The following is a 46,437-nucleotide window of genomic DNA, read 5'->3' as shown; positions in this document are numbered from 1 at the left end:
GCTACTGGATCAACTGGCGCTACCGGACCGACTGGCGCTACTGGATCAACTGGCGCTACCGGACCGACTGGCGCTACTGGATCAACTGGCGCTACTGGACCGACCTTCCAAGGACTAATTCCTGCCACAAATCTAATGTATTTTGCTGTTTCAGATGGCACGAGTCTTGTATACACAAATGCCGACGGTTTGCCTCAATTCGGAATGACGCAGATTTTAGCACCAAGTCAAGTATCCTATATGAATTTATTTATTAATGGCGTTATTCAGTCGCAAAATTCTTATGTCGTACAGACGGGGATGCTTACACTATTGGCTGATGAGGCACCACCAGCTGGTGTTATAATCACACTTCAGTTTATTTTAATCAATCAATAAAAAGCGGATTCCTTTAAAGGAATCCGCTTTTTATTGACTAGTTCACGACAAATTCAACACTAACAACAACTCCAGGGTCTAAAGTATTTCCATCTGGAATTGTAATTGCTGCTGTGGTAACACTTGAGTTAACCACAGGTTGCAACTGTCCACTCACATATAAATTGTAATAAGCAAATGACGCAGGAAATGCTGTTGCAGCAGCTCCCGTGTCATCAGTACAAGCAGTTGCTAAAATATTAAACGTTGCTCCAGTTCCCGTTCCAGCACCGATTGTTGCATTATATCTTCTAGCAGCTAAAAAAGGTTTAATAATAGGCATTCCACCTCACCCCTTTCATTTTTAAATCTAGTAGGACTTGTCCTACTCTATACATAGTATGTAAATATTTATTGATAGGAACGGCAAGTTACTTATTTTTCCTAGCTACTTACTATTAAAAATCTATTTCTTTACCAAGGATAAAAAAACCCGCGCATTATTGCGCAGGTTCTGTACGATATTTTGCTTCAACGCGGTAAATACGATTTCCCTTGCTTGAGAACTTTTCTTCGTATTCCGTCATAATGTTGCCTTCAAAATCACTGTTGTGAAGATCTAAACTAATAAAAGGCAGTAGCATGCCGTATTCCGCCATACTTGTAAGAGAGTATTCGAACAAGGCTTGGTTGTCTGTTTTGAAGTGAATTTCTCCGCCCTTTACAAGTACTGTTTCATAGTTGCGTAAAAATGTTTTATACGTTAAACGGCGCTTTGCATGGCGATTTTTTGGCCATGGATCAGAGAAGTTTAAATATACGCGATCAATTTCATTCTCCGCAAAGAATACAGTTAAATCTTCGGCATCTTTATTAATTAGTTTTAAGTTCGGCAGTGGTTCTTCAATTAATTTATCGAGTGCATCTACAACTACGCTTGTAAATTTTTCAATTCCAATATAGTTTACGTTTGGGTTTGCTTTTGCCATTTCATAAACGAAGCGGCCGCGGCCTGTCCCAACTTCAATATGAATCGGGTTATCATTTCCAAATAACTCTTTCCATTTTCCGTTATGCTCTTCTGGATTTCCAATTACAAAATGTGAAAATTCTTTCGTTCGGTCCATTGCATATGGTTTATGTCTTAAACGCATAATTCTCTTCCTCTCTGCACTCCAAGATGTGTGTATCACATAAAAAACCAAGTACGTACGAGCACTCGGTCCGTTTCTTTCAAGTATAAAATTTACTATTTTGACGGAAACTACAAAGTGTATGAAATACAATTTCCATCAGCGGTTCGTTACGCTCGTTTCATTGTTACGATAACAACTGAAAAGGATGTGTCAAAATGCCACTTAATCATGAACATCAAATGGCAATCTTAAAAGACATCTTAGTCAATCATCAAAGTGATTGCTGTGGAACGGTTTCTGAATGTGAACAATTAGAACGTCTCATTCAATCATTACTCGTAAATGACAATGTAAGTAATGATGTTAAATCGATGTTAAACGATGTATATTACTATAGTCAATCGGGTAAACATTCTCCTGATTTAGATAACCATATTTCTGGTCATCAAGAACAACTGTCACAATGGATTACAGGAATGGATAGTTTTTCTTAACTTATTCTGAAGCGAGTAGTTGCATTAAATATTGGAGCCAATATTCTGCTTCTACTTGCTTATTTTTCGTTCTATACAATTGTACAAAAATCATACATTGCAGTGTAACATACCATTTCATACGGCTTAGCAAAGAATCAGTAAGTTCTAATCCGTAATGCTCAAGCCATTCGTGCCATTCATCTCTTGGAACATACCAATGAAGCAGCATCCCAATATCAAGAGCTGGATCTGCAATAATTGCTCCATCCCAATCAATTAAAAACAATTCGTTATCATCTGTTACTAACCAATTGTTATGATTCACATCACAATGACAAACAGCAAGATGTTCAAATTCTACATTCTGAAGGGACTTTTGTAAATACTGAAGTCCTTTTTGAATGATTTCATTTTTCTTTACATCCTCTTGCAAAGTGATGAGCACTTCTTCTAGAATATCTTGCGCATGCAAAGGCTGTTTCCCAAGCTTTTGAATCATGTGCACTAACGCTTCAGAAGAATGAATTTTTTTCAGCAATGCTGCCACTCGCTCATCGTTCATATCTTCTGGTTCTAATTTTTGTCCTGGGAGCCACTTTTGTGCCGAAATCACATCACCGTTTGTTAATCGCCTTGTCCAAAGTAACTTCGGAACAATTCCTTCTGCTGACAATACCGCAAGAAAGGGCGATGAATTGCGCTTTAAAAAGAGTTTATGATGTTCATTATGCGCAATGTAGGCATCTCCTGTCGCCCCTCCAGCCGGTATTATTTTCCATTCTTTTCCTAACAATTGTTCCAACCATTCCATGTTCATTACCCGTTAACAATTCCTTATCTTTTATAGTTATGAACAGAAAAACCACAACATATTTAAATATATACCCATGGCTTCCATCCATTCTGCTTCAAGTAGTAAATAAAAGTGAAAAAGAAACAGACAAGCTGCTCTCTCTTACTTTATTTTACAAAAATAATAATAGACTGGCAACTTAACTAAATAGCCACCTTGTTCAATTCTACATTTATTATATTCGCATCGTCAAGGGTCGATTTGTCACAATTTCGTCAATATATACGTACTAATTGGAGCAATGACAATTGTATCTCCCTCAAATGAAGAAATTGGATTTTCATGTGCCGTTCCCTCATTTGCAAGAATATGCCATGTACCACCTTTAGGCAAGGAAACTGTTTGCTCCTCTGTTCCGTTATGAAATAACACAACAATTTCTTTCCACATCCCAAACTGCTGCACATCTTGTAAATAATAGGCAATGACAGAAGAAGCTGTATCAAAAAAAGACACATGTCTCTTCATGCATTCAGAAGACGGAAAGCGGAAGGCCCCGTGTGATTTGCGAATCCGAATGATTCCCTTTATATAAGAAATAGTTTCTTCTTCTCGCTCTTTTTGATCCCAGTCTATTTGATTGATACAGTCCGGGGCGTTATAGCTATTTTCATTTCCTTGCTTTGTGCGATAAAATTCTTGACCAGCATGTAAAAACGGAATACCTTGCGATAATAATGTCATCGTTGTCGCAAGGCGATGACGACGTTTTTGCATAGGCTCCTCTTCTTTATTGCTGCCGATAATCTTATCCCACATCGTCATATTATCGTGACATTCTACATAATTAATGCTTTGCATAGGTTCTATAAATAAACTTTTCTGTTTTACATAAGGGATACTTCCCGTAACTAAGTATTGGATATGCTCTTTATTTGTTGTCTCTCCAAGCGCATATCCGCGTTTTTGCACGTCAAATGTACTTCCCTTAATCCCATCGCGAAATTGATCATTAAACTGAGCGATACATGGTAGTTTCGCTGCATTTTGTAACGTTGCCTTTTGGTCCGAGGCAAGCGGTGTTTGTAAATCCCATCCTTCACCTAATAATATGACATGCTCTTTTACTTCATTTACTTTCTGCCGAATTTCGTTCATTGTCGCAACATCTAAAATTCCCATTAAATCAAACCGGAAACCATCCACTTTGTATTCTGTTAACCAATATAAAACGGAATCGACAATAAACTTACGCACCATATTACGCTCTGAGGCAATATCGTTCCCAACCCCCGTCCCATTTGACGGCATTCCATTTTCGTCGTGCCGAAAATAGTAGCCAGGAACAAGCTTTTCAAAAGAAGATGTTTCTCTTTCATACACATGGTTATAAACCACATCGATAATGACGCGCAAACCATTTCGATGAAGTGCTTGAATCATTTGTTTACATTCAACAATTCGATTGTACGGATCGAGAGGATTTGTTGCATAACTACCATTTGGAACATTGTAAAATAACGGATTATACCCCCAATTATATGCTGCAAATGGTTGCTCCTCATCGACTCCGGCGTACTGATGAATCGGTAATAGTTCAAGATGGGTAACGCCTAATTCCTTTATATAAGACAGACCTGTTAACGTCCCTCGTTCTCCTGTCGTTCCTTCTTCTGCTAAACCGAGATATTTCCCTTTATACATTGCTCCGCTATGAGGATGAACTGTCATATCACGAATATGCGCCTCATAAATAACAGCATCCGTCATAGAAGCCATGAGAGGTAATGATTCCTCATCTTGCACATATGTTTTCGCAAGGTTAACGACAATTCCGTACGTACCGTTTACAGACACTGATTTTGCATATGGATCAACCACTTCTCGCCAAATTAAATTAATGCACACAAGAAAGGTATACTTTGCACCGTCCCAGTCGCCCATTAACTCGTAACTCCAAACCCCTTTTTCCTGTGCTTCCATTTCATAATCTTTATACACTGCCCCGGTTTCATAAATGCGAACTTTTGCTTTTGTAGCTGTTGGCGCCCACACTTTAAATCCAGTTTGATCACTGGAATAAGAAGCACCTAAATCGCGTCCTTCATACATATATAACTCATCAAATTTCTCTGTCCGAATAACAGCACCCATCTGTAAGTCGGTTTCTACCTTACGTTCATCTCGTATGATATAACAATTACTCAATATAATGGGTTCACTCACTTTACATTCATATTTCATTGCATCTGGAAGAGAGGTGATACTATGAATGGAAAGCTCCCATTCATTCGCACCTTGTTTTAAATGGAATACGCTACTCGTCCCGTACGCATGCGGAAGTAAAACTGTAATTTTATCCATTTCATCTAAATATGCTTCAAATGTACGCTGTACGCTTAACATATGTATCCACGCCCTCCCAAGAGACATTCCATTTTCTATAGTATATTCAAAAAATCAGAAAACGTTTTCAAGCTTGTGCATTCTGTAAAGATATTTCATAAATTGCCTCATACTTCGGCATCCGTTCTACATGTGTTTCGTATAACGCTACTGTTTCCACTTCAAATATACGCGGCGGCACAGCAGGAAGTGCATTTTTATCAAATGCTTCTTCTCCCTTCCATTTACGAGCCACAGTAATATGAGGATGATACGGACGCGTTTCTAATTGAAAACCATTTTGCTCACATATCGTATGCACTTGTTTTTGTAAATCAAACAAGGCCTGTTCTTCTTCTAATCCTGCCCAAAACACACGTGGCTGGTCTTTTACCCCAAATGTATGACATCCTTGCAATGTAAGTGAAAAACGAGACACTTTAGCCAGTTGCTCCAAGTCTTGTTTCAATTTTTTAAGCTGTTCTTCCTCAGCACTTCCTAAAAACGAAAGTGTAATATGATAATCTTCTTTATGGACCCAAGAACGAAACAGCGTCGTTTCTTCTATCATTTCCTTCCACTCTGCTAATATGTTCTTTATCTCATTTGGTAACTTCACTGCAAGAAAATAATGTCTCGCCATCTTTCCTCTCTCCTTTTCCCAGGATACACCTATTATTCGTGTGTAGCTGATTCTCCATACATATGAAAGAAGCCGCTTCTATTTTTTCTGCATCATATAATAAATCTTCACTCGCAACATAGATTGGACCGCTCCTACACATAACTAGTCCCTCCCAGGCCAATTAAAAAAATGCTTTTCTGCCTTTTTTTCATAGAGTGACTGAGTAGTTACAATATAGGATAAAAAAGTCCCTGTATAAATTATATATTACAGGGACTTTCAACATATCTACTTACTCTTCCAATATAGAGAATCTAACATATATCCCGCATAGCCAAATGGATTCTCTGCGGCGATTCCTTTTGCGTCACTCTTTAAAACATTATCCTATGTATCGTCTTCATAGTTCGCTACGACTTGTCCGTTTTCATCTGTCATCGCGATGACGTCACCGCGTGGATTGTAGTGGTAATATAGATTTAATCTTCTACTTTCGTCACAAAACAAATGTTATTTTGTAGTGTACTCTATTATCGAAAAATTTTCCTCCTTACCATCGGGGTTCGTATAATAAATTAATGCCATTCAAAATAAAAAACAATCAGGATATTTAAATCTCCCTAATTGTTTTTTATTTCATTCTTCAGATTCAACAATTCATCATTTACTACAATATTTTTTAATAACAGACTTATCAACATTTTATTTCCGAAATATTGATTCAACTCCTGTTACACAAAAGCACCTTTCATCATAAATCCTATCTTCCTTTATTTAATCAAGAGACGACTCATAGTCATATACAATACAAAATAATATTGTATAGATTAATACAACAACATATTGCAACATAATCGGAATGTCTTCTAAAAAATGTCAACAAGTTAGTGGACGTTCCAATAACGAGAAATACAAGTAATATTGAAATTAAACTAGCAGATATTAAAAACCTTTATTTTACACAAGAAAAAACAACTCCTAGAGCTACACATAATAAAATTACTCTTATTGGGTATCTTAAACTCATAGAAATCATTCCCTCAAAAAAATTAACATTTATCTCTGATACATATTTTAACATTATATTCACCGATTTCGTTTTCTCGATTTTTTAGTACTTTTACCGTAGTTTTTATACCCTTTATATCCAGCTACTAGTTCACAATTTCACTATAATAAAACTTTTATTTTTACATTTAAACCTTCTTAGAACTTCAGAACATACAATCACTTTGTTCACCAATCAAAAAATCATTACTTACAATAGTTAACAATGCTCCATCATACCTAATAAAGGCACATGCTGATAATGGTGCTAAAGTACATTTTGGAATCCAACATTCACCAAATAAATATTCTGTAATCTTATTCCCTTTTATCTTTTCAAACTCAAACGTAATTTCTTCCCCTAAACATATAATAGCCACTGTATTCTCTATACTTATATTATAGAAAAGATTAATTATATAAGGTACTTTTTCTATAGATATTGAATCAATGACTATAAATATATTTTTTCTGCCAAAATTAAATACTTTATAACCGATACTTTCTGTTTGCATCTCTTTTTGAAAATTTTCTCGTTCAGATTCATCTAAATGAAAAATAAATTTCTTTAGAGTGTTTTTAAATACATCATTTAAACTTTCAATATTTAGAGAATCGTCCTCAAATAAATCTGCTTCATATATACAATTAAAATTACTTACACGATAAATTTCTTCATTACCAATCTCTTTACGTTGATCAAATATAAGCCTCAATATTTATCTTCTCCTTTTTTAAACTATTTGACCCATTTAACTTTTTTCCTTGTCGGATAGATAAAATAATGCTTATTTTTTTTGTATCGCCAGTGAATATGGAGAACCTTTGTCGTAGTCCTTTTCTTATTTTCTCTAATTTCATGATAATCTAGTGCAAACCACCTAGAATCAGTAGATTTAGTCTGCTTTTTCTGTCGATTTACGATTGCAAATATTCGTCCATTTCTTTTACTTGGTCCTTGAATAGTATATTTTCTATTTTTCCAAGCAGATTTCGCTTTACTTGCTACCCATTTAGCTCCTTTTTTAGCATATTTCGCTCCATAGCGAACTGCTACTTTACCAGCTACTCTAGCACCTACTATTGCTACCGGAATAAACCAAGCCCAATGTCCATCCGGATCCACCATCATCACCGGATTATTATTTCCATACGTATACCCATTCTGCGTAATCGGATCATCCTCATCACCCGGATCCGGATCCACTGACAAGAACACGCCATGAGTTGGATTGTAATATCGTGCTATCAGATAATACATCCCTATCTCTTTATCATACATATATCCCGCATAGCCAAATGGATTTTCTGCCGCAATCCCTTTTGCGTCACTCTTTAAAACATTGCCCCATGCATCGTATTCATAGTTCGCTACCACTTGTCCATCTTCGTCTGTCATCGCGATGACGTCACCGCGTGGGTTGTAGTGGTAGTATGCTGTTTGGCCTTGGGATTTCATCGCAAGGCGGATGCCATCTACTGAGTAGACATATTGACGAAGGACGTTTCCGTCTCCATCTGTTTCATATAATGGATTGATGCTGTCGCCGTCGTAGTGATAACGTGTTGTTTTTCCACTCACTGTTTTTTCAATGCGGCGTCCGTCGTCATCGTATTTATATGTCGCCAATGGTGTGCTTTCACCTTGTTTCGTAATGGCTACAAGTTGGTCTGCTTCGTTCCATGTATATTTGTATTTTCCATCGGATGTACGGTTTCCGTTGGCGTCATACGTTAATGATTCATTGCCGAATTTCGTTAGCTGATTACCGTCGTTAAATACGGCGGCTGTCGATACAGCTGCTTTTCCTGCTTCGGTTACTTTTACGTTCGTGCGGTTGCCAAAGCCGTCATAGCTGTATTCTTTACTTGTACCATTTGGTAATGTTTCTTTTATTAGTTGATTGATAGAATCATATGCGTACGTTGTTTTTTCAGTTTTGTCACCGTTTTTTCGTTCGATTGCGGTGCGGTTGCTTGTTGCGTCATACGTATAGGATTCTTCTAAAATACGCTGTGAATCTTTTGTACCAATTTGTAAGTTTGTAAGTTTCTTTGTATGGTCATACGTAAATTGGGCCGCTGTGTCATTGCCGGCTTGATAACGAACGACGTTTCCAAATTCGTCGTAATCAAAATAGAATGTTTTTCCGTTATCGGTTACTTTCGTATTTTGATTTAAGGCGTTATATTCATAGTTTGTTGTGTTGTTGTAGGAACCATGATTGATCGTTGTATCTTTTAGTTTATGAGATTTTGGTTGATACGACCATTTTACGCTGCCGCCGCGGTCTGTCATGCTGATGATGCGATTGCCTTCGTCATATGCTTTTTCACGTGTGATTCCGTTTATATGATCGGTTACTTTTGTTTCGTTTCCGTTCTCATCATATGCATAGGAGAATGCGTCTTTTCCGTTTCGTTTTGCTTTAATTGCTCGGTTTGCCGCGTCGTACTCCCATTCTAATACAGCGTTTGTTGGCATCATTGTCTTCGTTCGGTTCGCATTTGCATCATACTCGTGTGAAATTTTTCGCGATAATGCATCTTGGAAGACAGTTAGTTTGTTATCGACATCATACTCGAAGATATTCTTTTGCGTTTTTCCGCCAGCTGTTACAAATTTCTCTGTTGTGTTTCCATTGTCATCATAACTATAAGAAACAGAAGTACCATTTGCCATTGTTGTTTTCGTTAATTGATTGTCTTCGTTATAGGCAAAGGCCTTTTTATTTTCTTTTTCATCTGTTTCACTTGTTTTATTTCCATACGCATCATACGTAAATGTATTTTTACGGTTTTCTTCATCATAAGTTGCGGTAATAAAGTTTCCATCTGCATCATACTCTGTCTTTGTTAAGTGATTGCCTTCCATGATTCGAATATCATCGAACCATACTTTTCCTGTTAGTTCTTTATCAAGCATCGTATGAAGCTGAATGCGTTTAATCGCCCCTGCTGAAGCTGGGATAACAACTGCTCCGCGGTTCCAATCTTTCGTACCAAGTGGGAACGTAATGTAATAGCTTTTCCATGTTCCGCCTTCATGTTCTGCATAGACCCAAACAGAATATCCTTTGTTTGGCTGCGACGTATCACTATGTTTAACATTTTCTGCTTTTGACATTGCCGTAATTGTAATGTCTTTTGCCTGACTTTGATTTAGCGCAAGTTCTTGACGATAATGTAAGTCTGGACTTGGATCAGCCTGACTCTTCCGTTCCATCGCAAGTGCTGAGTGTCCGCCAAATCCGTCTCCAATATTATCTTTCGGTACGTTTTGCCATGTATGCCAACCTTCTAATTTGTCACCATAATACTCAAAACTTGGATTTGGTACTGGGTTAAAAGAAGATGAAATTGGCCCTTCTTCTAATTGGAAATTATCAAACCAAGCTGTTCCTTTTCCTTCCGCGCTTTCATGGGCTGTAAAGACCTCAATGATTAATTGACGCGTTTTATCAGAAGTAACAATTGGGACTTGTCGTTTTGTCCAGTCGGTTGTACCGCTAACTTTACTATAGTTATTCGAAATGGTTCCTACATGATTTCCATGCTCATCTAGCTGAATGACATAGAAATAAGCACTTGCTTTTTCTAAACCACTTGTTTTGATCCATCCGCTTAAAATATATGGTTTATTTGGCTCAACATCTACTTTTTGGCTGGCAATCGTCGCCCCCCAGCTGTCATTGATGCCTTTTGTATCCATGTGTAAGGAAGACGTTTGTCCTAACTGTGGTGCACGAACGTTACGATCAATTTCATTTTTCCCGCCATCATTCCATCCGCGCAATTCCCAACGGTCACCACCCACTTCAAAGCCAGGGTTGCGCATTAAGTTGCCACCTGGTGCTAGTTCTAAACTGCCGCGAATCGGATTTCCATAAGAATCATACTGCGTCACAGATGAAGTTTTCGCTTGATAGTCTGTTTCCGAAACGGCATTGGCACCGTTATATGTCACAGATGCTGCTTTATTCTCTGTATCGGTTACTTTCGTTACATCATTATTTTGATTATATTCATACTTCTCTGTTCCAATTGCGTCCGTCGCAGATGTTACGTTTCCTTTGCCATCATACGTATAACTTTCAGAAACGCGTTTCCCTTGATCTTTTGGATCTGTCTTTTTCGTTAAGTTATTCGTTTCATATTCATACGTTGTTGTTAGTTTTAATCCGTCTGCATCTACAATTGTTTTTGCTGGATTCCCCGCAAGATTGTATTGATGGATATCTTTCACTTGCTTTGGATCTGTAACAGTCACTTCGCGTAATTCTTGATTATACGAAAGCTTTGTTTCCTTTCCAAGTGCATCTGTCACGCCAACTAGACGATTATTTTCATACGTGTACGTAGTTTTATACGGCTTTTGTTCCGTATGTTTTGGATCATATGTGTAACGTAGTGTCCCATTTTCATAGCCGTATCGATATTGTTTTCCTCTCGGTGTTGTTACACCTACGAGTTGGCCATCTTTATACGTATACGTAACTGTACGATTTTCAGGACCAACAAGCTTTGTTAATAATCCGTCTGTATACTGTAAAGATACTTTACGATTCGAAGCGTTTGTAATTTCGACAACCCGGCCATTTTCATAGCGATACGTCAACGTATTGCCATGTTCGTCTTTTACCTTTGTTAAACGTCCTTGTTTGTCATATTCGGATACCGTTTAATCTTTATCCGTAACCGTATAGCCGCTGTCTGTTTTCTTGATTTCTAAAAATACACCAGACGGCGCTTTGTAGGAATTGTCTCCCGTTTTTTCAAAACGGTCTACTGCACGATCTTCATGAATAAAGTGTAAATCACCATTTGGCTGCTCCTGTACTTTTTCGTCAAAAGAACTCGTCCAGCCTTTTCCTAATACACCTTGTTCTGTACTGTTACTGTTGTATACACGGTCGATGCGCAAGTCAGGACCGCGGCCTGACAACGTAAAGTCTGACTCATCCATAACAAAATTTCCGTTTGTCGCGTTTACTTTACCGCCAATCACATCAACAGAGGCAATATAATCTTTCAAGCCGAAAATGTCTGTTGGTTCTGTTATTTTAATGCCGTAATCCGGAGAATACGTACTTTCCGCATGTCCAATATTACTATAGGCTTGAATATGAACCCAGTATTTATCGCTTCTAAAATCACCTGCATTCTCATACAGCCTTAAAGGATTTAACGCAAGTTCTTCTCCCTTTCCATCTGTATGGAACTGGTAACGACCATTTTTTAATTCATCTGCCGTCGGATAGATTTTCTTTCCTTGCGTAGTCCACTTCGTTACATTTCCAACGTCAAATACATCGTGATTCTTTCCATTATAAAAAATAACCCGATAACCGGTAGCACCAGGGATTTGATCCCAGTTCAATTCAACGTATCCCGATTGAGAACCAGTCAAATTCGTAAAGGCATGCGATTTCGGCTGTTTCGGTGCTTCTAGTGGCACAAATACCTTTTCTTCATCTGATTCCGGACTCAATTCATCATGCGGATACTCCGCTACAACTTTTATTTTATAAGCATGTTTATCATTGCCTGGTTCTTTTGAACTATTATTTTGATAAAACTGAGAAGGACTCGTTGAAAATTCTCCTCCTAATTCATCAAAATGAAGTTCATTCCGGCCACGATTCACATCATCTTTACTTGGCCATATTTTTCTATCCTTTGTTGACCAAGATGTCGTATTCCCAACGTGATAATAATTGTAATCTGTTCCGTCAAAAATCCCTACTCGGTACCCAGTTGCACCCGGCATTGCATCCCAGTTCACATTGATATGTCCTGTTCCGCTTCCAATGCCATTTGAATAAGCTGATAATCGCGGTTTATTCGGCTTTGGATAGGAATACGTAATTTCTAAATGCGGTGCTGTATCTCCCCCGTTATAAGCCGCAATAAATTTCTTCCAATGCGTTTGTCCTCGCCCATTCGGATGCAGCTTAAATCCATAGTTCGGTCTCTCACCGCTCAGCCAAGCTTTCACTGTATCTGTAACATTAAACTCTGCCCATTGATTTCGGCTAACATTCGCAACTGCGATTTCTTGGGACCACGGTTTTGTTTCCCAGTTCATCGTAATATAATCCCAGTCACCCTTTACTTCATCTAACCAAACTTCATTTGGGTTATTTCCGTAATAATGCCAAGCTGCGTAAGCATAAAACTTTGCCTCATGTACAATTGCGCCGTTCAAACTAGAAAGTTCCGGTTTCGTATAGGCAAAATTATAACCAGTGCGGTTATCGAAATATCCCACTTTCAATGTATGTGCTTGCAAATTTTCATCCCAAAGTACCCATCTTGAATAATTGCTCTTTGGATACGCACTCGATACATATGCTTCTTGGAAACTCCCCATCGTAATGGAAGGATCAATATAAACGGGATATTTTCGTTCAGGAGCTTGTAGCCATTTCGGGTCAGCTGTAACGGTTACATTGTAGGTATTATTTTTTTGTTTCTCTAACGTATACTTTACCTCTTCTGAAATTGGTGCTTCATTTGATTCAGGATGTACATTGGAATCTGTCATAAACGGTTTTGGCAATGTAAACACTGTCTTTTGCTTATCATCTACCATCAAAATAGAACCGTCTTCTTGTAGTTTCGGAGTCAATGTGGTTTCTAATTGAAAGGTAAAGATATGATGCCCTGTATACTGATTCAGAACAATATCTTCTTTTATTTTGTCATTAAATGTAATGGTGCGTAAATCGATGTTTGGAAAAATGTTTTTATACCAAATTTTATTTTTTTCATAAGTAGCTGCGACTTGGGAGGGCCCTATTTGTTCTTTTTCACCTTTAGCCCCTATTAATTTGTACGTAACTTTGTGACCGTCTACTTCAAAGGCCGCATATTCTTTCTGTTCTAACTTTTTTTGAAATGTTGGTTTTAACTTTGTAGTTTTTGTCGCGATTGTTTGTGAGGATTTTTCAACAAGCTCTGGCTGAATTTCTTCTAGCTTCCCATCTTTTTTTGTGTGTATGGGCTCTGTGTAAACTTTCTTTGTATACGTTCCATTCTTGTTATCAAATACTTTTTCGTGTTCAGTTCGTTCTTCTACTACTTCAGTCGGTTTTCCGTCTGATGTTTGCTTCTTCTCATTCTTTTTCTTTGTTTGTTTAGTGGAAGGAACCTTGTTTTCCTGCACTGTTTTTCCATTGTTCATCGTTTCTGCGATTGCCTCCATCGGAATAGAGGACACAATTAATGCCATCACGATGAGTTGGATTACATACCGAAACCATCGCCTTTTTCGTTTTTCCCTTTTCATACATTCACCCCGCCGGAATTTTCTATATATTACAAATAAAATATATGAAAGTCCTATATGTAAAGTAAATGTTTTTTTGCAAAATATAAAAAATTTGATAGTATTTTCGAATATTCCCTAACACTTGTTATAGGTATATTCTCAACAGATCCATCTTTTGGTAAAATGAATATATATTTTTAAATTATTACACATTGTGTATTACTCACCTAGTAAAATAAAACCCTTTATACATGACAAGTTGTCAATTTAAGTGCGACAATTCCCCATGAAATGCTTCGTGAATAGCTTTCCACCCTAAACATTTTCTTGGTCTTTGATTAATCAGAAGCAGTGCGCAGTTTAACTGTTCTTGTGAAACAAGGCTTAAATCTTTTTTTCAACACATCTTTCACTGGTACGGAATACAAAAAATAACTTGCACTCGTTTCCTCTCTATGGTTTCACACAGTACGTGGCAAAAATAGGCACTGACCGCTCCTACGCACGGCCAGTACCTCTCGCCCACCTAAAAAAAGAAAGGTTTTATGTTTTTTCATTCCCATACTTCTATTTCGCTAATTCATAAATCGCATGTGCATAAATCGCTGTTGCCTTAAGCAAATCCTCAATCTCAACATACTCATCTTTCTGATGCGCTAATTCTTCTTTTCCTGGGAATAGCGGACCGAACGCAACGCCAGCTTTCAATGAACGTGCATATGTACCGCCGCCAATTGCTAGTAACTCGGCTTTTTCTCCTGTTTGTTCTTCATATACACGCTGAAGTGTACGAATTAATACGTGATCTTTATCAACGTGATGCGGACGAGAATCTGATACATTTGTAATAGCAAAGTCTTTTGCATTCACATAATTTGTTAATGTTTGCAGCGTTCCTTCTAAGTTTGTTGTAACTGGGTAACGAATGTTTAATCCTAGTTTACCGCCTTCTTCTTTTGTATAAGAAAGAAGACCAACGTTTACTGTTAATGGACCTGTAATTTCATCTGCATACGCAATGCCAGCTTTTTCTCCAAGTGTATCATTTGTAAATGTTTCCGCCGCTAAACTAGCAAATGCGCCGCCTTGTTCATCTAAAGAGATTGTCGTTAAGAAGTTCACAAGTGTTAAGCCAGCATTTTCTCCTTGTTCCGGTGTAGAACCGTGTGCCGAAATACCTTCTACTTGCAGTGTAACTGTATTTCCTTCGACAATTGCTTTCCCGTTTTTCTTTCCTTCTTGTATATATTGTTCGTACTGCTTTGCAAGTTCTGCTGCTTTTTCGCTCGTTAGGGTAGCCTCTGCAAAATCAGGAACCATATTTAATCGGCGTCCGGATGAGAAGGATACTAATATATGTTCTCCTGCTACGTGTTCTTTTTTATTTTGAACAACATATAAATCGCAAATTCCTTTTTCCGCATTAATAATTGGAAAATCTGCATCTGGAGCAAAGCCCATCGTCGGCATTTCTTCGTGTTTAAAGTAATGGTCTACGCACTTCCAGTTACTTTCTTCATCCGTTCCTAAAATCATGCGAACGCGTTTAGAAAGCGGCAATTCTAGTTCTTTTACAATTTTCATTGCGTAGTAAGCTGCCATTGTTGGACCTTTATCATCGATCGCTCCGCGTGCAAAGATTTTACCATCACGAATATCAGCGCTATATGCCGGCGTTGTCCAGCCGTCTCCTTCTGGTACGACATCAACGTGACATAGAATACCAACGATTTCTTCTCCTTGTCCCATTTCTAAATGCCCTGCATATCCCTCTAAATTTTTCGAAAGAAATCGGTCAGACTCTCCCTTATCTAGCATGAAAGATAATGCATTTGCTACACCTTCTCCAAACGGTGCACCTTCTTTTGCCGTTTCTTCTTCCCATACACTTTTAATTTGTAAAAATTGCTGTACATCATGGATTAGAGCATCTTTTCGTTTCTCTACTTCTTGCATCCAATTTATATTTGTCATACTTTCACCCTCTTCTATATTCTCTTTTTCATCATAGCAAACGATCTCTTTTTATGCTAGCAAGCTCAAGTTCAATAACGAACAATTATAATATTTCAGATTATTAAAATTAGTTTTTTCTTATTTTTATTAAATTATTTGCAGGAATTTGACGTTTTACGTAGAAATTTATAAGATAGTTGGTAAAGAGAAACAGAATGTCAACAACTTTCTTTCTATAGACTCTAGCAGATGGTCAACTACCCACCACTTAAACGCTAACCCGGTTTGAAGTGGGGGCTTGAAATAAGCCCTGGTTGTCTAGCCTAAGTCTTTCGTGGACTCCGTTTGTAGGTGAATGATTCCCTAGTTCTTGGCTCTATGGTGGCTCTGTAACAGTTCTGATTGGGAAAGAACGGTCAACCACAAGCCTTCATATAAGAAGTTGCCAACACCTACAAACATTGGCGAAGGGAAACTACATCCTCATATGGATGGGCAAAACATGCGTGTATTTGCCAAGAATTACTTTATGCTATACCTAACCGAAATTCCCCCTTACCTCTGGGTTGCTGTCCGTCACGCGCTTGAAAATGGGACTTTTTTCGGGAATATGTTAAAATTTCGTAAAAATTGAGCAAGTTAGAGCATGTTTTTTTTCATCTGGAGTACAATGAAAATAACGACCTTCTTTCCTGAATGGGTCAAAAAACTTGTAGAGGAGTGGTTTTTTTGATAAAACCTACAACTACTCGTATGCTAACACGTATTAAATCAATCTATATGTACATTAATGAGAAAGGCACCGTAACGACGCAAGACCTTGTAGATGAGTTCGGGATCACACCGCGAACGATACAGCGCGATCTGAATGTGTTGCAATTTAATGAACTCGTGTATAGCCCTTGCCGCGGCAAGTGGACAACAACAGGAAAGAAAGTGAGAATGACCTCGTGATGAGTATAACTTGATTTATTATATACATACCCCATTCTTAATAAAAAGAATGGGGGTCTTTTTGATTATGATATAATTCACTGCCAACTAAAACAAAACGTGCCCTGCACTTGTTTTCTCTCTTTGTTTTAACAAAGCAGGTGACAAAAAAAGAGGGTTGCATACCTTTTCATCTCGATACCTCAACCTCTAATTCACCGCTTACGAAAACAAAAAGTAACCCCCACTCGCTTCATCCCTTTGTTTTAACACCGCAAGTGGCAAAAAAAGGCCCTGACCGCTACTAAGCATCGCCAGAACCCCTCGCCCACCTTAAAAAGAAAGGTTTTTTCGGTTTTTCAACTTATCTTTCTACTTGCGTATGACAAGACTTCAACATCTCTACTTCTTCGTCTGTCAATTCACGGTACTGCCCAAGCTCTAATTCCTCATCTAATACTAAAGGCCCCATCTCTGTACGCTTTAAGTACACAACCTTTTTGCCAACCGCTTCAAACATGCGCTTTACTTGATGAAACTTTCCTTCTGTAATAACGAGTTCAATTTCAGACACGTCATCGCTTTGTAGAATTGTTAAATCACCTGGCTTTGTTTCATATCCATCTTCTAAAATAACGCCTTTTTTGAACGCTGCAACATCTTCTTCTGTCACTTTCCCTGCTACTCTTGCAAAGTATTTTTTCGGCACGTGCTTTTTCGGAGAAAGAAGTTGATGCGCTAGCTTTCCGTCATTTGTTATTAACAGAAAACCTTCTGTATCAATATCGAGTCTTCCAACTGGGAATGGATCAAAAATCGCATCTTCCATTTCTAATAAATCGATAACTGTTTCATGATTGTCATCTTCTGTTGCCGAAATGACACCTTGTGGTTTATGCATCATTAAGTATATGAATTCTTTATACTCTACTACTTCACCGTGAATCATAACTTCTTGTTCTTCAACGTTCACGTGATATTTCGCATCTTTCACTGATACGCCATCTATTTTGACAACGCCATCTTTTAATAATTTTTTCACTTCTTTACGGCTACCATAGCCCATGTTTGCTAATAACTTATCTAATCTCATCATTTCACCTGCTTTATATAATTAGAAAAAGAGAGGCGCACCATTTACGCCCCTTTCGTTTTTATCTTCAATCTACCACCAAGTTTACGCTGAATCTTCTTTAAAAATTCACCGCCAAATACTCGCTCTATTACGCCGGTACGGAATGCTAAATATCCATACACAGCTGCTCCTCCCATTGCACAAATGAAAACTGCAACTAATGCTGCAAATCGACTTGTCTCATATGGAAGCATAAAGGAAAGAATCCATAATAATATGTTAACAACTACAACCATCACAGCTGTTAATACTGCAATTTGAAACGTTCGTTTATACACAAGTGCAAATGAAAATTGCGCATATTTTTGAATTTGTTTATTTGTATACCAAATGGATACAGCGAACGCTACACCTGTTGCTACGACCGCACCAACCGTTCCAAAATAACGAATAAACATCACATTACATAAGAATTTTAAAATAACGCCTATGCCAAGTGCAATGATCGCATGCTTTTGCTGGTTAATCCCTTGCAAAATAGCTGCTGTTACTGTGAACAATGCAAACAATAACGCAACTGGAGCATACCACATTAATACTTTTCCGCCGAGCGGATCAGCTTCATAAAATGCGGTATAAATTGGATACGCTAACGTGGAAATTCCAATGACTGCTGGTAATGTTAAAAACATATTCACTTGAAACGTTTGGGTAATTTGCTGCTTCAAATAACTGAACTGTCCTTCTGTAAACGATTTTGTAATTGCCGGTACGAGCGTTAAGCTATACGCCGTTGCAAGCGATACTGGAATCATAATTAACTTATGTGTCCACATTGTAAAAATACCAAGAGCACGTTCTGCAATATCCCCTTGTCCAATTGCTTGCATAATGGCATTAAACGTTAACGTGTCAATTTGCTGATAAAGCGGAATCGTTAACCCAATCACAACATAAGGAATTGCATACGCAAACAGTTCTTTAAATAAGTCAACTGTTTTAACTGTTGACTCTGGTGCTGTTTGATTGATAATGTGTTGCTCTAAATGATGCTTTCGCTTCCTCCAATACCAAATGAGGACAGCCAATGCTCCGACAGCGGAAACAAACGCTGCAAATGTCGCCACCCCAACTGCTGTTGCGACCGAACCTTTCATTACTTTTATAACGATAAAACTACCTATAAGTAAAAATACAATCCGAATAATTTGTTCAATAATTTGTGAAACGGTCGTTGGTCCCATTGATTGGAATCCTTGAAAATAACCGCGAATTAAACTCGCCGCTGGTACTACAAGAAGCGCAAAGCTAACGAGACGAATAATCATTGTTACATCTTCTAAGCTATTATGTAAATTTTGCTTCCCTAGCATCGCCTCAGCAAAGAACGGCGCTGTCATATATAAGACTAAAAAGGAAAGGATTCCGCTTATGATCATCATAACCATACCGGAGCGAAACATTCTTCGGCTCGTCTTATAATCTCCAAGTGCATTATATTTCGAAACAAACTTCGAAACTGCAAGCGGCACCCCTGCCGTTGCGATACTTAAAAAGATTGTATATGGAATATATCCATACGTGTATAGCGCCCCGCCTTCTGTGCCAACTAACGCATGAAACGGAAAAACATAAATCATGCCGAGGAACTTTACTAAAAATGTCCCAAGCGTCACAATAAGCGTTCCGCGTAAAAATTTTGAATCGGACATAAAAAAATCCTCCTACATTATTCAAAACCCTGTACTCCAACCTTTGTATTGTATCACACTTTATCCTCTTAACAGTATATCCCTTCATTTTTCTTTTCTATGAAAACATGATATTCTTGAATGCAGCAAAATAAGAAAATGAGGTCGATTTATATGCATTATGATGTAATTGTCATTGGTGGCGGTCCTTCTGGTTTAATGGCAGCGATCGGTGCTGCTGAAGAAGGTGCACGCGTTTTACTTCTTGATAAGGGCGACAAATTAGGAAGAAAGCTTGCGATTTCTGGCGGCGGACGCTGCAACGTAACGAACCGTCTGCCGCTCGATGAAATTGTAAAACATATTCCGGGAAATGGTCGTTTCTTATATAGCGCCTTTTCGATTTTTAATAATGAAGATATTATTCAGTTTTTCGAAAAGCTGGGCGTTAAATTAAAAGAAGAAGATCATGGTCGTATGTTCCCTGTATCAAATAAAGCACAGTCCGTTGTAGATGCACTGCTCACGCGTTTAAAGGAACTGCGCGTAACGATTCGGACAAATCTTCCTGTGAAAACTGTAGAGTATGAAAATGGCCAAACGAAAGCTGTTATCCTGCAAAATGGTGAAGTGCTGGAAACAAATCATGTCGTGATTGCCGTTGGCGGGAAATCAGTGCCGCATACAGGCTCTACTGGGGATGGCTACGCTTGGGCGGAAAAAGCAGGGCATACGATTACAGAACTATTCCCAACGGAAGTACCACTTCTTTCGAATGAACCATTTATTCGTGACCGTACATTACAAGGCATAGCGCTTCGTGATGTAGAACTAAGCGTATTAAATCCAAAAGGGAAACCTGTTATCTCTCATAAGATGGATATGCTCTTTACTCACTTTGGTGTGTCTGGACCAGCTGCTCTTCGCTGTAGTCAATTCGCCCTGAAAACAATGAAAAAGTTCAAAACAAACAACGTCACAATGAGCATTGATGCGTTGCCAGAAGAACATGGCGAACAACTTTTCCAGCGCATGATGAAACAAATGAAAGAAGAATCGAAAAAGGCAATAAAGAATGTACTGAAAGGTTATGTGCCTGAGCGTTATTTCTTATTCCTATTAGAGAAAAATGAAATTGACGGCAGTCAGCAATGCGGACAAATTTCTCACGAAAAGATCCGTGCTCTTGCTGCTGACTTCAAAGGATTTACCTTTACCGTAAACGGAACGCAGCCTCTTGAAAAAGCATTCGTAACAGGCGGCGGTGTGTCGGTGAAAGAAATTAATCCGAAAGAAATGTCATCAAAACTCATGAACGGCTTATATTTCTGCGGAGAAATTCTTGATATTCACGGCTATACGGGCGGGTATAATATTACTTCCGCATTCGTTACAGGCCGAATTGCTGGAATGACTGCTGGTCAAAATGCTACCATATAGTAGTAAAAAAGGAGCCTAATTATAGTCTCCTTTTCATTTGTAATTGTAAAAAAGCTAAAGGGGAAAACAGATGAGAAAAAAAGTAATGATGTCTTTAATGCTAATGACGTTTCTTTCTGCTGTTGAAGGAACGATTGTTAGCACAGCGGTACCTCGCATTACAAGCGAACTTTCAGGAGTAGGACTTGTAAGCTGGGTGTATGCCATTTATATGTTAGCAACCGCAGTCACAACACCGATTTACGGGAAGCTAGCCGACTTATTTGGACGTAAAAAAGTACTATTAACTGGAGCTGCCATCTTTTTAATCGGCTCGACATTATGCGGCGTTGCAACATCGATGGAGCAATTAATTCTATTCCGCGCCCTGCAAGGAGTAGGAGCAGGTGCTGTTATGCCAATTACAATGACAATTATCGGTGACTTATATAGCGAAGCAAAAGACAGAGCAAAAGCACAAGGTTGGCTGAGCGCTGTTTGGGGTGTATCTGGTGTTGTCGGACCGTTAGTTGGCGGATTTTTAGTTGATTCACTATCTTGGCGTTATATCTTTTTCTTAAACATTCCATTTGGAATCTTTGCTTGTGCAATGATTGCGATTTCTTATAAAGAATCTATCAAACCAGCAAAACATCATATCGATTATCCAGGTGCGATGATCTTCTCACTTAGTACGATTGCCTTACTTTATGCACTACTAACAGGAAGTCAGCAGCAAAACTGGGGCGATATCACAATTATCGGTCTGCTAGTATTTGCCGTTATCGCATTTATTCTTTTCTTACTTGTAGAAAAAAAATCACCAGAACCATTAATTCCGTTAGAGTTGTTCTCTAACCGAACTGTATCTATCGTAAACGTATTAACATTAATTGCTGGTGCGATGATTATTAGTATTACAATGTACCTTCCAATTTGGACACAAGGGGTATTAGGAAAAAATGCAACGGAAGCTGGTATGATTTTAATGCCAATTCCTGTAGTTTGGACAGTTGGTGCGATGATGTCTGGTAACTTAGTTGGCCGTTTACAAACAAAACAAATTATTTTACTTGGCAGCAGCATTTTATCGGCTTCAACGTTCTTATTATTCATACTATCTACTCATTCACATCCATCTCTTATTTACATTGCAATGGGGATGTTTGGCCTTGGAATGGGACTTATCACACCAATCTTTATGGTCACAATTCAAGCTTCTGTCCCTGCGAATAAACGCGGAACAGCAGTCGGTTTAAATACATTTATTAATACATTTAGTCAAACGCTAGGTGCAGCAGTATTTGGAACAATGTTCAATACAGTGATCCACAGCGCTGGAGACGGAAATGTAAACTTAGTAACTTCAGAACACGGAAGTACTGCAGCGCGTTCGCAAGAAGTGCTCGCTTCTAGTGTTCATATTATCTTTAGCGGCACATTTATATTAGCCGTTATCAGTTTAGTTATTGCATGGATATGCTTAAAATCCAAACAACAAGAAACAGTTGCACCGCAGCAAAAAGGCACCGCACTGTAAAAGAAAGTGTTGAGAATCTCTCAACACTTTTTTTCATACACTGCCTATTTAAACGTCTCGTGATGGATTGTATCTTCGATGTATTGTGTCGAGTTTTGCCGAGATGTCTTTATATTGTGTCGAAGAATCTTTATATCGCTAAAAGTGGTCGATATATTTGAAAAGTCGCCGATATATGAGGGATTTCCGCCGATAAAGTGAAACCAATCATTAGTTACATACAAAAAAGACGACACGAAGCCGTCTTTTTGTATTTAAGACCGATATACAACCATCGCAGAGAAACAATAAATCTGACTCTCTTCATCATTGTTCGAAACCGATACTTGGTACTTAATATCTACAATTTGTTCTTCGTCCATTTTTTTCAAAAAGACATTGATTGCCTCTTCTAAATCCTTTTCATGACTTTCATCAAAGATCTTTACGCGAATCACATTAACACCATCCTAAGTCGCAACCTTCTACTGCTGGACTGTTATCTCGGTGTGTATCAATGATGCGATAAAACTTGCCATCTTCATATAAGTAACCATCTTCTAATACATATCGCTTCTCTTCAGTATAGACATAAAATTTACCAATCATAAATTTATTAGAGTATAATTCCAAATAATCTGTCTTAAACTTCGCCACTACCTTGTCTGTAATATCAATTTTAATTGTACGGCTCATCTCCCACCCCTCCTTTCGAAAAAGAACGGATTGGTTTATTGTATTAAGGATTTTTTATTTTATGAATAAAAATTAAGGGGACGTGCCGTAGAATTCTCATTTCATTAGTGAGATTATAGCTTTAATTATTGGAGCGTAACCCCTCTGTATTCATAAGTACAATTCTCCATCCATCGGGATCTTCTATTGTAGTTCCTTTTTCTTTCCAATAAGGATTTTCTGGTTCAACTTCAAAATATCCCATTGTATTTAATCTATTATTTACATTTTCAATTTTAACTTTATCCGGTATATAAAATACAAGTAAATTATCTTTTGTCGGAGCAGGACATGGAGTTCCGCTTACATGCCTTGTAAACTCTAAATGATATTCTACACCAGGTAATCCAAACATTACTCCATCATAACCTTCATGATTATGAAACACACCTATACGTTTTAACCCTAATCCTTCTTCGTAAAATCGAATTACTTCTTCAAATTTATCTGTCGGTCTTGCGATTCTAAATTGAACCCACTTTTCCATACAATTCCCTCTCCATCCATTTTAGAATACTTTCAACTTCTATTATAAAATGGCTGTATACTTCTTAAAATCACTCATTAGGGTTAGATAAAGTAGCACAAAAGACTTATATACATCTAGCAAAATTAGCAGAAAAACCTACAAAAAATTTAATTTTATTGATTATTATTGTAATTTTTGGTATAAATTTCTTGTGATGTTTTTTTAAAATTCAAAATCCAGAGGTGGTTTCTAGTGAAGAAAAAATACGCTTTACCAGCAGTCGCAGCTACATCTTTATTACTGCAACCTATGAGTACGTTTGCTCAAACGAACGAAACGAAGACTGTCATTTCAGAAGAAAAAAAAGAAACTGTAAATCAAAAAGAACTTGAATCAAAACAAACGAATGCTTCTGAAACTGCGCAAAAGCAAGAATCAAAGTCCGAACAACAACAATCAATTGAACAAACAAAACCTGTACAAGAGCAAAAGCCAACTGAACAAACGAAACCTGTACAAGAACAAAGCAAAACAACCGCTCCACCTTCTCAAGAAAATAAACCAACACCTCAGCAAACAGCACCTACAAAAGAAGAAAAATTAACAGAGGAAGCAAACCAACAAGCACAAGCGCCAGTAAAACAAACAATCGCAGAAATGTTCCCTGACGCAACCATCGCCAGCGCAGTTGCTAGTGAGCTTGGAAAAACACCTAATGATAAAGTAACAGAAGAAGAATTAAAGCTAGTAACAACGCTTGAAATTGCGAATGAGGGGACATTCACTTCCTTACAAGGATTTCACTTATTACCAAATTTAGAAAATCTCAATTTGTATGCAAATAATAAAGTAAACAAGGCATTAACCAAATCTGCTCTTTCTATTGATCTATCAAACAATAAGAAACTGAAGCACTTAGCTATAAGCAACTTAGGGCTCAACGCACTTTCATTATCTGAAAATAAAGATCTACAATCATTGGGTTTAGAAAACAATCAAATTGCTGTATTAGATGTATCTAACCAAACGAAATTAACTGCTCTGTCAGCTGTACATAATGGCATAAAAGAATTACGTTTACCAAAAGAATCGAAACTAGAAATACTCGATGTATCTAACAACAACCTAACAAATTTAAACTTAGAAAATCATGTCGCATTGCACGATCTCTTTGCAGAAGAAAATGCACTTTCTTCTATACAATTCAATCCAAACGCAATACTTCGCAATGTACAATTAAATAAAAATAAACTGACTGATTTGCCTAATTTAAACACATCCAAACTTTTTTATTTAAATATCGAAGAAAATAAATTTGATTTAAAAAATGGACCATTTGCGAAAAAGCATCTTGAATTGTTACAACAAAATTTTAAGCCTGATAATGGGCAAGAGGCTTTTGGTTATTTTTTTGATTATCAATTCTCAGCTCACAGTGATCGTCCAGATGCACCAGTTGTCCTTGCTGATATGAAAAACAAGAAGATTTTAGGTGTATCTGGGCATATGGAATACTCTCTTGATGAAGGGAAAACATGGAATAACTTTGTGATTGATGGACACCTTTCAGTTGAAGAAGGCAAAAAAGCCCTCATTCGATACAAAAAGACTGATAAATGGTTAGAAAGTGAAGCAACAAAACTAGTATTCTCACAAACAGATAATACAAACAATGGAAATGGGAATAATGGTAATAACGGAAATTCCAACAGTGGCAATAACAATTCTAATAACGGTAACAATGGAAATTCTAACGGTGACAATAACAGTTCTAATAACAGTAACACAAATGGAACAGGTCAAGTTAACAAATCAACAGAATCCCAGTCACTTCCAAAAACAGGTTCTGCTGTTGAAACAACTGGAATCGCTGGAGCTCTTGCACTCCTTGGAGCTTGGTTCTTGCGAAGAAAGGCACAGCGAGAAGGGGAATAACAGAAATAAAAAAAGAAATCAGATTGAATCCTTTTATGAGGATAAATTTGATTTCTTTTTATCTTATAAAAACAAAGCGCCTCCAAGCTTATACTCGGCAGGCACTCTACTTTGCATGTATCATTCTAAACAATCATACATTGTTATCTCTCTGCTTTTTATAGAAGCGATTTGATTCCTCAATTATAATGCCTCCAATAATTATCATGATTCCTGCTGATATTTTGATACACACTCTATATACATACTCCAAATCTTTAAAATAAAGTGTTGTAACCATGTAAATAACAGCACCAGCTATTGCAAGAATTGAGCCTTTATATTTCTGAAAGAACATGAAAATCCACCTTTACTATGTATATACAATTGACATAAAAGCCAGCGTAAATCCTGCGATTGATATGTCAAAAAATAAAAACCCTAAAATAATACATAACATCCAATATATTCATAATAAAGGTTTGTAGAGTATGATTCAATATCCATATTACAACTAGAGATCTTAGCTATATGATTACTGTCCAGATTGTTCCATTTATTTTTGTTTTAATCGCTGTTCTAAAACGTGAATCATAAAGAAGAAATGATTCGCTTTTCTTAAAACATGATCCGCTAGTAAAGGATTCATTACATTCTAGATTGTGATTTAGCGCTTGTAAGATGAGCATCAAACATATCAATTATTTCAAGGAATCTATCAGCTTCACGGAAAACATGGTCTGCTAATAGTGGGTGAATGATACTCTTTATTTTACATTGCTCAATTAAATCACGTGCCGTTTTCTTAAAGTCCCGAAGAGATGTGACTGACACACGATTTTGATCCAGAAATTGATCTAAAAGAGGAACTGTTTGAGATTGTGGTTTCATAGATTCTAAGTCAATTGCTTGGTACATCAATTCATCAAAATCATTACTAAAATTCCGGGCCATATCTACAAGCTTTCTTTCTGATGGATCAAGAAGATGACCAATAAATTTAGCATGGTCTGCCATAATCCTTAAAAAGAAAACATTTTCTTTAATAATAGCATCAGGAAGAGCATCCAATTTACCTTCATTTAATTCAATTAAACGATTTCTAAAATAATTAGCTTCCCTACTTGTATGATCAACTAACAGTGGAAAATTATTTTGCCCTGGCAATTTACATGTGAGAATTAATCCTAGAATTTTTCGTTTAAATCCGAAAATATTAGTTGCAGCTTGTTGTACTTCTGAATTAAACCTTTTTATTTGCTCAGGATCTGTTTGATTTGTATAGGAATGTGCAATTTGTTCGATATGTTCAAACAATCGGTAAAATTGATTAGCCTCTTGGATTAGTTGCGTATCCTCACATCTAAACCCCAATCGAAGAAATAAAGAATGCTCTTTCATGATTCTAGACCAAAAACGAATTTCATTTAATGATCGTTCAACAAACACTCCAGATGTAACACCCGTATCAGGATGTATCCTATTCATTTTCAATCCCTCCAGTAAATACTATGCTAGTTCTATTCTTATGAATAGATATATATAAACATATCAGCAATAAAAGTTCAGTCTGGCTATAAAAATAATCTTATTTTTTTCTATTCATCCCAACATAAATAATAATTCTAATTTATTTATCACCTGGGGCGGGCTGATCCACTCCCTTAACCTGGTGTTTATGCCCATTATTTTCCGTCGTATAAAAATCGTAATAATGAACATGCATCCCATTTCCAACTGGAATTGCTGGTCCTGAGTACGCCTTGTAATAGTGTGTATGTCCATCTTCGAACAAAACATATCCTTCTGTATAATGTATATGCCCTCCTTCCTGTGTCTGAATTGGCGGGGATGTTATATCTAGACACTGATGGACATGACCTCCCACAACAGATGTATAATCCACTGACCCATGGTTATGATGTGGCACAAAACCAGAAACAAAATCATTTTTTCCTACCCTGTTCATTCTCTTCATTCCCCTTATGCATAAAGATAAACTCTATAAACTAGTATGCTTATACTATCGAGATAATTCCTCTCACATGTATCCTGCTGCTTTTTGGAAAGGAGAGCCCGATTGGTGAGAGCCTTCCATGAACAATCTCTCCTAAAAAATAAAAAAAGGTGTCTCCAAAATCGCAACTTGGAGACACCCTCTTCTACTATCTATGTTGTAACATCGCAACTAACTTCTCTTGACTATACATCCAAACAGTAATAACTAAACAAGCAAGCGCTACTTCTGATAACGCCATAAACCCAATTGCATAATGACCTGTTAGTTGGAATAATAGTGTTAAGATTAATGGCGGGAAGAAACCGCCAAGTCCGCCAAGTGCTGATACAAGACCATTTACAATACCAGCTTGCTTGGAGAAATACATTGGTACAAGTTTAAAGATTGTTCCATTTCCAGTACCAGCGCAAAAAGCAACTAATAAACAACCAAATGTGTATACATTCATCTGTGGCATGAATGATAAAATAATTCCTGCTAATGTTAAACCGGTAAAGACAAAGATTAAAATTTTAAATGGATTAAATTTGTCGCCGAGCCAGCCCCCAATCGGACGCATGATTGTTGCTAAAGCGATAAAACCGGCTGTACGTAATCCAGCATCTACTTTCGCTAAACCAAAGTGAGATACAAGGAAGTTCGGTAAATAAACTGTAAATGCGACGAACGAACCGAATGTTAAGAAATAGAAAATACATAAGAACCAAAGTTTTTCATTTTTATATACACCTTTAATTTGTTCCGTTAATGATGTATTTACCTTTTTCTCGTTGCGATCTCCTAACAGGAAGTTTGCTAATGCAAATGTAGCGAGTAAGATTAAGTACATTTGTACCGTTGTTCTCCAGCCAAATGAAGTTGCAAGTACTGGTGCGAGAAAGGATGTAACCGCTGTCCCTATATTTCCTATTCCGTATATTCCGTTTACAAATCCATGCTTTTCTTTCGGATAGTATTTCAGAAGAGATGTTACCCCTACAGAGAATACAGCTCCGCCAACCCCAGCAAATAAACCGCCAATAATTAAATCTAGCATCGATGTTGCCATACTAATATAAAAGACCGGGAATAATAGAATAATAAAACTAATAAAGAATAATTTTCTTGCTCCGTAACGATTGGTCCAATAACCAATTGGAATGCGAAGAATAGAACCTAAAATAACTGGTACTGCTGTGACAAGAGAAATCTGTCCTGCTGTTAACGTAATGTCTGCTTTAATAAATGGCATTAAAGAAGATAAAATCACCCATACCATAAAGCCAAGTATAAGATTTGAAGTTTGTAACCCTAACTGAAAATTCGGATTTTTCATCAGTCTCTCCCCCTATTTTGTTCAATATTTCACATTTTCTATTGCTTCCCTCCTGCCTAATCACGCTCTTTCCCGCTATTCGCGGGCAATAATCCTCCACCTCAAGATTGAGTGAAGCGAAGAAGATAGGTGAAGGATAACTGCTGGCATGTGCCCGATTGGTGAGAGCTTTCCATCAATGGGGGATAAAGCCCCCACTGATGGAAGTTTCACTTTATCATGATTAGGCAGGAAAGAATCACCCGCCGCTTACTGGTGGAATCAATGCAACAACATCACCATCTTGAATCATATCGTCTTCATTTGCATATTCTTCATTAATTGCTACCATTGTGTGCTCTGAAAGGGAAACATTGTAGTCTTTCGTTACAAGCTCCTTCAGCTCTGCTACTGCAATGTTTTGGACATCCATTTGTAATTGGTGTGTTCCAGCTTCTTCTTGCAGGTGAGCAAATAATAATACTGTAATCATTTTGCATTCTCCTTTCCTGGTTCTCCGTTTGGATACGGTGTTTGCTCTAATTGATCGCCAATCCAGTTCTCACCGTCTTCCCAAAACTCTTTCTTCCAAATAGGAACGATTTGTTTAATGCGCTCCATAATGTACTCATTTGCCTCGTATGCTGCTTTTCGGTGCGGCGTCGCTACAGCAACAACTACCGCAATATCAGAAATTTGCAATGTGCCGATGCGATGTGAAATTGCCACATATGTTCCCGGCCATTTTTCTTTCGTTTCTTCCCCAATTTTGGCAAGCATCTTTTCAGCCATCGAACGATACGCAGCATATTCTAAGTAAAGCGTACGGCGGCCTTTCGTAAATTCGCGCACTGTACCAATGAATGTCGTCACAGCCCCGCATTCACGTTGAATAACTTTCTGCGCTACTTCTTCAATCGAAATCGGTGTATCCACTACTTCAAAATACGTATTTGTCATTTTGTATCCCTCATTCTTTTTACAAACCAATTTATATACTTTTCATCTTCTGCTATATGAAAAACTTGATAATGTTCTTGCCCTGTTTTTAGAGCCTTATTCCATGTAATAACAGCAATCACATTTTCTACACTTTCTAATAAAGAAGCATCTTCCTCTGATCGAAGTAAAACGACTTTCGGGTATCGCTCTTTTTTATAGCCTTCAACAATTATGACTTCCGCTTCAAAACATGTATACAAACGAATGATTTTTTCTAAAGACCAGTCGTCCTTAGCGGATAAAGATAATAATCCGTCCCCTTCCACCACACTGACAATCGCTCCAGCTTGGCGATGACGTTCGCTATCTTTTTGCAGCGGCACTTCCGGATATCCTCCGTGCCCATGATGCTTAATCGCACCTACTTTCACGCCTTCATTCGTTAATGCTTTAATCAGCTTCTCTGTCAACGTTGTCTTCCCGCTATTTTGATACCCTACGATTTGTAAGACTGGAACGGTTCTTTCCACGGCCACTCACTTCCTTGCTCTCTGTCTAACAATAGGACAGTCACAGTCATCCCTTCTTCAAATCCGCGAGTTCCACCTGGTAAGACAATAAACGCATTCGCATCAGCGAGTGAAGAAACAGCACTGGATTTATCCAGTCCAACTGGCACAGCTTGCAGCCTTTCGTTTCCAATTTCTACTTTCCCTCTAACAAAGCGTGTAAATGGATTTGCTTTCGGGAACCCCTTCATTAAAATGGCGTCGCCGCGGTACATATGAGGCTCTTTCATATGTAGAAACGTTCGAGCAACCGGACGGACAAACAATTCAAACCCAACATAGCAAGCAGATGGATTTCCTGATAATCCAAACAATAACTTTCCGTCTACTTCTGCTACTGTCGTTACACTTCCCGGACGCATCGCTATTTTATTGAATAGTACGTTTGCTCCAAGCTTTTCATAAATGGCCGGTAAGTAGTCATAATCACCAACTGACACACCGCCTGTCGTAATGAGAATATCGACTTCTTCCATTGTCTTTTTTACCATCTCATAGCAAGTGTCGAAGTCATCTGCAAACTTTCCATAATACCGGACCTTTCCGCCTGCTCGCATAATTTGTGCACCGATCATATATGAGTTACTGTTGCGAATTTTCCCTGGTTCAAGCGGCTCATGAACTTCTAACAATTCACTTCCTGTCGTCACAATGCCAATCACCGGACGTTTTACAGTAGCTACTTCACTATAACCAAACGTTGCAAGAAGCGCTGCCACTCCTGGATTAATCATCGTTCCTTTTTCTACAAGCACTTGATGCTTCCTGACATCTTCACCTTTACGTGAAATATTATCGCCTGACTGAAACGGACGCTTCAATTTCATATATGTCTTTTCGTCTTTTTGAAAGCCTTCCGTAAGCTCAAGCATGACAACCGCATCACAGCCAGTTGGAATCGCTGCGCCGGTCATAATTCGCACCGCTTGAAATCCCTTCACTTCCTCGTTAAAAACAAAACCAGCACCAATTTCTCCAACAACTTCAAATTCGGTCGGATGTTCATAACTTGCTTTCTTCGTATCTTCGGCCCGAACCGCAAACCCATCGTACGGCGAGCGGTCAAAATGAGGCACGTCATGATCGGCAACTACATCTTCACCTAGAATTCGTCCATAACTTTCTGTAAGCGGTACTCGCTCAATTTCTCCGTGTTTTGCATACTCCATCACACGTGCTACTGCCTCGCTAACAGCAATTGGTATTCGTTTTTCTAGCATCATTTTCACCCCGCATTTGCAAAATATCACATCTTTATTACACTTTTTGTTGTACAATGCTAATCATAATAGCAATTACTTCAAGGAGGAATTTCATGTCTTCATTTACTCATTTTAACGATCAAGGCCGTGCTAAAATGGTCGATATTAGTGATAAAAAAGTTACTGTGCGCACAGCTATTGCTCGTTCAAGCATCACCTTGACGAAAGAAATTTACGAGAAAATCACTCATAATGAAATCGGAAAAGGCGATGTCCTAGCCGTTGCCCAAATCGCTGGTATTATGGCCGCAAAACGTACTTCGGATATTATTCCGATGTGTCATCCACTACTTCTAAAAGGTGTCGATATTTCCTTTGACTGGCACATTACAGATGAACAATATCGTTTGCTTATTGAAGTAAAAGTAAAAACAGAAGGCAGCACCGGCGTTGAAATGGAAGCCTTAACTGCCGCTTCCGCTACCGCTCTTACCGTATACGACATGTGTAAAGCTGTCGATAAAGGCATGATTATCGGTGAAACATACCTGTTTGAAAAAACGGGCGGCAAAAGCGGTGATTATTCAAGAAATTAATCTTAATCCAAGGGGGATTCCCCTTTGGATTCACCCTATGTAACGCGCGTATAATCGTTTGGCCACTTGTATATCATTTGTACCATGAACAAAGGCTCGCCCATCTTGAAATAAAACGAAGCGATATTCATCAGCATGAAATGATAATAGGTGCGGCGTCCTCTGTACTGGCACGCTCCTTTGTAAGCGCTTTTCTATTTCTTCTAAGTTAAGAGGCTGATTTACGCCTGGACGAATTTGAACTGTATTGCGGCCGCATAGCGCTTCTGTTTTCGTTTGCGCTTCAAATGCTAAGCTTGGATATGTACGAAGCTTGCCGCATGATAGACAGTTTTCTTTTTTTTGCCGGTTTACTTTAAATGCCATATATTGATTGTTCCAAAGATCGAATGATACCATCGTTTCTCTCAGTGCCGCGAAGTCTCCAACTAATATTTTTAAAGCTTCAGCAACTTGATAAGCAACGACCATTTGCACGGCTGGTTGAATAATTCCCGCTGTATCACACGTTGCGCTGCTCGTTGGATGTTCCATTAAACAGCGAAAGCATGGTGTTTTCCCTGGAATAATCGTATACGTTACACCGTAACTCCCAACGCAGCCGCCATATATCCACGGAACGTTATACTTTTGTGAAATATCATTAATAAGAAGACGTGTATCGAAATTATCCGTCGCATCGATTATGATATCCACATTTTGCACAAGCCGCTCGATTTCTTGCACCGTTACATCCGTTACAACCGGCTCAACGTCTACTTCAGAATTAATTTGCCTTAAATGCTGCGCCGCTGCCACTGCTTTCGGCACATAGCACTTCGCATCTTCTTCTGTATATAATTGCTGCCTTTGCAAATTGCTCCATTCGACATAATCACGATCTGCAATCGTCAACTTGCCGACGCCTGCTCGAACGAGCGCCTCAGCATTTGCTGCACCAAGTGCACCAGCGCCAATGATTAATACGTGTTTTTCACTTAAATTACGCTGACCAGCTTCCCCAATCTCAGAAAACAGTATTTGCCGTGAATACCGCTCTTGCATCTTAACCCCTTCTCTCTATCCGCCAATATATGACATTTCAATTTTTGGGCGGTTATTTGCACTTTCTTCCGTTCGTTCATCCGAATAACGATCATTACGCTTATTCCATACATCTTGCACGATTTGGAACAATTTCTCATCATCTATTCCACCCCGGATTAGCGTGCGTAAATCTGTTCCTGTCGTTGCAAATAAACAAGTATACAATCGTCCTTCTGCTGAAATGCGCGCTCTCGTACAAGAAGAACAAAATGATTCAGAAACAGAAGTAATAAAACCAACTTCAGCCTCAGTTCCAACATATCGATATCGCTTGGCTACTTCACCGAAATAGTGAGGATCTATCGGTTCAATTGGATATACACGTCCAATCATATCGATTAACTCTTTCTTCGTAATGACTTGTTCAAAGTTCCAGCCGTTCGTACTTCCAACATCCATAAATTCGATAAAGCGAAGAGGGATGCACTGCTCTTTACAATAAGCGGCCATCTTCAAAATTTGGTTATCGTTCATTCCTTTTTTCACGACCATATTGACTTTCACGTCGAGCCCAGCAGATTTTGCTTCTTCAATTCCTCGTAATATAGGTTTTGTGCTTACATTGCGGCCATTAATATTTCGAAATACATCATCATCTAACGCATCTAAGCTGACGTTTACTCGCATTAAACCAGCTTCTTTTAATGCCTTTGCCTGTTTCGTTAAATGAATGCCGTTCGTCGTTAGCCCAATATCTGTTAAGCCTTCTATTTTCACAAGACGTTTAATGAGCTGTGGTAAATCTTTACGAAGTAGCGGTTCACCGCCAGTTAAGCGAATTTTCTTAACTCCCATACGAACAAACAGCTTAGCTAATCGTTCAATCTCATCAAACGTAAGTAGAAACTCTTCTTTTAAAAAAGCATAATCTGGTCCAAACACTTCAGCCGGCATACAATACGTGCACCGAAAATTACAACGATCAATGACAGAAATGCGTAAATCTTGAAGTGGACGCTGCCATACATCTACAATCTTCTCAGTCATCGTCACCCCTCCTTCTTGCTGCATATATACTTTTATTCTATTATAATATATTTTTAAACTAGGGTGTTTTGCTCTTGCACTTTATCTTTTTTTGGATGCCTTTCATTTGTCTTCATCATAAAAAAGAACTACAATCTATGTTGTGATATTTCTCACATCAATTTCCTCATTCAAAAATTCTTCACAAATCCAGTCAAAAACTGTTCACAATTAGGAAAAGGAAAAAATCTCTTGCATTTTCACTATATTTATATTCAAAATAAGAGATAGACTATTCGGAAAAAAGGGGTGACTGCTGTGACAAACAGTACTGCATTATCAAATGATTTAAATGAATTACTCGCATCTGTTGAATATAAAATGCAAGTAAACAAATCCCATTATATTTTCCAAGAAGGTATGGAGGCAAAAGAACTATACATTATTCGCTCTGGAAAAGTGCAAATTAGTAAAATTAGCGCCGATGGTCAAGAATTGACACTGCGCATTTGTTCGGAGAATGATATTATTGGGGAACTTACATTATTTACGGAAAACGCCAAATATTTATTAAATGCAAAAGTACTGGAACGTGCAGAAATCGGCGTCATTAAGCGGGATGCATTAGAAAAAGCATTGCTGGAAAAACCAGCTCTTGCCTTTGAATTTATGAAGTGGGTTAGTGAACATTTACGAAGAATGCAAACGAAGTTCCGTGATCTAGTATTGCATGGCAAAAAAGGAGCACTATACTCCACTCTCATTCGCATGACGAATAGTTATGGCATTTTAAAAGAAGATGGTATTCTGATTGATCTTCCATTAACAAATCAAGATCTTGCCAACTTCTGTGCGACCTCCCGTGAAAGTGTCAATCGCATGTTAAATGATTTAAAAAAACAAGATATTATTTCTATTCATAAAGGCAAAATCACCATTCATAATTTACATTTTTTAAAATGTGCAATCTCTTGTGAAGATTGCCCTACTTCTATTTGTAGTATTGAGTAGCATTCCTATATATACAAGTTAAAAAAACGACATAAAAAACCTTTTCTTTTAGTGAGGAACGAGAGCTTCTGACCGTGCATAAAGCGGTCAGTACTTTCTCTTGCCACATGCAAGGTTTCAAGCGTTTTATTCTGCATAGCAGCAGCTGCCAGAAAATTAACATGGATATATTATTGAAGATGCTGCTCTTTTTCTTTCTCCCCCTACTTTACATACAAAACATATTTTGCGATGTGCAAAATATCACATCTTCTCTATTTTTTTCCTTACACTCTTATGAATTTTGACAATCTGTTGAACTGTGATAGATATCACATCTCTATTTTGTGTGCCCTCTTATAGTGAAAGTAAGCAAGAGAGACGCAATAAAGGAGTGAACGATATGAAGAAGAAACTATCACCATTTATGCAACGTTTAAAATATTTTTCTCCAATAGATCGTTATAACGATAATCATACGCAAGAAACATATGAAGACCGAGAATGGGAAAATGCCTACCGAAAACGATGGCAACATGATAAAGTTATCCGCTCCACACACGGCGTAAACTGCACCGGTTCTTGCAGCTGGAACATTTACGTAAAAGATGGAATTGTCACTTGGGAAGGACAAGAACTAAATTATCCGTCTACTGGTCCTGATATGCCAGATTTTGAACCACGCGGATGTCCGCGAGGAGCAAGCTTTTCTTGGTACATTTATAGTCCGCTTCGTGTGAAATATCCATATGTACGCGGCGTTCTTTGGAATATGTGGCAAGAAGAACTGCAAAAACATGAATCACCATTAGATGCTTGGAAAAGCATTGTTGAAAATCCAGAAAAAGCACGCGCATATAAAAGTGCTCGCGGAAAAGGCGGCTTCATTCGTGCAAGTTGGGATGAAGTATTACAGCTCGTTGCTGCTTCCTTACTATATACAGTAATCAAATATGGTCCTGATCGAAATGTTGGTTTCTCACCAATTCCAGCGATGTCTATGCTAAGTCACGCAGCTGGCAGCCGCTTTATGCAGCTGATGGGCGGGCCGATGCTGAGCTTCTACGATTGGTACGCTGACTTACCACCAGCTTCACCACAAATTTGGGGTGATCAAACAGATGTGCCAGAAAGTAGTGATTGGTACAACGCTGGCTACATTATGACATGGGGATCCAACGTACCGCTAACGCGGACACCAGATGCGCACTTCTTAGCGGAAGTGCGCTATAAAGGGACGAAAGTTGTTTCTGTTAGTCCTGATTTTGCCGAATCAACAAAATTCGCTGATGACTGGATCAGTGTAAAACAAGGGACAGACGGGGCACTTGCAATGGCAATGGGACACGTCATTTTACAAGAATTCTACGTAGACAAACAAGTAGACTACTTCATAAATTATGCAAAGCAATACACAGATTTCCCGTTCCTTGTCACGTTAAAACAGCAAGACGGTCAATTTGTTGCAGATCGTTTCTTAAATGCGACTGATATTGGCCGGGAAACAAAACTTGGCGAATGGAAACCTGTTCTTTGGAACGATAAAAGTCATGATTTCGCTACGCCGCACGGCACAATGGGATCACGCTGGGATAACGAGAAAAAATGGAACTTACGTTTAGAAGATGAACAAACAGGCGAAAAAATCGACCCACGTCTTTCTTTACTTGGTATGGAAGATTCAATTGGAACTGTCCAAATTCCGTACTTCTCTGATGACGGAAATGAAGTATTAGAACGTACGATTCCAGTGAAAAAGATTACAACGCCAAACGGAGATCTTTTCGTAACAACTGTCTACGATTTAACATTAGCAAACTACAGCGTAGACCGCGGTCTTGGCGGCCCAGAACCGAAGAGTTTCGATGAAGATGTTCCATTTACGCCAGCATGGCAAGAAAAAATGACAGGTGTAAAACGAGAACTGATTATTCAAATCGCTCGTGAATTTGCGCAAAATGCCGTTGATACAAATGGACGCTCGATGATTATTGTCGGCGCTGGTATTAACCATTGGTTTAACTCTGATACGATTTACCGCGCTGTGTTAAACCTCGTTCTTCTCGTTGGAGCACAAGGGGTAAACGGCGGCGGTTGGGCTCATTATGTTGGCCAAGAAAAATTACGTCCAGCAGAAGGTTGGCAAACAATTGCGATGGCAAGAGATTGGCAAGGTCCGCCAAAACTGCAAAACGGGACGTCGTTCTTCTATTTCGTTACAGATCAGTGGCGTTATGAAGATACACCAGTTGGTCATTTAGCATCACCAGTTGTCGGCAACTCACGCTATCAGCACCACGGTGATTACAATGTGTTGGCAGCTCGCCTTGGCTGGTTACCATCCTATCCAACATTCGAGAAAAACGGAATTGAATTATATAAAGAAGCGGTCGCTAATGGTGCAACAACCCAGGAGGAAATCGGGAAATATGTTGCAGAGAAGCTAAAAAACAAAGAACTCAAATTTGCGATTGAAGACCCTGATAACAAAAATAACTTCCCGCGCAATTTATTCGTATGGCGCGCGAATTTAATCTCAAGTTCTGGTAAAGGACACGAGTATTTCTTAAAACATTTATTAGGTACAACAAACGGATTAATGAACGACGATAGTGATTCACTACGACCAGAGGAAATCAAGTGGCAGGAAGAAGCACCTGAAGGAAAACTCGATCTACTAATTAACTTAGATTTCCGTATGGCTGGAACAGCACTGTACTCTGACATCGTTCTTCCTGCTTCAACTTGGTATGAAAAACATGACTTAAGCAGTACAGATATGCATCCGTTCGTACATCCATTTAACCCGGCAATCGGTTCACCGTGGGAAGCACGCTCTGACTGGGATATTTTCTGCTCCCTTTCAAAAGCAGTCGCTGATTTAGCACAAAAGTTAGATCTTGAGCCAATGAAAGAAGTTGTTGCAACGCCGCTTCTTCACGATACACCACAAGAATTAGCACAGCCGCTTGGACAAATTAAAGATTGGAGCAAAGGAGAATGTGAACCAATCCCAGGCAAAACAATGCCGCAAATACATGTTGTGGAACATGATTATAAAACGATTTATGACAAAATGACCGCACTTGGACCAAACGTCGGAAAACAGCCAATTGGCACGAAAGGTATCTCTTGGTCTGCGGAAAAAGAATACGAACAATTAAAGAGTAAATTAGGTGTTATTCGCACTGATTCTATCGCAAAAGGGTGCCCTAACATAACAGAAGCAATCAATGCTGCTGAAGCTGTGTTAACTCTTTCTTCAACAACAAATGGTCATATGGCAGTAAAAGCATGGGAGGCACTTGAAAAACAAACAGATTTACAACTGCGCGATTTAGCAGAAGAGCGTGAAGAAGAGTGCTTCACATTTGAACAAATTACAGCGCAGCCAAAAACAGTTATTACATCACCTGCTTTTACTGGTTCAGAAAAAGGAGGACGCCGCTATTCACCGTTTACAACAAATGTGGAGCGTCTCATTCCTTGGCGAACAATAACAGGGCGTCAATCTTTCTACTTAGATCACGACATGATGAAAGAATTTGGTGAAACAATGGCAACGTTCAAACCAATACTGCAGCATAAACCGTTCCGAAAATCTCGCCCTGAAGTAGAAGGAAAAGAAATTACGCTAAACTATTTAACACCGCATAATAAATGGTCTATTCATAGTATGTACTTTGACTCACTGCCAATGTTAACGCTGTTCCGCGGCGGGCCGACAGTATGGATGAATAAAGATGACGCCGCTGATGCTGGTGTTGCTGATAATGACTGGATTGAATGCTTCAACCGAAACGGCGTCGTTGTTGCCCGCGCTGTCGTCACACACCGCATGCCGCGTGGAATGGCGTTTATGCATCATGCACAAGATCGTCATATTAACGTACCTGGTACGAATTTAACAAGTAACCGCGGCGGAACACATAATAGCCCAACGCGTATTCACGTAAAACCAACTCATATGATTGGCGGATACGGTCAATTAAGTTACGGCTTTAACTACTATGGCCCAACTGGAAACCAACGCGACCTAAATGTTGTCATCCGCAAACTGAAGGAGGTAGATTGGCTTGAAGATTAAAGCACAAGTCGGAATGGTAATGAATCTTGATAAATGCATCGGCTGTCACACTTGTAGCGTAACATGCAAAAACACCTGGACGAATCGTCCAGGTGCTGAATACATGTACTTTAACAATGTAGAAACAAAACCGGGCATTGGCTATCCAAAACAATGGGAAGATCAAGAAAAATATAAAGGTGGCTGGGAGCTGAAAAACGGAGACCTTCAGTTGAAATCCGGTTCAAAAATGAAACGTCTCATGAACATTTTCCATAACCCAGATCAACCAACAATTGATGATTACTTTGAGCCTTGGAACTACGATTATGAAACATTAACAAACAGTCCACAGCGAAAGCACCAACCAGTTGCTAGGCCGAAGTCAGCTATTACAGGTGAATTTATCGATAAAATTGAATGGGGACCAAACTGGGAAGATGATTTAGCAGGCGGACATATAACAGGCTTACAAGATCCGAACGTTAAAAAAATGGAAGATGAAATTAAAACAGATTTTGAAAATGTGTTCATGATGTACTTACCGCGTATTTGCGAACACTGCATGAATCCGTCGTGCGTATCTTCTTGTCCATCTGGTTCTATGTATAAGCGGGATGAAGACGGGATTGTCCTTGTTGATCAAAATGCATGCCGTGCTTGGAGATTTTGTGTATCTTCTTGCCCATATAAAAAAGTATATTTCAACTGGCAAACGAATAAAGCTGAAAAATGTACAATGTGTTTCCCGCGTATCGAAGCTGGTATGCCAACAATTTGTTCGGAAACATGCGTTGGACGCATTCGTTACATCGGAGTTATGTTATATGACGCTGATAAAGTAAAAGAAGCAGCATCTGTAGAAGATGAAAAAGACTTATACGAGTCTCAGCTTAACGTATTTCTAGATCCAAATGATCCAGAAATAGTTGCTGAAGCAAAGAAACAGGGTATTACAGAAGAATGGATCAAAGCTGCTCAGCAGTCACCAATTTATAAAATGATTATCGATTGGAAAATTGCTCTTCCTCTTCATCCAGAGTATCGTACATTGCCAATGGTTTGGTACATCCCACCATTAAGCCCAATTATGAATATGGTCGAAGGAAAAGGAAGCAACTGGCAAGCAAAAGACATTTTCCCTGCTATTGATAATATGCGGATTCCAATTCAATATTTAGCAAATCTATTAACTGCAGGCGATGAATCTCATATTCGTCTTACATTGAAAAAAATGGCTGTCATGCGTACTCATATGAGAGCATTGCAAATTAATAAAGAACCAGATGAAGCTATATTAAAAGAACTGAACTTAACAAAAGAAGACATTGAAGATATGTATCGCCTTCTTGCAATTGCAAAATATAAAGATCGTTTCGTCATTCCAACTTCTCACCGTGAGCAAGTGGCAGATCTTTATAACGAGCAAGGAAGCTGTGGTCTTTCCTTCGCTGGCGGTCCTGGCTCTTGCATGACAATCTCTTAAAATAAAGGAGGTAACAATTATGAATCAAAGTTTACAAACAGCTTTCTCTTGTTCTTCCTTTCTTCTCTCCTATCCTGAACAAGGATGGAGAGAAGCACTTACTCATTTACAAAATGATGTTCAAACTATCGAACATGAGGAAATTCGTACTAATCTAACAACATTTATCGAACAAGCAAAGCAAAAAACAAATGATGAATTAATTCAATCGTTTGTATATACATTTGATTTTGGCAAAAAAACAAATATGTATCTCACTTATTTGAATACTGGTGAACAACGAGAACGAGGGATTGAACTGCTAGAACTAAAACAACACTATAAAAAAGCAGGTCTCGCTGTAACTGATAAAGAACTGCCTGATTATTTACCGCTTATGTTAGAATTTCTCGCAAATGCTGATGAAGAAGATAGTGAACCAATTATGAAAAAATATGAAAACAATATCGAAGCATTGCATGAACAATTAACAAGCATAAACAGTATGCACGAACCAATTGTAAGGTGCATCCTTACTGCTATTCGTGCATGGCAGTATGAAATAAACTAGAAAGGAGTGGGACAAGAATGATGGATCAATTTTTATGGGTACTCTTTCCCTATATCATTTTAGTCATTTTCATTGGTGGACATATTTTTAGATACAACTACGATCAGTTTGGCTGGACATCAAAATCTAGTGAATTATTAGAGAAGAAAATGCTCCGAATCGGAAGTTTACTATTTCACTTTGGTATTATGTTCGTAATTGGCGGTCATGTCATGGGAATTTTAATCCCTGAATCCGTCTACAGTTCTCTCGGCATTTCTGAACATACGTATCATATAATGGCAATCAGCTTCGGTCTTCCAGCAGGTATTGCTTCTGTAATCGGATTATTCATTTTAACGTATCGCCGCTTTACCGTAAAACGAATTATCGCAACAAGTACAACTGGGGATTACATCGCTCTCATCTTGTTGCTCATCGTAATGCTTGCCGGACTTTCTTCTACATTTTTAAATATCGATTCAAACGGTTTTGATTATCGAACAACGATTGGCCCATGGTTCCGCAGCCTCTTTATTTTCCAACCTAAAGCGGAATATATGGCAGAGGTGCCAATTTGGTTCAAAATTCATATCATCGCCGCAATGGGACTATTTGCAACATGGCCATTTACAAGACTTGTTCATGTCTTTAGCGTACCAGTGAAATACTTACGACGCAGTTATGTTATTTACCGAAAAAGAAAACCGATAAAATTTTAATCGCAATAAAAAAGTGTGCAATCAAGGTGTTGCACACTTCTTCATTGCTCTATTTGTATTCGATACTGATTTCCCCAATCTCGCATCATTAAGATAATTGGAACTAACGACTTTCCAAATTCGGTTAATGAGTATTCAACTTTCGGAGGCACTTCCTTATATACTTCACGATGAATCACACCATCAGCTTCGAGCTCTCGTAATTGTCTCGTTAGCATTCGCTGCGTGAGACCAGGCATCAATCGTAAAAATTGATTAAGGCGAATTTCTCCATTTATTAAATGAAATAGAATCACGCCTTTCCATTTCCCGCCGATTACATCTAATGTGACCTCTACTGAACAACGACGTATATTCTCCTTCTCATCACTCTTCATTAGTATACATTTTGATACTATATGTCAAAAATGTGCGTACTTACACTTATAAATATATTATAGTAAAATTTATTTTGTAACCAACTTACAAATAGAAAGTAAATTATTAAAAGGTGGTAATTGGAATGAAAAATACAAAAGAAGAAATTTTAAAAGCCTATCAGTTTAGACATGCATGCAAAGTATTTGATGTAAATAAAAAAATCTCTGATGAAGATTTTCATTTTATTCTCGAAACAGGCCGTCTTTCTCCAAGTTCATTTGGCTTTGAGCCTTGGAAATTTGTCGTAATTCAAAATCAAGATATTCGCAAGAAGCTTCTACCGATAGCATGGGGAGCACAAAAACAATTACCAACAGCCAGCCATTTTGTTGTGATATTAGCTCGAAAAAAAGAAGATATGATGTATAACTCTTCCTATATTTCTAACTTCATGACAAACATCCAAAGACTTCCACAAGAAGCAGTGAATATGAAAGGTGATTTTTATAAAACGTTCCAAGAATCTGATTTCAATTTATTAGAAAGTGATCGCGCTATGTTTGATTGGGCTTCTAAACAAACATACATTGCTCTAGGTAATATGATGACTGCAGCTGCTCAAATCGGTATCGATTCTTGTCCAATGGAAGGCTTTCATCAAGAAAAGGTAGAATCGCTTTTACGAGAAGAAGGAATTATTTTTGGAGATACATTCGGTGTCTCTTGTTTAGTGGCTTTCGGCTATCGATTAGAAGAACCACAACATGAAAAAACCCGTCAAACAATGGATATGGTTGTTGAATGGATCAATTAAAGTAAAGCTTCCATCAATGGGGAAGTTTTTCATTCTCCACTGGTGAAAGCTTTTAGAAACAGTAATAAGCCCTCCGCTTCTAAAGAAACGGAGGGCTTACTTATAAAGCATTTTATTGAAATAAATAATCATTCTTTTACGAAAATCCTACTCCAGAATCTGTATGATCTGTTTTATTAACTACTAATAAAGCGCTCTCGCAGCTACTACCTGAGTTACCACCCGGTTTACTGCTTGGGCTACTACTTAGGCCATTGCTTTGACTACTACTCGGAGTTCCCTGTAAAGCACCGGTCATCCCACTGCTACTCGGAGTTCCCTGTAAAGCATCGGTCATCCCACTGCTACTCGGAGTTCCCTGTAAAGTACCGGTCATCCCACTGCTACTTGGAGTTCCCTGTAAAGCATCGGTCATCCCACCGCCACTGCTTGGGCTACTACCTGTTAGTCCAGTACCCCGTGTAATTGTAGTTGTCACTACGTCTCCAGGGCGTAAACAAACTTCATTTGTATTCCCGATAACAACGACAACATCCATACATGTTGGTCCTGTTGATCCTGTAAATGTCTTCGAAGCAACAAACGAAGTATCTCGCAAATTATCCCCTGTAAAAATATTCCCAGTATTATTGACAATAACAAATTCCTTAATACAAACCCCCATTTTTTATACAACCTTTCTATTATACTCCTGCTGTTAATGAACCAGCTGGTAAAGGCGGAGTAAATTCAGTAGTTTGCGGTGTTATCGGCGGCGCTAACTTCCCATTTAAAAATGTCGCAACGCTCGACCCACCAGCACCACTAAATGCCTTCCTCGCAATAAATGGAGAAAGATCGTAACAATCCCCCATATTAATTGCTCCTCTATTATTTATGACTTTAATTTTTCGAATAAGTGAATTCACTCTTGAACCACCTTCCTTAGCACTATCTCCTGCTTTCTACACTGTATGCAAAAGAAAAAAACTTGAAACGGACGCGTTTCAAGTTTTCAAAAGAATAATTACGTTTTAGCAAATAGTAGTTACTTTACTTCTCCTTCATACTGCATCATGCCGCCAACCATGTTCAGTGTCTTATAACCTTGTTCATTTAAATAATGACAAACATTTTCGCTGCGTACACCAGAGCGGCAAATAAAAATATATTCATTTTCTTTATCAAAGAAGTCTAATTTATGCGGAATATCACCCATTTTAATATGAACTGCTTCTGGAATTTTTCCATATGCTACTTCTTCATCTTCACGCACATCTACTAAAAATAGCGTTTCTCCTTTTTCTAAACGCTCTTGTACCTCTTCTGGCATAATTGTTTTCACTTCAGTCATAAAATAAACTCTCCTCCTTCTTTCTCCTCAATTTTAGCATGGACCACTTAGAAAACAAGCTATGTGTAAAAGCTACATCATTCTTGAAATTTGCTGATTAAGAAATTGATGCACTTTCCCGGCAAATAAATGCGTCTCAAACACACCTGCCATATGTCCGTAAATACTTTCAATTTCATATACTTCTGCAAATTTCCCATTCTTTCTAAGCAATTCAACCATCTTATAATTATAACGAGGAGGCTGCAGCAAATCTTGCTTACAAGGAATCATTAGAACGCTCGCTTCTACTTGCCGAAGCGCTTCCTCTAATGAAGGAAAACCGTGAGCAATATCATGTAATAAAGTTGCTTTTGCGGTGTACATCCATGAATTTGCATCAACAAAGGCGATATTCTGTAATGTTGCTTCATTAATTGTCTCTTCAAATGAAGTGAATGTACTGAAATTTTGATAAGGCGCCGATTCTGTACTGTCCCGCGGAAATGTCGTTTCATAATAGTGGGCATCATATGCATTTATGAACATCATTTTCGCCGCTAAGTGCAATCCTTTTACAGGCTGCTCCTCTCCGTAATTACCCTCTTTCCAAGCTGTGTCTAATTGAATTGCACCGATTGCATGTTGTAAAACATTAATCGACGTTACAACTGGATTTTGCGGACTTGTAATTACCCCAATCACCCGTTCCATCATATGCGGATAATGAACAGCCCATTGCTGAGCAATCATCCCTCCGGCAGATGGACCAATGACTGTATGCAGTCTAGCAATTCCCATATCCTTTATTAATTCATATTGAATACGAGCCATATCAAGAAACGTGAAGACTGGAAATTCCATTCCATACTCTGCGCCTGTTTCCGGATTTATCGTTTTTGGTCCTGTCGTCACAACATAAGGATTTTTCACTTGTACATTACAAAGATTATCTGTACAAATCACAAAATATTTATTTGTATCAATTGCTTTCCCTGGTCCAATTAACTCATCCCACCAACCTGGAACCTGGTCGTGCTCTGTATACTTTCCTGCCGCATGACTCGTTGCACTAAAATAATGACAAACTAAAATAGCATTTGATTTCTCACTGTTTAACGTACCGTATGTTTCATAACCAATTTGGATTGGAATTGATGTACCGTTTTCAAATGTATATTTCTTTAGCCGAAATACTTGTTTTTGTACATATAACATCTTTTCGCCTCCTTAATTCACACTTCGTTTCTACATAAAACAAATGAAGTGCGCTACAGAAGACTATTCAAAAAGAGAAAACACATTTCCTTTATTTGTTCAATTATTATTTCCTCTAAAACTCATATCACTATGTATCCAAAATTGCTTCCCTCACTATTCACATTTCACTTTTCCACCCACAAATATATGCATAATATATAAAAATTCCCACAGACTAAAGTTATCTAATTTGGATAAAGAGGGAATACATATGTTTTTCAAATGGTTTCGCAAAAAAAAGAACGATAATAAGCAAGTAGAGAAGAACAATACAGATACGAAGAAGAAGCAAAATGAACAAACAAACGTCAATCAAGTAGCGCAAACGAACAAGCAGCAGACAAACCAGCAACAAGCTCAAAACAACAAACAGCAAGAAAATCAACAACAGACTCAAAACAATAAACAGCAAGAAAACCA

41 protein-coding genes and 5 pseudogenes are annotated in these 46,437 nt (G+C 38.3%); 14 read left to right on the top strand and 32 right to left on the bottom strand.

Going from position 1 to position 46,437, the window contains the following annotated elements; translation table 11 throughout:
- The first annotated feature begins 135 nt into the window (after positions 1 to 135).
- A complete protein-coding gene (locus BM211_RS27625) occupies positions 136 to 378 on the top strand; it encodes a DUF4183 domain-containing protein (RefSeq protein WP_371261892.1) in 243 nt (80 codons plus the stop codon).
- Positions 379 to 415: 37 nt separating this feature from the next.
- On the opposite strand, the gene BM211_RS20050 is transcribed toward BM211_RS27625, so the two are convergent.
- Together BM211_RS20050 and trmB are read right to left on the bottom strand one after the other, a co-directional pair.
- Positions 416 to 700, bottom strand: coding sequence for a DUF4183 domain-containing protein (locus tag BM211_RS20050; RefSeq protein ID WP_035435984.1), 285 nt, complete (start codon positions 698 to 700; stop codon positions 416 to 418).
- A gap of 157 nt (positions 701 to 857) precedes the next feature.
- Complete coding sequence (trmB, locus tag BM211_RS20045; RefSeq protein WP_090999107.1) at positions 858 to 1,511, bottom strand: tRNA (guanosine(46)-N7)-methyltransferase TrmB; 654 nt, start codon at positions 1,509 to 1,511, stop codon at positions 858 to 860.
- 197 nt (positions 1,512 to 1,708) lie between these two features.
- Here trmB and BM211_RS20040 point away from each other — a divergent pair, with 197 nt between their 5' ends.
- Positions 1,709 to 1,987, top strand: coding sequence for a YtzH-like family protein (locus BM211_RS20040; protein ID WP_035435987.1), 279 nt, complete (start codon positions 1,709 to 1,711; stop codon positions 1,985 to 1,987).
- 1 nt (position 1,988) lies between these two features.
- Here the strand turns inward: BM211_RS20040 and BM211_RS20035 are convergent, their stop codons facing one another.
- The 9 genes and pseudogenes from BM211_RS20035 to pepV all read right to left on the bottom strand — a co-directional run bounded on the left by BM211_RS20035 (position 1,989) and on the right by pepV (position 16,066).
- The gene (locus BM211_RS20035) at positions 1,989 to 2,786 is read right to left on the bottom strand and encodes a phosphotransferase family protein (RefSeq protein WP_035435990.1); all 798 of its coding nucleotides are present in this window, start codon (positions 2,784 to 2,786) and stop codon (positions 1,989 to 1,991) included.
- A gap of 240 nt (positions 2,787 to 3,026) precedes the next feature.
- Complete coding sequence (gene pulA, locus BM211_RS20030; RefSeq protein ID WP_090999106.1) at positions 3,027 to 5,168, bottom strand: type I pullulanase; 2,142 nt, start codon at positions 5,166 to 5,168, stop codon at positions 3,027 to 3,029.
- 67 nt (positions 5,169 to 5,235) lie between these two features.
- On the bottom strand, positions 5,236 to 5,823 hold the full coding sequence (gene thpR / locus BM211_RS20025; protein ID WP_256217159.1) for an RNA 2',3'-cyclic phosphodiesterase: 588 nt from the start codon (positions 5,821 to 5,823) through the stop codon (positions 5,236 to 5,238).
- A gap of 261 nt (positions 5,824 to 6,084) precedes the next feature.
- Positions 6,085 to 6,255, bottom strand: a pseudogene (locus BM211_RS27275) (type IV secretion protein Rhs); the annotation flags it as partial.
- 731 nt (positions 6,256 to 6,986) lie between these two features.
- The gene (locus BM211_RS20015; protein ID WP_090999099.1) at positions 6,987 to 7,535 is read right to left on the bottom strand and encodes a hypothetical protein; all 549 of its coding nucleotides are present in this window, start codon (positions 7,533 to 7,535) and stop codon (positions 6,987 to 6,989) included.
- A 23-nt stretch (positions 7,536 to 7,558) separates the two neighbouring features.
- Positions 7,559 to 9,946, bottom strand: coding sequence for an RHS repeat domain-containing protein (locus BM211_RS27620; RefSeq protein ID WP_371261893.1), 2,388 nt, complete (start codon positions 9,944 to 9,946; stop codon positions 7,559 to 7,561).
- Positions 9,947 to 10,813: 867 nt separating this feature from the next.
- Positions 10,814 to 11,476 (bottom strand): annotated as a pseudogene (locus tag BM211_RS27615) (wall-associated protein); the annotation flags it as partial.
- A 24-nt stretch (positions 11,477 to 11,500) separates the two neighbouring features.
- Positions 11,501 to 14,110: a DNRLRE domain-containing protein gene (locus BM211_RS27260; protein WP_256217156.1), complete on the bottom strand. Its 2,610-nt coding sequence runs from the start codon at positions 14,108 to 14,110 to the stop codon at positions 11,501 to 11,503.
- A 549-nt stretch (positions 14,111 to 14,659) separates the two neighbouring features.
- Complete coding sequence (gene pepV / locus BM211_RS20005; RefSeq protein WP_090999097.1) at positions 14,660 to 16,066, bottom strand: dipeptidase PepV; 1,407 nt, start codon at positions 16,064 to 16,066, stop codon at positions 14,660 to 14,662.
- A 714-nt stretch (positions 16,067 to 16,780) separates the two neighbouring features.
- On the opposite strand from pepV, the gene BM211_RS19995 reads away from it, so the two are divergent.
- Positions 16,781 to 17,002 (top strand): DeoR family transcriptional regulator, encoded by a 222-nt coding sequence (locus BM211_RS19995; RefSeq protein WP_035436379.1) that lies wholly within the window; start codon positions 16,781 to 16,783, stop codon positions 17,000 to 17,002.
- Positions 17,003 to 17,345: 343 nt separating this feature from the next.
- Here BM211_RS19995 and BM211_RS19990 read toward each other — a convergent pair whose 3' ends face one another.
- Both BM211_RS19990 and BM211_RS19985 read right to left on the bottom strand, forming a co-directional pair.
- A complete protein-coding gene (locus tag BM211_RS19990; protein ID WP_035436002.1) occupies positions 17,346 to 18,074 on the bottom strand; it encodes a pseudouridine synthase in 729 nt (242 codons plus the stop codon).
- A 44-nt stretch (positions 18,075 to 18,118) separates the two neighbouring features.
- Positions 18,119 to 19,768: a putative polysaccharide biosynthesis protein gene (locus BM211_RS19985; RefSeq protein WP_035436006.1), complete on the bottom strand. Its 1,650-nt coding sequence runs from the start codon at positions 19,766 to 19,768 to the stop codon at positions 18,119 to 18,121.
- A gap of 153 nt (positions 19,769 to 19,921) precedes the next feature.
- Between BM211_RS19985 and BM211_RS19980 the strand changes: the two genes are divergently transcribed.
- The gene (locus BM211_RS19980) at positions 19,922 to 21,187 is read left to right on the top strand and encodes a BaiN/RdsA family NAD(P)/FAD-dependent oxidoreductase (RefSeq protein ID WP_035436007.1); all 1,266 of its coding nucleotides are present in this window, start codon (positions 19,922 to 19,924) and stop codon (positions 21,185 to 21,187) included.
- Positions 21,188 to 21,257: 70 nt separating this feature from the next.
- Positions 21,258 to 22,706: an MDR family MFS transporter gene (locus BM211_RS19975; RefSeq protein ID WP_035436009.1), complete on the top strand. Its 1,449-nt coding sequence runs from the start codon at positions 21,258 to 21,260 to the stop codon at positions 22,704 to 22,706.
- Between the two features lie 254 nt (positions 22,707 to 22,960).
- Here the strand turns inward: BM211_RS19975 and BM211_RS19970 are convergent, their stop codons facing one another.
- From BM211_RS19970 to BM211_RS19960, 3 genes are all read right to left on the bottom strand, one after another.
- A complete protein-coding gene (locus tag BM211_RS19970) occupies positions 22,961 to 23,143 on the bottom strand; it encodes a sporulation protein Cse60 (protein ID WP_020060291.1) in 183 nt (60 codons plus the stop codon).
- 1 nt (position 23,144) lies between these two features.
- Entirely contained in the window at positions 23,145 to 23,381 is a 237-nt protein-coding gene (locus BM211_RS19965; protein WP_090999094.1) for a DUF2553 family protein, read from the bottom strand.
- A 121-nt stretch (positions 23,382 to 23,502) separates the two neighbouring features.
- The gene (locus tag BM211_RS19960; protein ID WP_035436014.1) at positions 23,503 to 23,907 is read right to left on the bottom strand and encodes a VOC family protein; all 405 of its coding nucleotides are present in this window, start codon (positions 23,905 to 23,907) and stop codon (positions 23,503 to 23,505) included.
- A 234-nt stretch (positions 23,908 to 24,141) separates the two neighbouring features.
- Here BM211_RS19960 and BM211_RS19955 point away from each other — a divergent pair, with 234 nt between their 5' ends.
- Positions 24,142 to 25,824, top strand: a complete 1,683-nt coding sequence (locus BM211_RS19955) for an LPXTG cell wall anchor domain-containing protein (RefSeq protein ID WP_090999092.1) — start codon at positions 24,142 to 24,144, stop codon at positions 25,822 to 25,824.
- Positions 25,825 to 25,957: 133 nt separating this feature from the next.
- Here BM211_RS19955 and BM211_RS19950 read toward each other — a convergent pair whose 3' ends face one another.
- The 9 genes and pseudogenes from BM211_RS19950 to glp form a co-directional block, all read right to left on the bottom strand.
- The gene (locus BM211_RS19950) at positions 25,958 to 26,161 is read right to left on the bottom strand and encodes a hypothetical protein (RefSeq protein WP_090999090.1); all 204 of its coding nucleotides are present in this window, start codon (positions 26,159 to 26,161) and stop codon (positions 25,958 to 25,960) included.
- 198 nt (positions 26,162 to 26,359) lie between these two features.
- Positions 26,360 to 26,455, bottom strand: a pseudogene (locus BM211_RS27610) (DUF2935 domain-containing protein); the annotation flags it as partial.
- On the bottom strand, positions 26,452 to 27,291 hold the full coding sequence (locus BM211_RS19945) for a DUF2935 domain-containing protein (RefSeq protein WP_035436019.1): 840 nt from the start codon (positions 27,289 to 27,291) through the stop codon (positions 26,452 to 26,454). The pseudogene BM211_RS27610 and the gene BM211_RS19945, both read right to left, overlap by 4 nt.
- Positions 27,292 to 27,433: 142 nt before the next feature.
- Entirely contained in the window at positions 27,434 to 27,772 is a 339-nt protein-coding gene (locus BM211_RS19940; RefSeq protein ID WP_035436021.1) for a YmaF family protein, read from the bottom strand.
- Positions 27,773 to 27,968: 196 nt separating this feature from the next.
- Entirely contained in the window at positions 27,969 to 29,138 is a 1,170-nt protein-coding gene (locus BM211_RS19935; RefSeq protein ID WP_090999088.1) for a nitrate/nitrite transporter, read from the bottom strand.
- 238 nt (positions 29,139 to 29,376) lie between these two features.
- The gene (gene moaD, locus BM211_RS19930; RefSeq protein WP_035436026.1) at positions 29,377 to 29,610 is read right to left on the bottom strand and encodes a molybdopterin converting factor subunit 1; all 234 of its coding nucleotides are present in this window, start codon (positions 29,608 to 29,610) and stop codon (positions 29,377 to 29,379) included.
- Complete coding sequence (locus BM211_RS19925; RefSeq protein WP_090999087.1) at positions 29,607 to 30,077, bottom strand: molybdenum cofactor biosynthesis protein MoaE; 471 nt, start codon at positions 30,075 to 30,077, stop codon at positions 29,607 to 29,609. Before BM211_RS19925 ends, moaD begins: the two co-directional genes overlap by 4 nt.
- A complete protein-coding gene (gene mobB / locus BM211_RS19920) occupies positions 30,074 to 30,595 on the bottom strand; it encodes a molybdopterin-guanine dinucleotide biosynthesis protein B (protein WP_090999085.1) in 522 nt (173 codons plus the stop codon). Before mobB ends, BM211_RS19925 begins: the two co-directional genes overlap by 4 nt.
- Positions 30,556 to 31,848 carry a molybdopterin molybdotransferase MoeA gene (glp, locus tag BM211_RS19915; protein ID WP_090999083.1) on the bottom strand — a complete coding sequence of 431 codons (1,293 nt, stop codon included), beginning with the start codon at positions 31,846 to 31,848 and terminating at the stop codon, positions 30,556 to 30,558. The genes mobB and glp overlap by 40 nt, the downstream gene beginning before the upstream one ends.
- Positions 31,849 to 31,943: 95 nt before the next feature.
- On the opposite strand from glp, the gene moaC reads away from it, so the two are divergent.
- Positions 31,944 to 32,426, top strand: coding sequence for a cyclic pyranopterin monophosphate synthase MoaC (gene moaC / locus BM211_RS19910; RefSeq protein WP_090999080.1), 483 nt, complete (start codon positions 31,944 to 31,946; stop codon positions 32,424 to 32,426).
- A gap of 30 nt (positions 32,427 to 32,456) precedes the next feature.
- On the opposite strand, the gene BM211_RS19905 is transcribed toward moaC, so the two are convergent.
- On the bottom strand, positions 32,457 to 33,470 hold the full coding sequence (locus tag BM211_RS19905; RefSeq protein WP_035436039.1) for a molybdopterin-synthase adenylyltransferase MoeB: 1,014 nt from the start codon (positions 33,468 to 33,470) through the stop codon (positions 32,457 to 32,459).
- 15 nt (positions 33,471 to 33,485) lie between these two features.
- On the bottom strand, positions 33,486 to 34,499 hold the full coding sequence (gene moaA, locus BM211_RS19900; RefSeq protein WP_035436042.1) for a GTP 3',8-cyclase MoaA: 1,014 nt from the start codon (positions 34,497 to 34,499) through the stop codon (positions 33,486 to 33,488).
- Between the two features lie 297 nt (positions 34,500 to 34,796).
- Here moaA and BM211_RS19895 point away from each other — a divergent pair, with 297 nt between their 5' ends.
- From BM211_RS19895 to narI, 5 genes are all read left to right on the top strand, one after another.
- The gene (locus tag BM211_RS19895; protein ID WP_035436044.1) at positions 34,797 to 35,489 is read left to right on the top strand and encodes a Crp/Fnr family transcriptional regulator; all 693 of its coding nucleotides are present in this window, start codon (positions 34,797 to 34,799) and stop codon (positions 35,487 to 35,489) included.
- Positions 35,490 to 35,871: 382 nt separating this feature from the next.
- Positions 35,872 to 39,555: a nitrate reductase subunit alpha gene (locus BM211_RS19890; protein WP_090999077.1), complete on the top strand. Its 3,684-nt coding sequence runs from the start codon at positions 35,872 to 35,874 to the stop codon at positions 39,553 to 39,555.
- The gene (gene narH / locus BM211_RS19885; RefSeq protein WP_035436049.1) at positions 39,545 to 41,020 is read left to right on the top strand and encodes a nitrate reductase subunit beta; all 1,476 of its coding nucleotides are present in this window, start codon (positions 39,545 to 39,547) and stop codon (positions 41,018 to 41,020) included. Before BM211_RS19890 ends, narH begins: the two co-directional genes overlap by 11 nt.
- 19 nt (positions 41,021 to 41,039) lie before the next feature.
- Positions 41,040 to 41,570 (top strand): nitrate reductase molybdenum cofactor assembly chaperone, encoded by a 531-nt coding sequence (gene narJ / locus BM211_RS19880; protein ID WP_035436051.1) that lies wholly within the window; start codon positions 41,040 to 41,042, stop codon positions 41,568 to 41,570.
- A gap of 17 nt (positions 41,571 to 41,587) precedes the next feature.
- Complete coding sequence (narI, locus tag BM211_RS19875) at positions 41,588 to 42,271, top strand: respiratory nitrate reductase subunit gamma (RefSeq protein WP_035436053.1); 684 nt, start codon at positions 41,588 to 41,590, stop codon at positions 42,269 to 42,271.
- 41 nt (positions 42,272 to 42,312) lie between these two features.
- On the opposite strand, the gene BM211_RS19870 is transcribed toward narI, so the two are convergent.
- Positions 42,313 to 42,648 carry a winged helix-turn-helix transcriptional regulator gene (locus BM211_RS19870; RefSeq protein WP_090999075.1) on the bottom strand — a complete coding sequence of 112 codons (336 nt, stop codon included), beginning with the start codon at positions 42,646 to 42,648 and terminating at the stop codon, positions 42,313 to 42,315.
- Positions 42,649 to 42,773: 125 nt separating this feature from the next.
- Between BM211_RS19870 and BM211_RS19865 the strand changes: the two genes are divergently transcribed.
- Complete coding sequence (locus BM211_RS19865) at positions 42,774 to 43,445, top strand: NAD(P)H-dependent oxidoreductase (RefSeq protein ID WP_035436057.1); 672 nt, start codon at positions 42,774 to 42,776, stop codon at positions 43,443 to 43,445.
- A 349-nt stretch (positions 43,446 to 43,794) separates the two neighbouring features.
- Here the strand turns inward: BM211_RS19865 and BM211_RS19860 are convergent.
- The 4 genes and pseudogenes from BM211_RS19860 to BM211_RS19845 form a co-directional block, all read right to left on the bottom strand.
- Positions 43,795 to 44,109 (bottom strand): annotated as a pseudogene (locus BM211_RS19860) (hypothetical protein); the annotation flags it as partial.
- A 19-nt stretch (positions 44,110 to 44,128) separates the two neighbouring features.
- Positions 44,129 to 44,353: a spore germination protein gene (locus BM211_RS19855; protein WP_035436058.1), complete on the bottom strand. Its 225-nt coding sequence runs from the start codon at positions 44,351 to 44,353 to the stop codon at positions 44,129 to 44,131.
- Positions 44,354 to 44,472: 119 nt separating this feature from the next.
- Positions 44,473 to 44,778 carry a rhodanese-like domain-containing protein gene (locus tag BM211_RS19850; protein WP_035436060.1) on the bottom strand — a complete coding sequence of 102 codons (306 nt, stop codon included), beginning with the start codon at positions 44,776 to 44,778 and terminating at the stop codon, positions 44,473 to 44,475.
- 72 nt (positions 44,779 to 44,850) lie between these two features.
- Positions 44,851 to 45,975 (bottom strand): homoserine O-acetyltransferase family protein, encoded by a 1,125-nt coding sequence (locus tag BM211_RS19845; protein ID WP_035436062.1) that lies wholly within the window; start codon positions 45,973 to 45,975, stop codon positions 44,851 to 44,853.
- Positions 45,976 to 46,228: 253 nt separating this feature from the next.
- Here BM211_RS19845 and BM211_RS19840 point away from each other — a divergent pair.
- A pseudogene (locus BM211_RS19840) lies at positions 46,229 to 46,437 on the top strand (spore germination protein); the annotation flags it as partial.

The sequence above is a fragment of the Bacillus sp. 491mf genome (assembly GCF_900112415.1).
In the GTDB taxonomy this organism is placed as follows: Bacteria; Bacillota; Bacilli; order Bacillales; family Bacillaceae_G; genus Bacillus_A.
Note: the sequence above shows the minus strand (reverse complement) of the source record. Positions and strands in the feature narration are given on the sequence as shown.

What these genes read in the sequence shown, in the direction of transcription:
- BM211_RS20040 (WP_035435987.1), top strand. Translation starts at nt 1,709, where the DNA reads ATGCCACTTAATCATGAACATCAAATGGCAATCTTAAAAGACATCTTA.
- BM211_RS19940 (WP_035436021.1), bottom strand. Translation starts at nt 27,772, where the DNA reads ATGAACAGGGTAGGAAAAAATGATTTTGTTTCTGGTTTTGTGCCACAT.
- BM211_RS19890 (WP_090999077.1), top strand. Translation starts at nt 35,872, where the DNA reads ATGAAGAAGAAACTATCACCATTTATGCAACGTTTAAAATATTTTTCT.
- BM211_RS20035 (WP_035435990.1), bottom strand. Translation starts at nt 2,786, where the DNA reads ATGAACATGGAATGGTTGGAACAATTGTTAGGAAAAGAATGGAAAATA.
- BM211_RS19985 (WP_035436006.1), bottom strand. Translation starts at nt 19,768, where the DNA reads ATGTCCGATTCAAAATTTTTACGCGGAACGCTTATTGTGACGCTTGGG.
- moaC (WP_090999080.1), top strand. Translation starts at nt 31,944, where the DNA reads ATGTCTTCATTTACTCATTTTAACGATCAAGGCCGTGCTAAAATGGTC.
- BM211_RS19960 (WP_035436014.1), bottom strand. Translation starts at nt 23,907, where the DNA reads ATGGAAAAGTGGGTTCAATTTAGAATCGCAAGACCGACAGATAAATTT.
- pulA (WP_090999106.1), bottom strand. Translation starts at nt 5,168, where the DNA reads ATGTTAAGCGTACAGCGTACATTTGAAGCATATTTAGATGAAATGGAT.
- narI (WP_035436053.1), top strand. Translation starts at nt 41,588, where the DNA reads ATGATGGATCAATTTTTATGGGTACTCTTTCCCTATATCATTTTAGTC.
- moaA (WP_035436042.1), bottom strand. Translation starts at nt 34,499, where the DNA reads ATGACTGAGAAGATTGTAGATGTATGGCAGCGTCCACTTCAAGATTTA.
- BM211_RS19865 (WP_035436057.1), top strand. Translation starts at nt 42,774, where the DNA reads ATGAAAAATACAAAAGAAGAAATTTTAAAAGCCTATCAGTTTAGACAT.
- BM211_RS19980 (WP_035436007.1), top strand. Translation starts at nt 19,922, where the DNA reads ATGCATTATGATGTAATTGTCATTGGTGGCGGTCCTTCTGGTTTAATG.
- glp (WP_090999083.1), bottom strand. Translation starts at nt 31,848, where the DNA reads ATGCTAGAAAAACGAATACCAATTGCTGTTAGCGAGGCAGTAGCACGT.
- BM211_RS27620 (WP_371261893.1), bottom strand. Translation starts at nt 9,946, where the DNA reads ATGTCAAAAGCAGAAAATGTTAAACATAGTGATACGTCGCAGCCAAAC.
- moaD (WP_035436026.1), bottom strand. Translation starts at nt 29,610, where the DNA reads ATGATTACAGTATTATTATTTGCTCACCTGCAAGAAGAAGCTGGAACA.
- pepV (WP_090999097.1), bottom strand. Translation starts at nt 16,066, where the DNA reads ATGACAAATATAAATTGGATGCAAGAAGTAGAGAAACGAAAAGATGCT.
- BM211_RS19975 (WP_035436009.1), top strand. Translation starts at nt 21,258, where the DNA reads ATGAGAAAAAAAGTAATGATGTCTTTAATGCTAATGACGTTTCTTTCT.
- narJ (WP_035436051.1), top strand. Translation starts at nt 41,040, where the DNA reads ATGAATCAAAGTTTACAAACAGCTTTCTCTTGTTCTTCCTTTCTTCTC.
- BM211_RS19990 (WP_035436002.1), bottom strand. Translation starts at nt 18,074, where the DNA reads ATGAGATTAGATAAGTTATTAGCAAACATGGGCTATGGTAGCCGTAAA.
- BM211_RS19845 (WP_035436062.1), bottom strand. Translation starts at nt 45,975, where the DNA reads ATGTTATATGTACAAAAACAAGTATTTCGGCTAAAGAAATATACATTT.
- BM211_RS19870 (WP_090999075.1), bottom strand. Translation starts at nt 42,648, where the DNA reads ATGAAGAGTGATGAGAAGGAGAATATACGTCGTTGTTCAGTAGAGGTC.
- BM211_RS19905 (WP_035436039.1), bottom strand. Translation starts at nt 33,470, where the DNA reads ATGCAAGAGCGGTATTCACGGCAAATACTGTTTTCTGAGATTGGGGAA.
- BM211_RS27625 (WP_371261892.1), top strand. Translation starts at nt 136, where the DNA reads ATGTATTTTGCTGTTTCAGATGGCACGAGTCTTGTATACACAAATGCC.
- trmB (WP_090999107.1), bottom strand. Translation starts at nt 1,511, where the DNA reads ATGCGTTTAAGACATAAACCATATGCAATGGACCGAACGAAAGAATTT.
- BM211_RS19935 (WP_090999088.1), bottom strand. Translation starts at nt 29,138, where the DNA reads ATGAAAAATCCGAATTTTCAGTTAGGGTTACAAACTTCAAATCTTATA.
- BM211_RS27260 (WP_256217156.1), bottom strand. Translation starts at nt 14,110, where the DNA reads ATGAAAAGGGAAAAACGAAAAAGGCGATGGTTTCGGTATGTAATCCAA.
- BM211_RS19950 (WP_090999090.1), bottom strand. Translation starts at nt 26,161, where the DNA reads ATGTTCTTTCAGAAATATAAAGGCTCAATTCTTGCAATAGCTGGTGCT.
- BM211_RS19965 (WP_090999094.1), bottom strand. Translation starts at nt 23,381, where the DNA reads ATGAGCCGTACAATTAAAATTGATATTACAGACAAGGTAGTGGCGAAG.
- BM211_RS19945 (WP_035436019.1), bottom strand. Translation starts at nt 27,291, where the DNA reads ATGAATAGGATACATCCTGATACGGGTGTTACATCTGGAGTGTTTGTT.
- BM211_RS19925 (WP_090999087.1), bottom strand. Translation starts at nt 30,077, where the DNA reads ATGACAAATACGTATTTTGAAGTAGTGGATACACCGATTTCGATTGAA.
- BM211_RS20050 (WP_035435984.1), bottom strand. Translation starts at nt 700, where the DNA reads ATGCCTATTATTAAACCTTTTTTAGCTGCTAGAAGATATAATGCAACA.
- BM211_RS19850 (WP_035436060.1), bottom strand. Translation starts at nt 44,778, where the DNA reads ATGACTGAAGTGAAAACAATTATGCCAGAAGAGGTACAAGAGCGTTTA.